Origin of the sequence: Pseudoalteromonas sp. CO348 (assembly GCF_004208845.1) — a bacterium.
In the GTDB taxonomy this organism is placed as follows: Bacteria; Pseudomonadota; Gammaproteobacteria; order Enterobacterales; family Alteromonadaceae; genus Pseudoalteromonas; species Pseudoalteromonas maricaloris.
On the sequence record NZ_SGPI01000021.1, the window covers coordinates 115,343 to 173,013 of the forward strand.

Annotated in this window: 51 protein-coding genes and 1 pseudogene (2 of these 52 running past the window's edge); 15 read left to right on the plus strand and 37 right to left on the minus strand. The window is 42.8% G+C overall.

All coding sequences use genetic code 11. The features are described 5' to 3' along the window. Positions 1-2,285 carry the 5' portion of a class I SAM-dependent DNA methyltransferase gene (locus EXT48_RS10730; RefSeq protein ID WP_130164459.1) on the minus strand. Its footprint begins 85 nt before the window's first position, so 2,285 of the gene's 2,370 nt are visible here — the first part of the coding sequence; it begins with the start codon at positions 2,283-2,285; its stop codon lies beyond the left edge, outside the window. Between the two features lie 1,960 nt (positions 2,286-4,245). Next, a pseudogene (locus EXT48_RS23865) lies at positions 4,246-5,805 on the minus strand (N-6 DNA methylase); the annotation flags it as partial. 412 nt (positions 5,806-6,217) lie between these two features. Here EXT48_RS23865 and EXT48_RS10740 point away from each other — a divergent pair. Beyond that, positions 6,218-6,445: a hypothetical protein gene (locus tag EXT48_RS10740; RefSeq protein ID WP_130164461.1), complete on the plus strand. Its 228-nt coding sequence runs from the start codon at positions 6,218-6,220 to the stop codon at positions 6,443-6,445. Positions 6,446-6,614: 169 nt separating this feature from the next. Here EXT48_RS10740 and EXT48_RS10745 read toward each other — a convergent pair whose 3' ends face one another. The 6 genes from EXT48_RS10745 to EXT48_RS10770 all read right to left on the minus strand — a co-directional run bounded on the left by EXT48_RS10745 (position 6,615) and on the right by EXT48_RS10770 (position 12,707). Then, positions 6,615-6,941 (minus strand): YbaB/EbfC family nucleoid-associated protein, encoded by a 327-nt coding sequence (locus tag EXT48_RS10745; RefSeq protein WP_010368987.1) that lies wholly within the window; start codon positions 6,939-6,941, stop codon positions 6,615-6,617. A gap of 63 nt (positions 6,942-7,004) precedes the next feature. Next, positions 7,005-9,332 carry a DNA polymerase III subunit gamma/tau gene (gene dnaX, locus EXT48_RS10750; RefSeq protein ID WP_130164462.1) on the minus strand — a complete coding sequence of 776 codons (2,328 nt, stop codon included), beginning with the start codon at positions 9,330-9,332 and terminating at the stop codon, positions 7,005-7,007. 2 nt (positions 9,333-9,334) lie between these two features. Beyond that, positions 9,335-9,880: an adenine phosphoribosyltransferase gene (gene apt, locus EXT48_RS10755; RefSeq protein WP_130164463.1), complete on the minus strand. Its 546-nt coding sequence runs from the start codon at positions 9,878-9,880 to the stop codon at positions 9,335-9,337. Positions 9,881-10,474: 594 nt separating this feature from the next. Further along, entirely contained in the window at positions 10,475-11,224 is a 750-nt protein-coding gene (locus EXT48_RS10760; protein ID WP_130164464.1) for a DUF2063 domain-containing protein, read from the minus strand. 2 nt (positions 11,225-11,226) lie between these two features. Continuing rightward, on the minus strand, positions 11,227-12,063 hold the full coding sequence (locus EXT48_RS10765; RefSeq protein WP_130164465.1) for a DUF692 domain-containing protein: 837 nt from the start codon (positions 12,061-12,063) through the stop codon (positions 11,227-11,229). Between the two features lie 155 nt (positions 12,064-12,218). Continuing rightward, a complete protein-coding gene (locus EXT48_RS10770; protein ID WP_130164466.1) occupies positions 12,219-12,707 on the minus strand; it encodes a hypothetical protein in 489 nt (162 codons plus the stop codon). 261 nt (positions 12,708-12,968) lie between these two features. On the opposite strand from EXT48_RS10770, the gene EXT48_RS10775 reads away from it, so the two are divergent. Both EXT48_RS10775 and EXT48_RS10780 read left to right on the plus strand, forming a co-directional pair. Further along, a complete protein-coding gene (locus tag EXT48_RS10775; protein ID WP_130164467.1) occupies positions 12,969-13,955 on the plus strand; it encodes a tRNA-dihydrouridine synthase in 987 nt (328 codons plus the stop codon). Between the two features lie 37 nt (positions 13,956-13,992). Continuing rightward, positions 13,993-14,367, plus strand: coding sequence for a TraR/DksA C4-type zinc finger protein (locus tag EXT48_RS10780; protein WP_130164468.1), 375 nt, complete (start codon positions 13,993-13,995; stop codon positions 14,365-14,367). Here EXT48_RS10780 and EXT48_RS10785 read toward each other — a convergent pair. From EXT48_RS10785 to EXT48_RS10830, 10 genes are all read right to left on the minus strand, one after another. Then, the gene (locus EXT48_RS10785; RefSeq protein WP_240703375.1) at positions 14,330-15,334 is read right to left on the minus strand and encodes a hypothetical protein; all 1,005 of its coding nucleotides are present in this window, start codon (positions 15,332-15,334) and stop codon (positions 14,330-14,332) included. The genes EXT48_RS10780 and EXT48_RS10785 overlap by 38 nt on opposite strands. A gap of 51 nt (positions 15,335-15,385) precedes the next feature. Further along, positions 15,386-16,645 carry a hypothetical protein gene (locus EXT48_RS10790; RefSeq protein WP_017218010.1) on the minus strand — a complete coding sequence of 420 codons (1,260 nt, stop codon included), beginning with the start codon at positions 16,643-16,645 and terminating at the stop codon, positions 15,386-15,388. A 10-nt stretch (positions 16,646-16,655) separates the two neighbouring features. Then, on the minus strand, positions 16,656-17,273 hold the full coding sequence (locus tag EXT48_RS10795) for an energy transducer TonB (protein ID WP_010369012.1): 618 nt from the start codon (positions 17,271-17,273) through the stop codon (positions 16,656-16,658). Beyond that, positions 17,273-17,677 (minus strand): biopolymer transporter ExbD, encoded by a 405-nt coding sequence (locus EXT48_RS10800; RefSeq protein WP_010369015.1) that lies wholly within the window; start codon positions 17,675-17,677, stop codon positions 17,273-17,275. Before EXT48_RS10800 ends, EXT48_RS10795 begins: the two co-directional genes overlap by 1 nt. Before the next feature lie 14 nt (positions 17,678-17,691). Then, on the minus strand, positions 17,692-18,216 hold the full coding sequence (locus EXT48_RS10805; RefSeq protein ID WP_045989885.1) for a MotA/TolQ/ExbB proton channel family protein: 525 nt from the start codon (positions 18,214-18,216) through the stop codon (positions 17,692-17,694). Continuing rightward, the gene (locus EXT48_RS10810; RefSeq protein WP_026000992.1) at positions 18,216-19,577 is read right to left on the minus strand and encodes a MotA/TolQ/ExbB proton channel family protein; all 1,362 of its coding nucleotides are present in this window, start codon (positions 19,575-19,577) and stop codon (positions 18,216-18,218) included. Before EXT48_RS10810 ends, EXT48_RS10805 begins: the two co-directional genes overlap by 1 nt. A 6-nt stretch (positions 19,578-19,583) precedes the next feature. Next, positions 19,584-20,354 carry a DUF3450 domain-containing protein gene (locus tag EXT48_RS10815; RefSeq protein WP_010369019.1) on the minus strand — a complete coding sequence of 257 codons (771 nt, stop codon included), beginning with the start codon at positions 20,352-20,354 and terminating at the stop codon, positions 19,584-19,586. A gap of 403 nt (positions 20,355-20,757) precedes the next feature. Continuing rightward, complete coding sequence (locus EXT48_RS10820; RefSeq protein WP_130164469.1) at positions 20,758-21,402, minus strand: CatA-like O-acetyltransferase; 645 nt, start codon at positions 21,400-21,402, stop codon at positions 20,758-20,760. A 49-nt stretch (positions 21,403-21,451) separates the two neighbouring features. Next, entirely contained in the window at positions 21,452-22,492 is a 1,041-nt protein-coding gene (locus EXT48_RS10825) for a Glu/Leu/Phe/Val dehydrogenase (protein ID WP_010369022.1), read from the minus strand. Between the two features lie 431 nt (positions 22,493-22,923). Beyond that, complete coding sequence (locus EXT48_RS10830) at positions 22,924-24,450, minus strand: fumarate hydratase (RefSeq protein ID WP_010606398.1); 1,527 nt, start codon at positions 24,448-24,450, stop codon at positions 22,924-22,926. A gap of 164 nt (positions 24,451-24,614) precedes the next feature. Between EXT48_RS10830 and pabB the strand changes: the two genes are divergently transcribed. From pabB to EXT48_RS10860, 6 genes are all read left to right on the plus strand, one after another. Continuing rightward, complete coding sequence (pabB, locus tag EXT48_RS10835) at positions 24,615-25,964, plus strand: aminodeoxychorismate synthase component I (RefSeq protein ID WP_130164470.1); 1,350 nt, start codon at positions 24,615-24,617, stop codon at positions 25,962-25,964. After that, positions 25,954-26,514, plus strand: coding sequence for a CoA pyrophosphatase (locus EXT48_RS10840; protein ID WP_130164471.1), 561 nt, complete (start codon positions 25,954-25,956; stop codon positions 26,512-26,514). Before pabB ends, EXT48_RS10840 begins: the two co-directional genes overlap by 11 nt. A 169-nt stretch (positions 26,515-26,683) precedes the next feature. Next, complete coding sequence (locus EXT48_RS10845) at positions 26,684-28,060, plus strand: L-serine ammonia-lyase (RefSeq protein WP_010369030.1); 1,377 nt, start codon at positions 26,684-26,686, stop codon at positions 28,058-28,060. 431 nt (positions 28,061-28,491) lie between these two features. Continuing rightward, the gene (locus EXT48_RS10850) at positions 28,492-28,722 is read left to right on the plus strand and encodes a hypothetical protein (protein WP_130164472.1); all 231 of its coding nucleotides are present in this window, start codon (positions 28,492-28,494) and stop codon (positions 28,720-28,722) included. A 230-nt stretch (positions 28,723-28,952) separates the two neighbouring features. Then, a complete protein-coding gene (locus EXT48_RS10855) occupies positions 28,953-31,295 on the plus strand; it encodes a S8 family serine peptidase (protein ID WP_130164473.1) in 2,343 nt (780 codons plus the stop codon). Positions 31,296-31,309: 14 nt separating this feature from the next. Then, the gene (locus tag EXT48_RS10860) at positions 31,310-31,834 is read left to right on the plus strand and encodes a hypothetical protein (RefSeq protein ID WP_130164474.1); all 525 of its coding nucleotides are present in this window, start codon (positions 31,310-31,312) and stop codon (positions 31,832-31,834) included. Positions 31,835-32,926: 1,092 nt separating this feature from the next. On the opposite strand, the gene EXT48_RS10865 is transcribed toward EXT48_RS10860, so the two are convergent. Together EXT48_RS10865 and bamC are read right to left on the minus strand one after the other, a co-directional pair. Then, complete coding sequence (locus EXT48_RS10865; protein ID WP_045990485.1) at positions 32,927-34,297, minus strand: YjiH family protein; 1,371 nt, start codon at positions 34,295-34,297, stop codon at positions 32,927-32,929. A 65-nt stretch (positions 34,298-34,362) separates the two neighbouring features. Continuing rightward, positions 34,363-35,421: an outer membrane protein assembly factor BamC gene (gene bamC, locus EXT48_RS10870; protein WP_130164475.1), complete on the minus strand. Its 1,059-nt coding sequence runs from the start codon at positions 35,419-35,421 to the stop codon at positions 34,363-34,365. Positions 35,422-35,753: 332 nt separating this feature from the next. Here bamC and EXT48_RS10875 point away from each other — a divergent pair, with 332 nt between their 5' ends. Further along, a complete protein-coding gene (locus EXT48_RS10875) occupies positions 35,754-36,287 on the plus strand; it encodes a glycine cleavage system protein R (RefSeq protein ID WP_010369065.1) in 534 nt (177 codons plus the stop codon). 9 nt (positions 36,288-36,296) lie between these two features. Continuing rightward, the gene (gene bcp, locus EXT48_RS10880) at positions 36,297-36,770 is read left to right on the plus strand and encodes a thioredoxin-dependent thiol peroxidase (protein ID WP_130164476.1); all 474 of its coding nucleotides are present in this window, start codon (positions 36,297-36,299) and stop codon (positions 36,768-36,770) included. An 85-nt stretch (positions 36,771-36,855) separates the two neighbouring features. Here bcp and putP read toward each other — a convergent pair whose 3' ends face one another. Next, positions 36,856-38,337 (minus strand): sodium/proline symporter PutP, encoded by a 1,482-nt coding sequence (gene putP / locus EXT48_RS10885; protein ID WP_130164477.1) that lies wholly within the window; start codon positions 38,335-38,337, stop codon positions 36,856-36,858. 318 nt (positions 38,338-38,655) lie between these two features. On the opposite strand from putP, the gene EXT48_RS10890 reads away from it, so the two are divergent. Both EXT48_RS10890 and EXT48_RS10895 read left to right on the plus strand, forming a co-directional pair. Next, positions 38,656-39,876 (plus strand): EAL and HDOD domain-containing protein, encoded by a 1,221-nt coding sequence (locus EXT48_RS10890; protein ID WP_130164478.1) that lies wholly within the window; start codon positions 38,656-38,658, stop codon positions 39,874-39,876. Between the two features lie 89 nt (positions 39,877-39,965). Then, the gene (locus tag EXT48_RS10895; RefSeq protein ID WP_130164479.1) at positions 39,966-41,984 is read left to right on the plus strand and encodes a TonB-dependent copper receptor; all 2,019 of its coding nucleotides are present in this window, start codon (positions 39,966-39,968) and stop codon (positions 41,982-41,984) included. A 46-nt stretch (positions 41,985-42,030) separates the two neighbouring features. Here EXT48_RS10895 and EXT48_RS10900 read toward each other — a convergent pair whose 3' ends face one another. Genes EXT48_RS10900 through ccmA form a run of 10 tightly spaced genes read right to left on the minus strand, consistent with a single transcriptional unit; the run spans position 42,031 to position 49,768 of the window. Beyond that, positions 42,031-42,762: a VacJ family lipoprotein gene (locus EXT48_RS10900; RefSeq protein WP_130164480.1), complete on the minus strand. Its 732-nt coding sequence runs from the start codon at positions 42,760-42,762 to the stop codon at positions 42,031-42,033. Further along, positions 42,763-44,046 (minus strand): c-type cytochrome biogenesis protein CcmI, encoded by a 1,284-nt coding sequence (gene ccmI / locus EXT48_RS10905; RefSeq protein ID WP_130164481.1) that lies wholly within the window; start codon positions 44,044-44,046, stop codon positions 42,763-42,765. Continuing rightward, complete coding sequence (locus EXT48_RS10910; protein ID WP_039492487.1) at positions 44,043-44,507, minus strand: cytochrome c-type biogenesis protein; 465 nt, start codon at positions 44,505-44,507, stop codon at positions 44,043-44,045. Before EXT48_RS10910 ends, ccmI begins: the two co-directional genes overlap by 4 nt. Next, the gene (locus tag EXT48_RS10915) at positions 44,504-45,076 is read right to left on the minus strand and encodes a redoxin family protein (RefSeq protein WP_130164482.1); all 573 of its coding nucleotides are present in this window, start codon (positions 45,074-45,076) and stop codon (positions 44,504-44,506) included. Before EXT48_RS10915 ends, EXT48_RS10910 begins: the two co-directional genes overlap by 4 nt. 1 nt (position 45,077) lies before the next feature. Then, positions 45,078-47,036, minus strand: a complete 1,959-nt coding sequence (locus EXT48_RS10920) for a heme lyase CcmF/NrfE family subunit (protein WP_130164483.1) — start codon at positions 47,034-47,036, stop codon at positions 45,078-45,080. A gap of 1 nt (position 47,037) precedes the next feature. Then, positions 47,038-47,517: a cytochrome c maturation protein CcmE gene (gene ccmE, locus EXT48_RS10925; protein WP_010369083.1), complete on the minus strand. Its 480-nt coding sequence runs from the start codon at positions 47,515-47,517 to the stop codon at positions 47,038-47,040. Further along, positions 47,514-47,717, minus strand: a complete 204-nt coding sequence (ccmD, locus tag EXT48_RS10930) for a heme exporter protein CcmD (protein WP_039492491.1) — start codon at positions 47,715-47,717, stop codon at positions 47,514-47,516. Before ccmD ends, ccmE begins: the two co-directional genes overlap by 4 nt. A 2-nt stretch (positions 47,718-47,719) precedes the next feature. Next, a complete protein-coding gene (locus tag EXT48_RS10935) occupies positions 47,720-48,457 on the minus strand; it encodes a heme ABC transporter permease (protein WP_010369087.1) in 738 nt (245 codons plus the stop codon). A 1-nt stretch (position 48,458) separates the two neighbouring features. Further along, positions 48,459-49,145: a heme exporter protein CcmB gene (gene ccmB / locus EXT48_RS10940; protein WP_010606377.1), complete on the minus strand. Its 687-nt coding sequence runs from the start codon at positions 49,143-49,145 to the stop codon at positions 48,459-48,461. Further along, entirely contained in the window at positions 49,145-49,768 is a 624-nt protein-coding gene (gene ccmA / locus EXT48_RS10945) for a cytochrome c biogenesis heme-transporting ATPase CcmA (RefSeq protein ID WP_083838450.1), read from the minus strand. Before ccmA ends, ccmB begins: the two co-directional genes overlap by 1 nt. 103 nt (positions 49,769-49,871) lie before the next feature. On the opposite strand from ccmA, the gene EXT48_RS10950 reads away from it, so the two are divergent. After that, the gene (locus EXT48_RS10950; RefSeq protein WP_010369095.1) at positions 49,872-52,322 is read left to right on the plus strand and encodes a flagellar hook-length control protein FliK; all 2,451 of its coding nucleotides are present in this window, start codon (positions 49,872-49,874) and stop codon (positions 52,320-52,322) included. Positions 52,323-52,327: 5 nt separating this feature from the next. Then, positions 52,328-52,624 carry an EscU/YscU/HrcU family type III secretion system export apparatus switch protein gene (locus EXT48_RS10955; RefSeq protein ID WP_010369096.1) on the plus strand — a complete coding sequence of 99 codons (297 nt, stop codon included), beginning with the start codon at positions 52,328-52,330 and terminating at the stop codon, positions 52,622-52,624. A gap of 33 nt (positions 52,625-52,657) precedes the next feature. Here the strand turns inward: EXT48_RS10955 and EXT48_RS10960 are convergent, their stop codons facing one another. From EXT48_RS10960 to EXT48_RS10985, 6 genes are all read right to left on the minus strand, one after another. Beyond that, entirely contained in the window at positions 52,658-53,089 is a 432-nt protein-coding gene (locus tag EXT48_RS10960) for a DUF2802 domain-containing protein (protein WP_010369097.1), read from the minus strand. Beyond that, the gene (locus EXT48_RS10965) at positions 53,090-53,587 is read right to left on the minus strand and encodes a chemotaxis protein CheW (protein WP_010369098.1); all 498 of its coding nucleotides are present in this window, start codon (positions 53,585-53,587) and stop codon (positions 53,090-53,092) included. A 24-nt stretch (positions 53,588-53,611) separates the two neighbouring features. Further along, positions 53,612-54,373 carry a chemotaxis protein CheW gene (locus EXT48_RS10970; RefSeq protein WP_130164484.1) on the minus strand — a complete coding sequence of 254 codons (762 nt, stop codon included), beginning with the start codon at positions 54,371-54,373 and terminating at the stop codon, positions 53,612-53,614. 8 nt (positions 54,374-54,381) lie between these two features. After that, a complete protein-coding gene (locus tag EXT48_RS10975) occupies positions 54,382-55,152 on the minus strand; it encodes a ParA family protein (protein WP_010369100.1) in 771 nt (256 codons plus the stop codon). A 127-nt stretch (positions 55,153-55,279) separates the two neighbouring features. Beyond that, a complete protein-coding gene (locus tag EXT48_RS10980; protein WP_130164485.1) occupies positions 55,280-56,419 on the minus strand; it encodes a chemotaxis response regulator protein-glutamate methylesterase in 1,140 nt (379 codons plus the stop codon). Between the two features lie 74 nt (positions 56,420-56,493). Further along, positions 56,494-57,671 carry the 3' portion of a chemotaxis protein CheA gene (locus tag EXT48_RS10985; protein WP_010369102.1) on the minus strand. It continues 1,054 nt past the right edge of the window, so the window shows 1,178 of its 2,232 coding nt (coding positions 1,055-2,232); the start codon falls outside the window, past its right edge; it ends in the stop codon at positions 56,494-56,496.

A 57,671-nucleotide genomic window follows, 5' to 3' on the forward strand; every position in this document is an offset into this window, starting at 1 on the left:
GGAAGGTATTCGTAAAATAGTCCTGTGAATGGAATTTCATAACCAACAACACCTATTTCGCCATCTTTTTCATCACACTTAGTGGCGTTGATCCAAGCATCGGCGACGTGTGATGCCACTTCTTTAGTAAAGTAAGTTTCAACCAACGTTGACGTAGTAACACTCGGATCAAGAGGTACATTTTCGTTATCTCGCAGGTCACCATCTTGTTTGAATGACACCACTTTATTTTGCCACTTTGTTACATTGCCTTGATATTCAAACGCACCATAAAGCTCATCGGCATCCGTTTTTAAGGCTTTATCAACAACGCGTTCTGCATCTGGATTTTTAGTAGTAATAGCATCTAAGAATTGCTTTTTCTCTTTAGCATCAAATTTAACATCTATCGCTTTTAGCGCTTTGTTGTAGTCAATATCAAATTGATTAAAGTCATCAGAGCGATTTCCTTTACCGCCTAAAGTATCGCCTAACTGAACTTGCAGCTTTTGCACTTTTTCCATTAACACTTTTTGGAACAACCAGATTTTGCTATCCAGTACATCTTTGATTTGCTTTTCTTTTAGCTCACTAAACTCAGCTTTAATAAGTGCGCGGATTTCGCTTTCAACCTCACTCAACTGACCATAGATTTCTTCAGTCCATGATGAGCCAAAGTCTTGATAAATACGCTGCATGATTGAGTTGAATGGCTTTGGTGCAAAACGCAATGATTCAATGGCTTCATCAGTTATTTGCGATGAAAGCCTGAGTGGGCGCTCAACCGTAATTCGTCGATATCCAAATTCAAAAGTATTAAAAATTTTACTAGCAAAGGTTTTCGGTGCCTCTGTTTTAGTCGTCGTTGACTGACGACCTCGGTTAGACTTTTCTTCAACAGGTTTATCTAAAGGACGTGCGTCAATCACTTCAAAATCACCAAAAGCACGCGTGATGGTTTTAATATCATCATCGCTCATTAGGTTACGTTTAGAGCCTAGTGATTTGCGCATTTTACCGCATAAATTAGAGCCATCTATTAATTGTACTTTGCCTTTGCGCTCAGCATCTTTTTTATTAGTCAGTACCCAAACATAGGTGGCGATACCTGTGTTGTAGAACATATCGGTTGGCAAGGCAATAATCGCTTCAAGTAAGTCGGCTTCTAGAATATGGCGGCGGATCTCACTCTCGCCACTGCCTGCCCCACCAGTGAAGAGTGGTGAGCCATTTAAGATAATACCAATACGTCCACCATCAATAACGGTATTTTCAACTGATTTTGTGTCACGCATCTTGCTGATTAGGTGCATAAGAAACAGTAACGAGCCGTCGGATACACGCGGAAGACCTGCGCCAAAGCGACCGTCAAAGCCTTTTAGGGTGTGCTCATCTTTGATATCACCTTCTATCTTTTTCCAATCCACACCAAATGGTGGGTTAGATAGCATGTAATCGAATTGCTCTGATGGAAGTTGATCGTTTGATAGCGTATTCCCCAACTTAATACGGCTTACATCTTGCCCTTTGATTAGCATATCGGCTTTACAGATAGCGTATGACTCAGGGTTAAGCTCTTGACCAAAGGCACGCATCACTGCTTTTGGGTTTAGCTCATGCACATATTCCATACCTGATGAAAGGAAGCCGCCTGTACCTGCTGTTGGATCGTATATGGTGCGAATAATACCTTCTTTTGTTAGAGCATCATCGTCTTCCATAAATACCAACGAGGTTGTTAAACGCACGATATCACGCGGAGTAAAGTGCTCCCCTGCGGTTTCGTTAGAGCTTTCAGCAAACTTACGTATTAACTCTTCAAACACTAAACCCATGTCGTGATTTGAAATCGCTTTTGGGCTTAAGTCTGTGGTGGCAAACTTTTTAACCACTTTGTAAAGCAGGTTAGCATCGTCAAGCAGGCCAACAAACTCATCAAACTTAAAGTGTTCAAAAATCTCACGAGCATCTTTTGAGAAACATTGAATGTAGTTTTCAAGGTTGTCTTTAATATCACTTTGGCCCATTTTGCCAAGATTCATTGGTGAGGTATTAAAGAATGACACACCATTTGTCGCTCGAAGAAGCATTTTTTCCTGTGCTTCTTCAGGCAGGTTCATGGCTTTTACTTTTTCAGCCTGTGTAACAACAGCGTCTTTTGATTCCTCTAAAACACACTCAAGACGACGTAGTAGCGTAAAAGGTAAAATAACGCGACCATATTGTGATTGTTTAAAGTCACCGCGAAGTAAGTCAGCTACAGACCAGATAAAAGCAGCGGTTTGAGAGAAGTTTTGTTTAGTCATCTAAGTTATCTTTTAAAAGTTTTTGATCGAAAAATTTGTACGTTTCAACGTTTGGATAAGGACAAACGAAACGTAAATTGTCATCATGTTCATCGCTATAGAAATAAAAACCCATTATTTCACTATCAGGTAAAGTTTCATGCATCACCATCAATGGGAACAATTGAGTAACTCTTACATTTTCCTCTATGGATAATTCCCCATGTGCTAAATACAACATCTCCGAGATCATCGGCTCAGATGTCTTGAGCTGCGCTGTCTTGCTTGGATTAAGTCCTAAACCTTTTAGAACCTCAACTTCATTTAAGAACTCACTTCCATCATATTTGGCTTGTATTGCCTTTATAAGAGTTGTCGTTTCAAAAAACTCTCGAAGCTCAAGCTGCATTGTTTTAATTAAACGTTGAGCGTTCTCTTTTGCTTTTTTAACAGCTGCGGCAGAAGGTAAGCCGCGATGCGCTATATCATTCCTTAATTGTGTGGCTTCACGAAGTAATTCAATTATCTCGCTACCACATATTAAACTTACAACTCCACGATCTGAGCTTATACGTCCCATATGTTCAGAAAGACGATTGTAGCCAAAAGCCATTGTTAAACTTTTAAACTCACCTTTTTTGTTGCAAAAAGTATTCTTAAGCGGCTTTTGTTCTCCAAATACAATTGAAACTAAATACAATCCAAGATATTCAAAGAACTTTATGTATTCCTCACTTCTCTCTCTTTCGTTAAATTTCGATTCAGCAAGTTCCCAGAGTATTGCAAGTGGAGTTGGTAACATTGAAGAAAACTCTTGTTCATATCGACTAGCAACACTTTGATATGGTGATAACTGCTCTTGGGCAGACTGAAAGTCACGGAATATAGAGTTTTTAAGCAAAGAAACTCGGTTCAAAACAGCTTCACACTCTTCCCAAAAGTCTATTAATTTCGACTGATTTCCTATCGTTGGTATTGAAATACGAGTATTTAACCAAGTAGACATAGCTACATTTCTTACTCCTGAAGCTGTGGGCATAAAGTTTCCGTCGAGCCAATCTTTTCCTTCTTCAAGCTTTATAAAAATATTATAAAAATCAGGAAGAAGTTTCTCCTGATAGAAATCAAAACGTGCTGGTTTCAATTTTTTTCGCTGTTCACTCAGTCCGGAAAATTCGTTAGCCATACCGTTGAAGGGTTCAATGATATAGGCCCCTGTATCGCTAAGGCGAACAAGTTCCTTCAGTCGAACTATATTTCCTTGAAGAAGTTTATCTCTTGGGTGAATCTTTTGAAAATATGACTGGAAATTTATTCGGTAACCAACAACGCCTAGCTGTCCATCTATATCGTCTTTTTTGCATGCGTTTAACCATGCATCTTCTGCATGAGGCTTTACATCACTTAAGAAATATTTCTTAGCAAGTTCAAAAGCTGTTAGACCAGATAATAGAGGAACATCTTCAAAATCACGAAGGTCACTGTCTTGCTCAAACTCAACTACTTTCCCCTTGTAGTTGAATAATCCATAAATAGGATTTGCAGGCTCCTTTATTACCTTTTTGATTACAGGTTCGGCATCTTGGCTTTTCCATGTTATCACTTCAAGAAATTGTTTCCTTTCTTTGGGTGAAAGCTTAACACCAGTAATTTCATAAGCTTTTCTGAGGTTCATTTCAAACTGATTAAAATCATTTTCTCTCTCAGTGCCAATCTCTGCTTTTAGCTTTTCAGCTTTTTCCATTAATGTTTTTTGGTTTAGCCAAATTTTCCTATCAAGTAGGTCTTTAATTTGCTTTTCTGTCAGTTCAGGGAAGTCTGATTTTACAAGTATACGGACTTCTTCCTCATAAGATTTTAAATCTCCATATGTTTCCTCAGTCCATTTAGTTTCAAACAAGTCATAAACAGACTTCATCACTGCATCAAATGGCTTAGGTGCAAAGCGTAATGACTCCACATTTTGGTCGGTGATTTGTGCAGATAAACGTAGCGGCCGTTCGATGGTTAAACGGCGATAGCCAAACTGGTAGGTATTGAAAATTTTACTCGCGAAGGGTTTAGGTGTCTCTGTTTTAGTAACAGCTGACTGGTGGCCTCGGTTAGATTTTTCTTGTCCTTGTGAAGCGAGGGGCTTATCTACAGGTCGCGCGTCTATCACTTCAAAATCACCATAGACACGAGTGATGGTTTTTATATCGTCATCACCTATTAAGTTACGTTTAGATCCTAATGACTTACGCATTCTACCGTACAAGTTCGAAGCATCAATAAGTTGCACTTTACCTTTTCGTTTTGCTTCTTTTTTATTGGAAATAACCCAGATGTAAGACGCAATACCCGTGTTATAGTGCATATCTGTTGGCAAAGCGATGATGGCTTCTAGTAAGTCGGCTTCGAGAATATGACGACGGATTTTACTCTCCCCACTTCCTGCTCCACCACTAAACATTGGTGAACCATTTAAGATAATACCAATACGACCACCATCACCGAAATTTCCTTCAATAGAGGTAGTGTCTCGCATCTTACTTATCAGGTGCAATAAGAACAGCAACGAACCGTCTGATGCACGCGGTAGTCCTGCGCCAAAACGCCCATCAAAACCTTTAAAAGTGTGTTCTCCTTTGATTTCGTCTTCAATTTTTTTCCAATGCAAACCAAATGGTGGGTTAGCTAACATATAGTCAAATTGTTCTGATGGTAGTTGGTCATTTGATAAGGTATTGCCCAACTTAATACGGCTAACATCTTGCCCTTTGATCAGCATATCGGCTTTACAGATTGCATATGACTCTGGGTTAAGTTCTTGACCAAAGGCACGTATCATTGCTTTCGGGTTTAGCTCATGCACATATTCCATACCTGATGATAGGAAACCGCCTGTACCTGCTGTTGGATCGTATATGGTGCGGATAATACCTTCTTTGGTTAGAGCATCATCGTCTTCCATAAATACCAACGACGTAGTTAACCGCACGATATCACGCGGGGTAAAGTGCTCCCCTGCGGTTTCGTTTGAGCTTTCGGCAAATCGACGGATTAACTCTTCAAACACCAAACCCATGTCGTGGTTTGAAATAACTTTAGGGCTTAAGTCTGTAGTGGCAAATTTTTTAACCACCTTGTAAAGCAGGCTAGTATCGTCAAGTAGGCCAACAAATTCATCAAACTTAAAATGTTCAAAGATTTCACGGACATCTTTTGAAAAGCACTGAATGTAGTTTTCAAGGTTGTCTTTAATATTACTCTGGCCCATTTTACCAAGGTTCATTGGTGAGGTATTAAAAAATGACAAACCATTTGTCGCTCGTAGTAACATTTTCTCTTGTGCTTCTTGAGGAAGATTCATGGCCTTTACTTTTTCAGCCTGCGCAACAACATCGTCTTTTGACTCTTCTAATGCACACTCAAGGCGACGTAGTAGAGTAAAAGGTAAAATAACGCGACCATATTGAGATTGCTTAAAGTCACCGCGAAGTAAGTCAGCTACTGACCAGATGAAGGCAGCGGTTTGAGAGAAGTTTGTGTTCGTTGTCATTTCAACCTTCCAAAAGTAGTCGCTATCTACAGCACTACTTATCAATGTATTTTAGACTTATGCCCTAATTGGCAGCGGCATAACCCTATAAATCTCTTATTTATCACCAATACACGCTTTGGTGTGCTATGCGCATATTGGGGAAAGGTGTGTTTAGGTAGGGAACATAATTAGGCACGGCTGAACTTAATCTAGTTTGACTTAGCGATACCATTATTTAGTGATGAGTTTGAGATAATTTATATTGCAATCAAACGGTTTATCTATGTCCCTATATCACCCTTTTTTAATTCTATTTTTGCTTTTCTTAAGCGAAGCGCTTGTAGGCGTCTAACGACTACGAAAGTGCTTTCAAAAGCTAGCATTTTTGAGACAATTTGTCAGTAACTTAATGTTAAGACAGGTGATTTTTATGGAGTTATTTAGCTTCTTGTTTAGTTCTTCCGTTTCAGTTTCTAATAGTGAGCCAAGTGTAAATGTAGATGGCTCACCAATGTGTGGCAATGTTGATATCAATGGAAGCCCATATGGAGTGACGTCCACAGACGATGGTATTGATCACAACTCGTGCTTTGATAATGATTTTTCTAGTTCGGATACCTTTGATGATTCAAGTTGTGGCGGGTTTGCTGATTGGTAGGCAAAGCATAATCATAATTTATTTTTTATTTGTAAGATGACTTCAGTAATGCTTGAGTTATGGGACACCTAATGTGTGTCTAAATATGTGTAATAATGATGACAGATACAATTGAGTTTTTTAAACAAAAAAATAGCGCCTGAAGGCGCTATTTTTATGGGATTCTAAATTAGAACGGCATTTTGAAGCCTGGAGGCATTTGCATGCCGCCGGTGACTTCTGACATGCGCTTTTGCGTTTCTTCACCTACGCGACGGACTGCATCGTTTACCGCAGCGGCTAGTAGGTCTTCGATCATGTCTTTATCGTCTTCCATTAGGCTTTCGTCGATTTCTACGCGACGTACGTTGTGGCTACCAAGCATAGTTACTTTAACTAAACCTGCACCTGCTTCACCTGTTACTTCTAGGCTCTTGATCTCTTCTTGGGCTTTTTCCATGCGCTCTTGCATTTGCTGCGCCTGCTTCATGATGTTGCCCATTCCGCCTTTAAACATATTCTGCTCTCTTATACTTCAATTTGGTTTACTGTGATAAAAGATAAGGGCTAACGCCCTTAATTACAATGCCTGAACGCTATTTTCGTCGAGCATTGCGTCAAATTCTTGGACAAATGCGCTGACGAGTGGATCGTCTCGCATCGCCGCTTTAGCTTGGACAAGCCTATGCTCATCTAATTGTTGCTGTACCAAAAACGGCGTGTTGTTTACCGTGTCGATATAGTTAATCTCAAGCGTTATTGGCTGCTCGAATAATGCGCTTAGGCTTTCTGTTAGTTTCTCTCTCAACACTGCGGAGTCTAAGTGCTGTTGACTCGCGTCTACTTGCAATTGTACCTGCGCGCCTTGCTGCGTTATCACGCTGTGTAATGCATACTGGCGAATCCGACCACCTAATTGCATCTTTTCAATCATGTTTGCCCAATCGTCGCTTTGGTGAGCAAACTTAATGTCACTGATTGGACTAACAAAGTTTTCCGGTGCAGGGATCTCCACTTGAATACTTTGTTCGTTATCATCTTGTTTTACCGGTGATAGCTGCTCTAGCAGTTCTGGCGCTAAATTTTCCGTAATAGGTTTATGGCGTTCTTGAAACGCTTCTTTCTTTTGCTTTTTTGGTGCCAAGCGAGGTGCTGCTGGCTGTGCGCGTTGCGGCTCAGGCTTATACTCAGGTGTGCTTACCGTCGTGGCTGGCGCTTGCTCTATTGGCATTGGCGCACTAGGCGCCTCAGACTTTTTTACCTCACCATTGGCTCCCACCAATCGACCCGCTCCAGAGATATTACGATTTTTTAAAATTCGTGCGATTGCTGACTGGGCTTGGTTTTGCTGCTCGGTAACACTTGCTGTAGCAGCAGGTTCTGAAGCGTTTTGGTTTTGCACCTTAGATCGAGGCCAATCCTCTTGGTTTTGCGATGCCATTTGCGCGTATGCAGCATCATCAACTGGCGCACTTTCATGATGATGTGCAGGAACTTGTTCTTGGAACCCCTGCTCTACCGCCTGTGACATGATGCTGTCGTATTGGTTGGCCATCTCCGCCTCAGATGACACAGAGGCAACTGGTGCTTGGCTTTGCGCAGCAGGCGTTGGCGACACTGGCTCATACTGTGTTGTTTGTTGCGTGGTTGATGTCGTTGCTTCTGGTGCATATGTAGGTGTTGCTGTCGGCTGTACCTGAGGTGATGCCGCTACCGTAGCGTTATCTTCCGTTGGCTTTTTTAACAGCGCTCGTAAATCCCCTACTTTGCTTTGCTTTTCAGAAGTCTCTTGGCTCACAGGAGCGCTAGGCACTACACTATGACTTTCTTTTTCGAACGCCATTAAGCGCAGCATGACCATCTCAAACCCAAGTTTAGGCTCGGGTGCCCACTTTAGGTCTTTTTTGCCATTCAACAGCAGTTGATACAACAACTGGCCCTGTTGCGGTGCTAATTGCTCGGCAAATAGCTTGATGTCGTTGTTATCAAAATTTGATAACCGCGCAGCACTAGGCACGAGTTGAGTGAGCTGAATAACATGCAATAACGCAATTAAATCGTCCAGCACACTGACAAAATTACCGTTTTGTAGTGCTATTTTTTCAATCGCATTGAGTAAGGCTTCACCGTCGTGGCATAAAATTGCAGACAGCAAAATGACCGCATGCGCACTATCCATCAGTCCCAGCATAGATTGCACTGCAGGCACCGTTAAATTGCCATTTGTTTGTGCAATAGCCTGATCGGTCAAACTTAGAGCGTCACGCATACTGCCATCAGCGGCTTTCGCTAACGTTTGTAGCGCTACTGGATCAAAGGCAACTTGCTCTAGCGGCAGGATTTTCTCTAGCTGTTCAACTATTTGTCCTTGTGTCATTGCGTTCAGATTGAACTGCAAACAACGAGACAGAATAGTCACAGGCAACTTTTGTGGATCGGTTGTGGCGAGCAAAAATTTTACATGCTCTGGCGGCTCTTCTAAGGTTTTCAGGAGCGCATTAAAACTGTGCTTCGACAGCATATGCACTTCATCGATGAGATAAACCTTGTAGCGACCACGAGTTGGTGCATATTGTACGTTGTCTAAGATTTCTCGCGTGTCTTCAACTTTTGTACGAGAAGCCGCATCAATTTCGATTAAATCGATAAACTTACCAGTTTCAATCTCAGTACAGGCACTACACTGACCACAAGGCGTTGAAGTAACGCCTTGTTCGCAGTTAAGGCTTTTAGCAAAGATCCTAGCAATGGTTGTTTTGCCCACACCACGTGTTCCTGTGAATAAATAGGCATGGTGTAAACGCTTTTCATTGAGTGCGTTGACCAGAGCTTGTTTAACATGCTCTTGCCCCATTAATTCATGGAAGTTTTGCGGACGCCATTTTCGCGCCAGAACCTGATAGCTCATGCTTATTCGCCTTCGAACTCTACAAGTGAAAGGATTGTGATCCCAAGATCGTTGATTTTCTTTTCACCACCAAGCTCAGGCAATGAAATAACAAACGCCGCATCAGTGGCTTCTCCGCCTAAGCGTTTAACCAGTTTGGCTGTTGCTTCAATAGTACCACCTGTTGCAAGTAAATCATCAACAAGTAGCACTTTATCACCTGCTTCAATCGCATCTGAGTGTAATTCAAGCGTATCTTCACCATATTCAAGCTGGTAAGACTGGCTGATCACCTCACGCGGTAATTTACCCGGCTTTCTTACTGGAATAAAAGGAATACCTAACTCATACGCCAATGGTGCACCGAAGATAAAACCACGCGATTCAGTACCGATGATTTTAGTGAAGCCGCCATCTTTATAAGCCGCAACGAACGCATCAATTGTTGCCTTAAACGCAGCTGGATTTGCTAGAAGTGAAGTCACGTCACGGAACATGATCCCAGGTTTTGGGTAATTAGGAACCGTCGCGATACTATTTTTGATCAATGACATATTCTCTGTCGTCATAATTGCTTTGCTTTAAGTTTATTACAAAAGAGTGAGATTATAACAATTTTCTATCCGGTTGAAACCGACTGAGTGACTTTGTGTGTCAGGATGGAGGAAAAGCGACCAATTTAGTGAGTATTTTATACCAATTAGCTTAATTAAGTGATCTATTTTGAGGCGAGAAAATCTTGTCGATAACAAGGCGAAAGTTTTGCGATTTAGTTGTTCTAAATGAGAAATTTTTAACGCAGTTAGCGTCAGATTTGCTCCTTCAAATTGAGCAAGTATTAAGACTAATTGGTATATATCTGTATACAATCGAAAAAGGCTGCATATAGCAGCCTCTAGGTAAATACGTTCAGCTTGACTTATGCAAGCGCTGTTGCCCAGCCTAGAATCGCGTTTAAACAGCCAATTCCAGCGAATACAGCAACAAATGCAAGGAAATACTTTGCATTGAACGGATCTTTAAAGTCACCTTTAGACATAGATACTACCTTTAATTTTACAACTCGCGCAAACTGCCTAGCAGCAGAAAGCATTGACTAGCGCCCTAGTCCGAGTTTAAGCACGACAAAAACAGGCCGTATAATAGTCGATGTTGCCAATAGCTTAAAGGTTTTTTGTTTTGATAATGCCAAGATCCGCGAATTCAGCTAGTGTATGCTGTGCCCCTTGCCGCAGCTGCGCAACGGTAAACTGAGGCACTTGCTCCGCTATAACATCCACAATGTCAGTGAGTTGCATACCATCATTGGCTTCAATCACTGACAACATTAAGGCCGTCATCGGGTTTAGTGCGACAAACTGAACATCGTCCTCTTCGTCTCTATACAATGCAAAGCTAAACGTTTGCCCTACTGTTTTAGTTGGCCTAAAGGTTTCACTGATCTGATGAACCGGATATTGATAATGTGCAACTCTGGCTGTACTTGCCAAGCTAATTTCAACATCTTTAAGTGCTTGTACTTCAATTGATAGCTCATTCTCTGCTTCAATAGTCGTTGCCACATCTAGCTCTAGCCACTCATAATGAGCAAGCTCTAACAAGAATTCAGGATCAACTTCAGTGGGCTCGTATTCTGTTTGTAAAAACTGCAAGAATTCGTTGCTAATCTCTAAAAAGTATGGCGAATGACAATCGTGCTTAACAAAAAACAGCCTAATTAACGCCAACCAATCTGCATTTTTATATAAGCTTTTAAGTACAGGAAACGCACTGCCAACAAAGCCTTCGACATTATTAAAAAACAGCTCTTGGTAGATTCTTAAGCGCCGGGCTTCTATGCCTTCAGGTGCTGGGTGGTTGTCTGGATCTCTAATATGCGCCATAAACTGCTGCTGAGTTTCTACAAAAGACATAGCTATACCTGCTCCAAGCGCTTTGCGTATTTGGCCTGTATTGCTGAAATTTGCCCCGCTTCTGCCAGTAATTCTGCCATAGGAGGAATATTAAAATCACGCTCTAGTAACGTCGGGAATACCCCATGCAGCTCATAAGCTTTTTCTAACAAGTCCCACACCGGCGAAGATACTTCAGCGCCGTGTGTATCAACGAGTAAGTCTTCGGCTTCCACATAATGGCCTGCGATATGGCCGTATACAATACGCTCGGTTGGCATAGCCGCTAAGAATTGTTCAGCATCGTAGCCATGGTTAATAGCGTTGACATATATATTGTTAACATCGAGTAGCAAATCGCAATCGGCTTCGGCTAATACCCCAAGGGTAAATTCCAACTCCGACATTTCTTGTCCAGGAGCGGCATAGTAAGAGACATTTTCTACTGCAATCCGGCGTTCTAGGTGCTCTTGGACGGCTCGGATCCGCTTAGCGGTATGATAGATTGCTTCTTCAGTAAAAGGGATTGGCATCAGATCGTACATATGACCCTCTCCCGAACAATAACTCAGATGCTCACTATAGGTAGCGATATTATGCTGGTTAAAAAATGTTTTGAGTTGGGATAAAAATTCGCGATCAAGCGGTGCAGGTGAACCCAGCGATAACGACAAGCCATGGCAGATAAAGGTATGTTGTTGCGTCAATGCTTGAAATTGCTTTGCAAGCTTACCGCCAAATTTTAGCCAGTTTTCTGGTGCAACCTCATAAAAGTCTACTTGCTTTGGCGGCGCATTGAGCACGTCATCGACCATTTCACGGCGTAAACCAAGTCCTAAGTTGCCTAACTGCACTGCCATATTTCTCTCACTTTAGACATTATTTTGAACTAATCAGAAGCTCGCATGACAGAGGCTTTGCTGTATGCATGGCTTCACTTTGGGATTACCCAATAGCGCCGCTTACCTTAACATAACTAGCTGCGCTATTGGGTCGAATACAATGGTATTCCTATTTAGTGGTTACCACCGCATTTACCTTCGCCGCATTTGCCTTCTTTTTTGCCTTTGGCATCACCACCACATTTACCTTCGCCGCATTTGCCTTCTTTTTTGCCTTTGGCGTCACCACCACATTTACCTTCGCCGCACTTACCTTCTTTTTTGCCTTTGGCGTCGCCACCACATTTGCCTTCGCCGCATTTGCCTTCTTTTTTGCCTTTAGCGTCGCCACCACATTTACCTTCGCCGCATTTGCCTTCTTTTTTGCCTTTGGCGTCGCCACCACATTTACCTTCGCCGCATTTGCCTTCTTTTTTGCCTTTGGCATCGCCACCACATTTACCTTCGCCGCATTTGCCTTCACCAGCGTCTAGTTGATAACCAGCGGTCATTGTTTCAAAACTAAATGGATTCGCATTTGCGTCTGTCGCGGTTAACCCCGCGGTACTCGCAACAACAGCGCTTAAAGTAAGGGCAATCGAGTTCTTTTTAACGGTATTCATAATGTTTGCTCTCTCAGAAATAGTAGATTCAATTAGTAGACCCAAACGTCTAAATATTTATTTCGCTAAACGTTTAAAAATTTTAGTTGCATTCGCTAAGTTGTGGTTTACATCCATTTATAGTCCATCTGTTGCCTTTTTGCTATTTGTGGATAACTAAGGGCGGTTGATGACTTGCAGCAAACAATTAGCTAAAATGTCGCGCTTTTCGATGAGTCATCAGCGACTCATTTTATTTTTGTTGTGTCTGAAGGTTAACACATGAAGCTTATTCTAGCGCCGATGGAAGGTGTAGTTGATTTTAAAATGCGCGAATTGCTCACAGATCTCGGCGGCTTTGATCTTTGTGTGACTGAGTTTATTCGCGTTGTTGATCTCACCTTTCCACGCAGAGTATTCACTAGATACTGCCCTGAACTATTAAATGGTGGCTATACCAGAGCCGGAACACCGGTACGAGTACAGCTTCTAGGTCAGGTTCCCCATGCGCTTGCAGCGAATGCACGAAAGGCCATAAAGCTTGGCTCTCATGGTGTCGATTTGAACTTTGGTTGTCCTGCGAAAACCGTGAATAAAAGCCGCGGCGGCGCGGTTTTACTGAAGGAACCTGAGCAAATCTATCAAATCATCAAAGCGGTTAGAGATGCGGTACCAGAAGAACATCAAGTAAGCGCCAAAATACGCCTTGGCTTTGACGATGATGCCAATAGCACTGAAATTGTCGATGCAGTCCAGCAAGGTGGTGCGTCGAGTTTGGCGATACATGCGCGTACCAAACGAGATGGCTACAAACCGCCAGCGTACTGGGAAAAGATCCCACCTTTACTATCAAGGTTAACCATTCCTGTCGTTGCTAACGGTGAGATTTGGCAAGTTGAAGATGCACTACTCTGCCAAACACGCAGCCAATGCCAAGATTTAATGCTTGGTCGCGGTGCGCTAGCCACCCCAGATCTGGCAGCAAAAATCAAAGCGCATGTTAACGGAACTCATTACACTCCACTCACATGGGAAAACGTGGTCTACCATATCCTCCACTCTTCCATGCATCAAGATGAGAATATGAGTGAAAAGTACTTTTCAGCTAGAACAAAACAGTGGTTAAGTTATTTGAAACGTCAGTATAGCGGCGCACATGTTCTTTTTGATGAAATCAAAACCCTTAAAAGCAAAGATGACGTCATGAAGGTGTTGCAGAAATACGCAATGTCTCCAGACCTTGATTCAAATCATAACAGTGAAGTTTGACTGAAATGATAATGGGGCGTCGGATAGGAGAGCGCCCATGAATGAAAACACACATAACTACGAGCAAAGCTTACAAGCTGAACTCGCTACACTTAGAAGCGACTTTTTAGGAGAGCTAAAAGCTTCACCTAATGAGTTTACTCATAACCTTGCCAATACCTTAGAGCTCAACCCACCCAATAAATGGCTTGATATCGTAATGGAAAAAATAAATCCCGAGCAGTTTCCGCTCTATGATAGGTTGATGAAAGTCGAAGCGGCATTATGCCAAATGGAGATCGGTCAGTTTGGTTATTGCTGTGATTGCGAGCAGACAATAGAGCTTGAGTTGCTAGAACAAGATCCAGCAACTCAACGCTGTCGCAGTTGTAAGACTAAGGCTTTAAGAAATGGGGATATGCAGCAAAAATAGTCGCCGGAAAATAGACTATATTAGCAATCAATTGTTGTGCTTGTTGTTCATTCAGCGCTAGTTTTGAGTTGAGCGCAACAAATGCTTGCTTTTGTGACCACCCTTGATAATGAATTCCTAAATCTACTGCCATTAAAGTCACGATTAGCGCTTTATGCTGCTCTATTGCCTTTGTACACTTTGCTACTGTAGAAGGCACATTAATAAATTCATCACGCCAGTTGAGCCCACTAATTCTTTGGCAATTAGCTGGCAATAACTCTAGTATATAAGGCTGTTGAGTATTAGGCATTGTATTGAGCACAATTGACTTACTCTTTTTCTCATCAATTTTTGATAACATTGCCAAAACTTTATTAGGCGACTCTTGAATAGCTCCGTAAAAATTTAGCTTTGATTGGTACCACTCTTTCCCATTAGGTAACTGATGCAGCCCAAGCATCGCCCTAGATTTATAATCATTTAAATAAGTCAGTAGCGTTGAACGTGATGGTGCGTCAATATTTGAATCTTCAAGTTGCTTTATTATGGCTTCCCGCTCAAACCGATTTAGGCGAATATTACTTTCATCGGCCTCTTTTAGTTTTGTTATTACAAATTTGAGCCACAGATCAAGTTCCTCAACACTCACTCTACTTTCTACGTTTTTAAGTACAGGGATATGACTAGGCCAAGGTAAGTAACGCTCTGGATATCGCTCTTGAATTCTTAAGTAGTCAAGCTCCTTATGCGCCATAACATCTGGTTCATTCAAACTACTTGATAATAAAGCGTGCCGTAACTGTAAATAGCCCTCTGTGAACGGTAAAACAGTAATATCATCCGTAGATGAATGACTTAAACTACTGTTAAGAGAAATTAAAGAAGTTCTGAGTTCCTGATAACTTACGACTGGCTTGTGCTCACTACAAGCGGATAGGAATATAAATGCGACCAAAGTAAGGCTGAACAATAAATGCTTTTTCATAATTTCACATTAAAACTTGAAATCAAAAAAGCCCCTTTCGGGGCTTTTTAATTAGAGGCTAACACCCCTACGTTGTGCTTTTTCTTTAATAAAGCTCGACCAGCTAATTGCAAATCTTCGAGTGCTAGGATCTTCCTTCGCCTTCAAAATTGCTGCATAAGCTTGTTTGAACTTATCTTGATAGTAGTAAGCTTCCGCAAGATCAGCATATGTACTGCCTTTCTTTTTGGTACCAAGCTCTAACGCTTTATTTAGTCTAACTACTGCTGCACTGTACTGCAGATTTTGCAGTAAAAGGCCACCTGCTCTTCCATAAAGTTCTGCGTCATCGTCAAATTTAGCAGCTTCTTCATAGTATTTAGCAGCATCACTGATGTGTTTAGCTTGGTGGTAATAACTTGCAAGCGCTGTCACGTTTTGCTTTGTACGTTCAATTTTGCCATCTTTCATAGCCTTTTCGAACGTTTGAGCTGCACGCCAAGGATCTTCTGTCAAAGAGTATAAGCTTCCAAGAATCTTATAGTCATTCTCTTTTTCAAAGTAACCTTTGCTATACGCCACCTTCATTACAGTCATACCTTTACTGTAATCTTCGGTTTGCAAATAAAAGCCACCTAGTTGTGTCCAAGCTTTCGGGTCTTCAGGGAAAACACGTACTAACTCTTCACCAACCTCTACAGCCTTTTTGAATTGCTTCAATTCAAAGTAAGCTGCAACTTTCATCAGATAATATTGTTTATTTGGCTCTTCTACACCTGCGATAGCTTTATCAGCTGGAGCAATAACATTAGTATACTGCTTTAACTCATAATAAGCTTGCGCGATACGACCGTGTACTTTAGGGTCATTTTCACCCGTAAAGTCCATCCACGCTTCATAGGCTTTGATACCTTCTGAGTACTTTTCAGTACCTAGCAGAAGATCACCAAGCAACTTCATAAGATCGCCTTGATCTTTAAAGTTAAGCGCATCAGGAGCAATAGCTAAACGCGTATACTTAATCGCTTCGCCGTAGTTTTCCTTTTGAGCATAGAGCTGACCTAGGTAACGGTTAACCGTTGCTTTATCGAAATCATCCGAAGGGTCAAGCTCGCGAAGCATTGCAATCGCTTCATCGACTTTTTCTTCGTTATATAATTCGAACGCTTTGGCAACTTTTTTACCTACTCGCTCACCCATGATCTTAGTTTTTGCCGCTTTACGCTTCTCTATTTCTTCATAGTTAGGCGCAGCAGAAACTGACTCTGAGTAAATGCCACCAGTCAATGCAATTAGAAGAGCAAGAGCTGTAAATTTGGGTAAACTTTTCATGCCTGCCTCCTTAATTACCTTGGTTTAGTGTGAAATCAAGCTGGACTGTAATGCCAGGTTGCTTCTGTGGCTTACCATCAACAACTTTAGGACGATATTTCCACTTACGAAGTGCACGCTTCGCTTCACGGTCAAAGATACGCTTTGGTTCGGCATCGATAATTTCAACATCTTCGACTCCACCTAGCTCATTGATTGTGAAAGATAAACGTACCCAACCTTCTTTGCCATCACGAGCGGCTTGAGGTGGATATTTTGGCTCAATTCGAACGATAGGTGTCGCATCACCATCACGGCCAAACTCGCCAGGTCCAGATAAACCACCTGCAGTACCACCTAGGTCAATGCTAGGCATGTTAAAGCCGATGTTACCCGCAGAAGGATCAGCCGTGTCTGGCTGAGGCGGCTGCGGTTTTGGCGGCTGCTTAGGTGGTGGCGGCGGCGGAGGCGGGACACGCTTCCGCTGCTGCACCTTTGATTCAGGCGGATTCGACATAATCTCGACTACGATTTGTTCTTTTTGTACATCTGCCCTATCTGCTCCTCCGGAGATAAGATATGACATGAAAAAGAACAAGCCGAGAGTTACTGCCCCACCTGCTAGAAGTGAAAACAGAAGTCGAATCATTACTGATCTCCAGCTATTGAAATCTTCAGATTGTCGCCAGTCGCTTTAATTTGGTCCATAACCTGAACAACTACGCCGTGTTTCGCGCCTTTATCGGCTTGAATAATAATCACGTCAGTAGGTTGTTCTGCCATTAGACTTTCAAGGTTTGCACTTACACGCTCAACATCAACTTGACGCTTGTCCATCCAAATCTCACCGTTTTCACGGATTGCGATAAAGATGTTCGCATTCTTAGTCTTTTGTGCCTGTGCCGCTTTTGGCTTGTTAACCTCAATACCAGCTTCTTTAACAAAAGAAGTGGTTACAATGAAGAAGATAAGCATGATGAATACGATGTCTAGCATCGGCGTCATATCTACTGCTGCATCTTCCTCTTCACGAAAACGTTGTTTACGTGCCATAGTTCAATCTCTCTCTAGTGATGAGGCAAGCTATCAACTAGCTTTTCTTTAGCCATTTTTGCACGTGCTTCTAAACGCGTACTAAAGAAAACACCTGATAGTGCCGCAACCATTCCAGCCATTGTTGGTATCGTAGCCATTGAAATGCCTGAAGCCATTAATCGTGCGTTACCCGTACCTTGAGTAGCCATCGTTTCGAATACTGTGATCATACCTGTCACCGTACCTAAAAGACCGATTAATGGACACATCGCAACCAATGTTTTGATAATCAACATGCGCTCATCTAATTTTTCAGACGCTTCAGAAATCCAAGCATCGCGGATTCTGTGTGCGTACCAAGACGTAGTATCTTGGCGGGCGTCCCACTTAGCAACGATATCCTTGTGTAGCTTAGGAAACTCGCCTAGTAGGAACCAATAGCGCTCAATCATTAAAACCCACATTAGAAAGAGTGCTATCGCGACCACGTATAATACATCGCCGCCTGTAGCAACAAAATCCCTGATAGATTCCCATATCTCCATCAGGACTAACATTAGGCTTTCTCCTTCTCCGCGTGAGTAGCAACAATACCTGCGCTTTGCTCATCTAGGATGTGTAGAACCGCTTTGCTACGACCGTGTACAACAGCGTGAAGTAGAATTAGAGGTAGAGCTGCAATAAGACCTAGTGCTGTAGTTACTAGCGCTAGAGAGATGTTACCTGCCATGATTTTCGGATCACCAGTACCGTAAAGTGTGATTGATTCGAATGTCATGATCATACCAACAACCGTACCTAGTAGACCTAGTAGTGGCGCGATAGCCGCTAAGATCTTAATGATGTTTACACCCATCTCGATACGTGGAGTTTCACGTAGGATAGCTTCATCAAGCTTAAGCTCTAGGTTTTCAACGTCTTGATCTTTGTTATCATGATAAACTTTCAAGATACGACCAAGTGGGTTGTTTGTGTTAGGGTTATTCGCGTTTTTGATTTGCGCTTTGATTTTACCGCTAACAATGAATAGGTCTAGCATACGAACGATAGCAATCAATGCACCCAAGATAAGTAGTGCTGTAATGATGTAACCAACCGTGTCACCTTGGTGCCAGCGCTCTTCCATCGTTGCACGTTGAGTATTAAGTTGTAGTAATGAACCACGAGTCGGGTCAACTGCAAACATAACGAACTGATTAGCAGGTGCACCGATCAAACGCTCAACACCGCCTAATTCACCACTTGGTTGCTTACCAAGAGGAACAATTTGCTTGTTCTCAGCATCGTAAATAACGTAGCCATCTTTAGTTACAAGGTTGAAGTTACCAACACGTGTTACTTCTTTGACGTTTACATCACCGTTTAGCTCAGCAACTTCAGCTTCAAACTTAGTTACTTTCGCAGACTCAGTCATTTCAGTTTGGAATGCAATCCAAAGGTCTTCAAGTTCACGAGTAGTTGGAAGCTCTTTCGCTTCAGCTAGTGAACGAAGCACTTCAGCACGCCCTGGCTTTTCAGCACTTACTAGTGAAGCTTCGATTGAACCGATAGCGTCAGCAGCTGAACGACGTACAACACCGAACATTTCACCAAGTGTACCTTTGGCATTTTCTAGCTCAACTTCTTTCTCAGCAAGCGTCACTTCGTTCTGTTTGAATTGTTCATTTAAACGCTCACCACGTGCTTTCTCAGCAGCTAGTTCACGCTTAGCTTTGTTCAACAATGCTTGTTTGTCAGCACGGTCGTTTAAAAACTCTTGCTCACGCTGCTTGTTGATTTTGCCTTCAGAGATACGGTTTTGTTTAACCTGCTCTAAAATTTTGTCTAAGGCTTCAGTGTTTGCGTGTGCATTTAGCGCGGCACCAGCAGAAACTGTTAACGCTGCAGCAACAGCAAAACCTTTAAATAGTTTCTTCATCATTAATTACTCCGCGCCAAAGATAGGTAGGTTTACAAGTTCAGGAGCCGCTTGCTTACGTGCAATACGGATCATGCTCTTAACTGGCTTAAGATATTCTTCGCCAAGTTGATCCCACTGCTTAGAGTCATTGTTCCAAACCCAAGCGTGCTTTTGGTCGAACGACTGGGCTACATATGCAATACGGCCAAGACGTGCGAAGTCAACATTGATGTTTTTGCCATTTTGCTCAAGAGAACCTTGGCTCGCAACCATTGTTGTGCTGTAGTCAGTTTCAATAGTGTAAGCTTCAAGAACTTGACGGAACTTCTCAGAAGTCGTTACAGACGAGTTAGTCATGATGCTGCGAAGTTTCTCAACGCGCTCTAGACGTGTTTCTTGATTAAACGGAACGTCCGCTTTGATGAATTGCTCAAGCGTATCGATCATGCGATACATCAAAGGCACAACGTCCTGTTTTGTCTTGTCAATAGTACCAATTTGACGCTCAAGAGACTCAATACCTGCATTTTGATCTGCTACAAGACGTGCAACGTGATCGTTATACACTTTAAGCAGTTCTGCTTCTTCAACCAGACCACGGTATTCCGCGATCATTTCTTGAGACTGACCGTAAAGGTTATCAATCTTTTCTTGAGACTTTTTAGCAGCCGTTTGAGTTTGTTGACCTACTTTTTGTATGTCATTCAAAGGATCTGCAATCACATTGCTGCTTGCAAAAGCTGTCGCGCCTAAAAGCGCCGTAGCTACAAGGCTCTTTCTGATTTTAACAGACATAGTTCCCAACCAATTAAGTAATGTTACTTTTATAATTTTCGCGCTCTCACCAACGTGAGAGCAACCCTGATATCATTTGACAGATATCAACCGTCCAATAATGCTAAATGCAACACGATGTGTCAACTTCACTGTGAAAACATTTTTTGTCAATAAATAAGTAATAATTATATACAAAACAAAAAATTAACATCAAAAACACAGCAAAAGATACACATCCTTTGTAAAACCAACCTTTTGCATACGCCGTTTACAATATTTTACATCAGATTTATTCCAATAAATTGAATAGATATTCCAAATAGAAATTGTGAATAACCTATCAAAACAGCAATATAAGCTAGATTTTTCATTGCACAGAACGCAAATTATTTCATCTTCTGCGAACTAACGCAAAATTTGTTTATCTATCCCAAATCGCTTGATCTATTTTTTCCTGCAGAATTTGAACGAATTCAGCGACGTGTAGACCATCCATTAAGGCATGATGGACTTCAATACAAAATGGCATCGTACCATCTGCTTTATTGTATTTTCCGAACACAAATTTTGGGATGCCGAAGTCATCTCGACTGTGTCTCGCATGACCAAAACTGGAAAAAGATAACCATGGAAGTATAGATACATGCACGCAATTTGGCACCTGACTTTCCGTTAAAAATTGCTCATTGACAAGCGGTCCATTTAGTTGCTCAGTTTTGCTATGAATATTGGCACTAATAAAGCGGTTGAAATCACTTTCAGGTGCAAGCCTTACAAATCTAAAGGTTTCATCCCCTCGCAGAAAAACACTGCTAATTTCTACAGCATCATATTCAACCACCTCTCCTGCCTCTATACGGTAACGAATAGGGGTATAGCTTTGTAATGCCAGTTGTAGTGCGTATAGGCAACTAAGAGAAAACGGAACGGCATTACGTTTACTCATTTCGTAAACTCTTTCCATTTGTAAGCTGACGGTAACGGTGAAGTAAGGTTGGGCAAAATCATTGAAGAACGAAAAGTGTTCTTGGCGAGGCCAAGTATCAAGAGGTATTTTCTTTTTCATACAAAAAAAGGGGCGCATGCCCCTCTCTGGTAATTAAACGGCGATGTTATTATAGACCGTTTTCAATAATCTCTTGAGCTAATTTATCAGCAATTATATGTGTTGAAACTTTCTCATCTTCAGAACGCTTAAAGATTTCGGTTAGCGTGTCGTAGATACCTTCAACGTGTTTAGTTGCTGCTGCCTCATCATAACCTTCAGGTTTTGTTTCATAGTAAACATTGATGATTCCACCAGCATTAATCACATAGTCTGGTGCATATAAAATGCCTTTTTCACGAATGATCTCACCATGACGCGACTCTGCAAGCTGGTTGTTTGCACACCCTGCAATAATCGTGGCTTTGATACGTGGAATAGTGTCGTCATTTACCGTAGCACCTAGTGCACACGGCGCATACACATCAACATCTAAATCATAGATTTCGTCAATACCAACAGCAGTCGCATTGAAATCATTGACCACTCGTTGCACTGACTCTTCGTTGATGTCTGTAACAAATAGCTCTGCACCCGCTTCATGAAGATGCTTACATAAAGTGTAAGCAACTGCACCCAAGCCCTGTACGGCAACTTTGATACCAGCCAAGTCTTGGTGACCATACTTATGTTGGTAAGCTGCTTTAATTCCAAGGAACGTGCCTAACGCAGTAAATGGAGAAGGGTTACCGCTTTTACCTTCAAGACCCATTACGTAGTTAGTTTCTTTATGCATTACCATTACATCACCGGTTGTGATGTTTACATCTTCAGCTGAGTAGTAACTGCCACCTAGACGGTCTAGGTGCTTACCAAACGCTCTGAATAGCGCTTCTGACTTGATAGTCTTAGCATCGCCAATAATGACAGATTTGCCACCACCAAATGGTAAACGTGCAACCGCATTCTTATATGTCATCCCTTTAGACAGACGCAGTACATCATATACTGCATCTTCATCAGAGGCATAATTCCATAGGCGACAACCACCTACCGCTGGACCTAGTTTAGTGTTATGTACCGCGATAATCGCTTTTAGACCTGATGCTTCGTCTGAACAGAATACGACTTGCTCATGGTTATCAAATTCAACTTGGTTAAATACAGCCACTTTCTTCTTCTCCAAAAATTATCTATCCCATACGGGTAAGCTCTTAAGTGTGACTTTGCGTTCAATACCACACTAAGGGCAAATAGCGCTGAAATTGGCAAGACTCTATCACTAACTCTAGCACCATTCCACAAATTGAGATGATATAAACCCAATTCAAAGTAAATACAAATATTTAATTTAACAAAAAAACCATATGAGAAAAAACAAACCATTAAAAAATTAAATAGAGGAATTTTAATTCAAGTTATTGAACTTTTCTGAAGTTACTGTTTACGTAAACGGAAGGTAAACAGTCATTGTAAACATATCCATACAAAAAAGGAGGCGTATAGCCTCCTAAGTAGTACTTCGGCTCCCAACTTAACACTGAAGCCGAATGTTTGAAGTGGAAAGTACCTATTTTGTACTCTCCATCAATGTATAGCTGATTAACTAAGTTTGCTATCTAACTCTTCAATTCGTGCTTTCCAAATTGCTGGGCCTTGGGTATGCGCATTCTCACCATTGCTATCAACAGCAACCGTCACCGGCATGTCCTCTACTTCAAACTCGTAAATAGCTTCCATACCTAAGTCTTCAAACGCTACAACACGTGATTTCTTAATTGCCTTAGCCACCAAGTACGCTGCGCCGCCTACAGCCATAAGGTACACGGCTTTATTTTGTTTGATTGACTCGACAGTTGCTGGACCGCGCTCGGCTTTACCAATCATGCCGATAAGACCCGTTTTCTCTAACATTAGATCAGTAAACTTATCCATACGTGTAGATGTGGTAGGACCTGCAGGTCCCACCACTTCATCGCCAACAGCATCCACTGGACCCACGTAATAGATGAACTTATTAGTAAAATCGACACCTTCTGGCAAGCCTTGACCAGAATTCATCATTTCTTGCAGACGTTTATGCGCTGCATCTCGACCAGTTAAGATCTTGCCTGAAAGCAACACCGTTTCACCCATTTTCCATTCTTGGATATCTGCTTTGGTCAAAGTATCTAGATTGACGCGACGCGTATCTTCACCCACTTCCCAAGTCACTTCTGGCCAATCTTCGAGCTTTGGTGCTTTTAGATCTGCAGGACCTGAACCATCTAGTGTGAAATGTACGTGGCGTGTAGCCGCACAGTTAGGGATCATTACCACTGGCTTAGACGCTGCGTGTGTTGGTGCTGTTTTGATTTTAACGTCAACAACGGTTGTTAAACCACCAAGGCCTTGTGCGCCAATGCCTAGCTTATTTGCACGTTCAAAAATTTCTAGACGCAGCTTTTCTTCTGCAGTTTCGGCGCCACGTTCCATTAGCTCATGGATATCAACCGGATCCATTAAAGATTCTTTTGCCAATACAGCCGCTTTTTCTGCTGTACCACCGATACCTATACCTAGCATACCGGGAGGACACCAACCAGCGCCCATTGTCGGTAATGTTTTTTCTACCCATTCAGCAACATCATCTGATGGGTTTAGCATCACCATTTTAGTTTTGTTTTCAGAGCCGCCACCCTTCGCTGCAATCATCACTTCAACTTCAGCACCAGGTACTAAGTCAATGTGTACTACCGAAGGCGTATTGTCTTTGGTGTTTTTACGGCTACCAGCCGGATCGGCAACGATTGATGCACGTAGTGGGTTATCTGGATTCATGTAGGCACGACGAGTTCCCTCATCTACCATTTGTTGTACCGTCAAGTCTGTTTTATCCCACTTAACGTCCATACCGACTTTAACAAAGCAGGTGACGATCCCTGTGTCTTGACACAGCGGACGCTTACCTTCTGCTGACATACGTGAGTTAATTAAGATCTGTGCAATTGCATCTTTCGCGGCCTTACTTTCTTCTTTTTCGTAGGCTTTTTCTAATGCTTGGACAAAATCAAGTGGGTGGTAAAATGAGATATATTGAAGCGCATCTTCAATGCTATCAATAAAGTCTTGCTGACGGATTGTACTCATGACGGTTCCTCAATTTTCGACGGTATTTTTTGGTATTGAAACTTTCGCTGGCAATTGTTGTTATTCAGCGTTAGAAAGTCAATTTCAATACCTTAAACTATGGAATAGCAGGTAACTATGATAACCTCCCCGCCCGTTTGGGGCTAGCTTTGCAGGTCAAGTAAATGATAAACGAGCGAATAAACTGTACGAAATTAGACATTAGGCACAATGCACTAGAATTATTTGAACACTTTGCAAACGAATCTCAGGCTATCCTGTTAGATTCCAGCGATTCTAATCACATCAATAGCCGCTACGATATCATTGCGCTTGCACCAATTAATTTACTTGAAGCTAAAGACGGAAATGTATTTTTAGACGGCCAGCTGCAGAGTAGTTCTATTTTCACTATGATGAAAGATAAGCTTGCCCAGTTTAGTAATTGCAGTGCTCCCCATGATTTACCTTTTAATGGCGGTTGGCTTGGTTATTTTGGCTATGATCTCGGCCGTTATATTGAACACATACCACATTGTGCAGAACATGATATTAAGCTACCCGACGCCTGTGTTGGCTTGTATCCAGACGCGTTAATTCATGACAAAGTACTCAAAGCTTGGTTTTATGTGTCACAACCTAATACACAAAGGCTAGAAATGTATTTGCAGCGGCTCAAAGACGCCTCAGCGTTCGAGCCATTTAGACTGACGTCACAGTGGCAGTCAAACATGAGTAGAACACAATACGAGCAAAATTTTGAGCGCATTCAATCTTATTTGCTAAGTGGCGACTGCTATCAAATAAACCTAGCACAACGATTCAGTGCGAGCTTTTCCGGCGCGCCGTGGTTAGCGTATAAAAAGCTTCGAAACCACAACCAAGCACCTTTCTCAGCATTTTTTAACTTGGGCGATAGTGCCATTGTTTCCGTGTCACCAGAGCGCTTCATCCAAGTTAAAGACAATATTGTAGAAACTAAGCCGATTAAGGGCACCTTGCCAAGGTTACCAAATACTGACGCCGATAAAGCGCAAGCTGAAAAACTGCGAAACAGCAGCAAAGACCGAGCCGAGAATGTCATGATAGTAGACCTACTACGTAATGACTTGGGTAAGGTAGCGGAGCCAGGTTCCGTCGCAGTTCCATCACTCTTCGCAATCGAGAGCTTTCCTGCTGTTCACCATCTAGTCAGCACGGTAACGTCTAAACTAGCAGAGGGTAAATGTGCTGTTGATCAACTCGAAGCCGCCTTCCCTGGTGGCTCCATAACAGGTGCACCTAAGATCCGCGCCATGGAGATCATCGAAGAGCTAGAGCCACACAGACGCAGCGTTTATTGCGGCTCAGTCGGTTACCTCAGCGCCTGTGGTAATATGGATACCTCTATCACTATCAGAACCCTAGTTTGTCATCAAAATAAGATACATTGCTGGGCAGGTGGTGGTATAGTCAAAGACTCTCAAGTGCAGTTGGAATTTGAAGAGACTTACCACAAAGTGAATAAAATCCTCCCGGTATTAAATGAAGATTGATCAGGTTATATCGCAATTTATGTTGGCACCCATCATGGCGCAAACACCAACCGCACTGCATACTCTAAAGCAAAGTGCGGTGCTTATTCCTATTGTTGATGTAAATGCTCGTGCGCACCTGTTGTTTTGCAAACGCAGCAGCGAATTACCGAGCCACCCGAGTCAAATTTGCTTTCCTGGCGGCAAAGTCGAACAACAAGATAGTAATATTATCAACACAGCACTGCGTGAAACCGAAGAAGAGATAGGTCTTACAATCTCTGAGTCTCAAGTACTGGGCATATTACCATTTATGCAAACGCTCACCGGATACCAAATCACCCCCGTTGTTGCTTCTGTACAACAAGATGCAACTTGGGTGAATCAAAGCGACGAAGTGCAACACACATTTACGGTGTCATTAAAGCAATTAAGCACGGCCAAGAATTGGCGAACCTTCCATTTTACCCATAAAGGCAAACCAGTTTCACTCGACGGATTTATGACACCGCACGGTTTACTGTGGGGTGCAACGGCAAAAATCGTCAAACAGTTCACCGCCCTATTTTAGCCCTTAACTGGTAAGACCTTTTTTAAAATCCACCTCCACCTTGCAGATCAGAGACCTTTCTATCATGCTTACTGCAAAATCTGGCATATACTTTTGCCGATTATGGGTTACTTCCCTAAGTAGACACGTTATGATGGCGTCCGTTTTAAAGGCAATGTGAGTAAAATTTATGATCAGTGCATTCGATATGTTTAGTATCGGTATTGGCCCTTCTTCCTCTCATACAGTGGGACCAATGCGTGCTTCTAGGTTATTCGTACAAGACCTTCAGGCACAAGGCATCGTTGATGATATCACTTCGGTGAAAGTGGAACTGTTCGGTTCTTTAGGCCAAACAGGTATTGGCCACGGCTCTGGTAAGGCTGTTATTTTGGGACTTGCAGGTTACGATCCTGAGACCATAGATGCAGATCTAGTACCAGAGATCTTAGAAACCATCGAAAATGAACAGGTTATCTATCTCGACAAGCAACATAAAGTAAAATTTCCTAAGCAAGGCGCGATTGTTTTTCACCGTCGAAAAACGCTGCCTAAGCACTCCAATGCAATGGAAATTAAAGCATATAAAGGCGAAGAGCTTGCTCATAGCCAAATTTACTATTCGATTGGTGGTGGCTTTATCGTTACCGATCAGAACTTTGAAGCTGAAAAGCAAGCTGCGCTAGATATCAGAACAGAAAACCCAGCACCTTACCCATTCAATTCAGCCGCCGAGCTACTGGAAATGTGTAAAGAGTCTGGGCTTAGTGTGTCTTCGTTAATGATGGCCAACGAGAAAACGCTACGTAAAGAATCTGAAATCAAAGAAACGCTATTCCACATCTGGCAAGTAATGAAAGCTTGTATTGAACGTGGTATGAAAACCGAAGGTATTTTACCGGGCGGTTTAAAAGTTCGTCGTCGTGCACCTAGCCTGTATTTAAAACTCAGTGTAGAAACGCACCAAGATCCGCTTCGCGCAATGGATTGGGTGGATTTGTTTGCACTGGCAGTCAATGAAGAAAATGCAGCAGGCGGCCGCGTAGTGACCGCACCAACCAATGGTGCAGCAGGTATTCTTCCAGCGGTGTTAATGTACTATCACACTTTTATCAAAGAAGTGGATATAGAGATTGCCACACGTTATCTACTTACCGCAGCGGCAATTGGGATCTTATATAAGAAGAATGCTTCTATTTCTGGCGCTGAAGTTGGATGCCAAGGTGAAGTAGGTGTTGCATGCTCAATGGCTGCTGGCGCTCTAACTGAAATAATGGGTGGTAACGTCATACACGTTGAGAACGCCGCCGAGATTGGTATGGAGCATAACTTGGGTCTAACCTGCGACCCTGTCGGTGGGCTTGTGCAAGTTCCGTGTATTGAGCGTAATGCGATGGGTTCTATTAAAGCCATTAACGCATCTCGCCTTGCTTTGCGCGGTACGGGCGATCAAAAAGTGTCACTAGATAAAGTGATTAAAACGATGCTTGATACCGGTAACGATATGAAAACCAAGTATAAAGAAACCGCGCGCGGTGGATTGGCAGTAAATATTATTGAGTGCTAACTGACAATTGTCAGTTCACTTTATAGATGACTTAATGGCATCATGATGGTAAATCATGATGCCATTTTTTATGGTGTATACAGATTAACTTACTGATTTTAGTTTACTCTTTATAAGCATGAATAATTAACTTTAGACCAGAGTAAGCGGCAAAATAGCGCATTGTGGTCAAAACCTTTATATAGCTACTGCCTGTTACAACAATAGAGTTTTTACGGTGACAGCACTTAACCATCTTGCTAACGCAAAAGTATCTATTGTCATTTTAGTAGAGGCTAGAAGCAGTAACCATGGAATGATTTTCACAAGATCCATGATAAATAAGCATTATCAGAAATTCAGGCTATTTACATCCATACGGTAATAGATGGATAAAATACGACTAAGCTAAATATCAACATCAATTATCAACAAAAAGGAGTAAATTGATTATGTCCGGCACTACGATGGTTTTTTTAATTGTACTCATTAGCGTGGGTGGAGGCATACTCAGCGAAATGTATAAACGACGTTTAGAATACAAAAAGTTAGATTCGCAAAGCCAAAAAGAACGAGACCAGTTGCACGCAGAGCTTAACGCTTTGAAATCAAGAGTTGTCATTCTTGAGCAGATTGTTACTGACGAAGGTTATCAAGTTAAAAAGGATATTAACAGTTTATAATAGCCACCCACCAAAGATTACAAACAGGTTAAATACTCCTCTAACCTGTTTGTTTTTTCAACAGCCACCACCCCTGTTTACATTTGTTTTCAAATATCCTAACCACATGATAATATAGATAAAATATATTTTCCGTTTACAAAATGGTTACAACGAAATCAATTATAAAATTGCTAACATAAATTTACTTGAGTACATTTGTTGCCGTAAAGATCACGAAGGTAAATAACATGAATAACAATAAATTCAAATATACTGCTTTATCTGCAGCGATAGTATTAGCACTATCTGCTTGTGGTGGTAGTGATAACAATAAGAACAGCTCAGCTCAAGAAGTAGATCAAGCCCCTCAAGCCGGCGTTACTCAATTAGAGAATGTTAAGCATTGGCAAACAACTTCAGGTCCAATTCAAGCCTCTGATGCTGATGGCGATAACCTATCAATTACAATATTTGATGGTGAAACTGAGATCACTCCAGAAAACAATGTTTATACTCTTTCACATGGTATTTTGACACTAAAAGGTATCAACACGTTTGACTACCTGTCAGTGACAGGCGAAGCGGCAACAATTAACTTCACAGTTACAGCAAACAGTAAATCTGCTAGTGGTAGCATCGAGATCCCAGCAGCCATTACAGATCCCCTAGCCAGCCAACAATGGCACTTAAACAACACCGGTCAGAAAGCATATGCACTAAGTGACGAAATGAAACAAGGTCTCGTCGACTTATATGTAGGCCGTGGAATAATGACAGAAGAAGAAGCCCAACAATATTGGGATAAAGAATTCGAAGAAGCAGAAACAAACATCTTAGTCGCTGGCGAAGATATGAATGTAAAAAATGCATTCGCTCAAGGTGTTACTGGTCAAGGCGTTACTGCGGTAGTAGTAGATTCGGGACTTGAAATTCGACACGAAGATTTAGCACCTAATGTGCTTCCGAATCGATCATTAAACCTTTTAAACGGCGCTTTGGACAAAACAGATCCAACAAGTACGGCAACCAATGGCGACCATGGTACTAGCGTAGCTGGCCTTATCGCCTCAAAAGGCTGGAATGGCTTAGGCGGCCGAGGTGTTTCACCCGATACAGGCCTCATTGGAATGAACTTATTGGCAAGCGGCGAAAAAACGCCGAAGCAAGAGCTATTAGTTCATGGTTTTCCTGGTTCAGGTATCACTGCAAGCGAATCTATTTCTGTGTTTAACCGCAGTTATGGCCTTACTTACCCAGTTCAATTTAGCTATTCAGAACTCGACGAAGCCATTGAGTCTTATCCAAACAGAAAGCTTCGCTCGGGTAAAGGAGCGACCAACGTAAAATCAAGCGGTAATAGCTTCGTGAGTGAGGACTTAGAAGGGTCATTCTGTGAAGATAATGGTGCAAATGACCTTGGGTTAACTTGTTACAATAGTAACAGTGAAAGTAGCCAAGGCCATCCATACTACTTTTCTATTGGCGCTGTTAACTCAAATGGTAAACACACAAGCTATTCAAGCGCTGGTTCTAACCTATTAGCTGCAGCCCCAGCCGGTGAATATGGCCGTTGGGCTCCAGCAATGGTTACAACCGACCCGATGACATGTTTGAGCGGTAGCTCAGGCTACACTGGTCGCACGATAGCTGGTTGGACTGGCGCTTATGGTGAAGAGTTTGCCGCAAGCCAGTATCCATTCGATTACCCTGGTCATCCTGAAAACCCTAATTGTAATTATCGTTCTTCTATGAACGGAACTTCTTCGGCAGCTCCAAATGCATCTGGTGTGATATCTTTAATCCTTTCAGCCAACAACGAACTAACTTGGAGGGATGTGCGACACATCATTGCATCAACTAGTACCAAGAATGATGCTGAAAATGCCTCTGTAACGGTACCTGTAGGTGATAACGAATTCGTTGCACATGACGGTTGGGTTGAGAATGCGGCTGGTTATAGCCATAATAACCTTTACGGATTTGGACGTGTCGATGCTGGCGAGGCTGTGAAAATGGCTAAGTCATACTCGAACGATTTAGGCGAAGAAGTAATCACTGATTGGACCGGCGCAGGCTCAGTAGTAGCAGAAGAATCACTTGAAATGCCAATCCCTGATAATAGCTTGGTTGGTGCGACATACAAAGTCACAATTGAAGATGATATCAAAGTTGAAGCAGCTCAGTTTAAACTAGACGTATTCAACGATGAATTCGGTATGGGAATGCAAAGTGGTGAAGATGTCCTTCAGTCTACTGCGGGATCCGATTTAGCGATTGAAGTTATCTCTCCAAGTGGAACTAGAAGTGTTTTACTGTCATCTCGACAAGCGTTGATACGCCCTGCATATGACCTTAGTGGAGCCGGCTTCCAGAACGGTTATATCCTGAAAAATGGGGTATTTTTATCAAATAGCTTCTATGGCGAATCAGCCAAGGGGGAATGGACAATTCGCGTGCTAGACGTTTCTGACAAATCATTTGCAACAGCTAGCACAGGCGATATTGTCTATAATGGTTACGTAAACAACTCTACACCATCAAAATTGATGGGTGCAGCTGTACGTATCTTTGGTCACCAGTCTGCTGAGTAATAGGAGTGTATATTATGAACAAGTTAAAAATCGCAGCACTAATTACGGGTTCACTATTCTTGACTCAAGCAGAAGCTAATGACAACTTGACTCCAAAAATGGAGAAGGTCAACAAAGTGGCAAGTTTTGAACAACCTGACTTTGGCGCTTATAAAATCATGTCTGATCATGCATTAGTTCCTGCAGCAATTGCAGATCCCAATGCTATTGTTAGCAAAAAAGGTAATAAAGCTTTGGTTAAGTCAACTTCGGTCAGCAAGTTGTTCACTAAAGGTTCTTTAGTAAAAAATATTTTTAATGGTGAAATTGCTCCTGTATCTGGCAATATTAACCTTCTATTGAAAGACGGTGCGTCTGCAAGCAATTTAGCAAGTGAATTCGGCGTTGCTGTTGAAAATACATATGACGGTGGCAGAATTGCTGTTGTTAGTGTAAATAGCAATCAAGATTTACTTGGTAAACTTGCCGAGCTGAAGCAATCGGGAAAGGTAGTTGAAGCTAAAATTGAAGTGTTAGGTACTTTATACACATCTAGATAACTTCACTGTTAAACACAGACTTTCTAAAGCCTCATGTCGAATGGGGCTTTTTTTGCACTCCGAAAGCCAACACCTCTGACGACATTACTTTCTACTTGGCCTCAAATTTGGCTAGATAAACGTGACCACCATATTTTGCATATCTCTTGCCTCCTCTTCTAGTTGGTTCATCCTGAAACCAATTTAATTTATTGAATTACATAAAGATCTAAACAATCTTACTATCCTAAAATTGCAGCTTTTTTGAACCTGATAACCAAAACGTTGTAATTTGAATGTAAAAAAGAAACCAAAACCATACATACAAACACCATAAAACCACCTGTTTCAAAGCAAGTTCATTGATATCATTTCACCGCGTCATAAACTCGTGAAGTCGTCCAAACTCATTGATTGATTGCGAATATAAGTTGAATTTAAACAGCACTATGGTGATAAAGGTGCTGGCACAATGCTTATTCACTAGCTCGCAGGTCTCGAATATCTTAAACAAATCTAAAAACTGTCTGACGAAAACACAGTAGCCATATGATGCGAAAATCCGTCTGGTAATACCTTTGTGGTGTGTAATTCTTTATCCAATAATGGAAAATATCACTGATTTGCGACTCTACAGCTGTTTTGTAGATAAGGCTCATCGAGGGTACTTAGCAGCGTATTATGATGTATGTATTGCAGGGCAAAAGCATGGAGCGACACCGAGTATAAAAAAGCTCAAGCGATGCAATGCAATGCAATGCAATAGAGCTAATCATCGGGCATATGAAATAGAATAGTCACTTGGGTCTTAACCGCTTAAAAGGAGAGCAAGATGATGGACTTAACGTAGTGCTTTGCAGGTGTAGACCAAAACTGCCGTCCTAGCCCGACTGTGGCTTTTTATACTTGGACCTTATATCAGTTATTAGTGGCACGAAGCGGCTTTGTAAAGTTAGACTATCGATAAAGGATAATGCTCAGTCTAGACTGATTTGGTTCGGCCAGTCCGAGCATCAAACGTCAATATTCAGCATGAAGTTAGCCAACTGACCCACAATATTTAAGCGAGTAAATATTGTGGGTTATCAGTGAACTCTGTTATCGAATGTTCTTTTAACCGACTAACCATTTCGCCATAAAGACGATAACAGGTAAGGTAACAAGCGTTCTTAAAATAAATATTAGGAATAGCTCCCACAAGTTCACTGGGATCTTGCTGCCAAGCAACAACGCGCCAACTTCTGACATATAAATTAACTGGGTAACACTCATTGCAGCAACGATAAACCTCGTGGTATCACTTTCAATAGAGCCTGCAGCGAGGATTGACGGAATAAACATATCAGCAAAGCCGACAACGATTGTCTGTGCTGCTTTTTCGGCTTCTGCCACATTGAGTAGCTCGAGGTAAGGAACGAAAGGTGTACCTAAATATTGAAATACAGGGGTGTATTCTGCGATGATCAGGGCAAAAGTACCAACTGCCATAACCACGGGAAGTACAGCAAATACCATATCTAACGCATTATGCAGGCCTTCTTCTAATGTACCCTTAAGCCCGGGTGCCGTTTTAGCCTTAGCAAGTGCAATATCCAAAGAATGACCTAACAGGCCTTTTCCTTCTGGTACCGCTTCTGAATCCTGATTGTGATCACTACCATCTACATAGATATCCTTTTTGAACCTTAGCGGTGGTAAACGCGGCACTATGATCGCTGCCACAAAGCCAGCCGCACATACGGTGAGGTAAAAAGGAGCAAACAGGTGTTCGAGTTTAACTTGACCAATCACAACTAAACAGAAAGTAATGGAAACCGCAGAGAATGTGGTGCCGATGATAGCCGCTTCCCGTTGTGTATAGTGCTTATCCTCATATTGGCGAGCAGTCATCAAGATACCTACGCTACCGTCGCCAAGCCAAGAAGCAACACAGTTTACCGCGCTACGACCAGGCACACCGAATAGCGGGCGCATCACTTTGGTTAAGAGTGTACCAACCATCTCAAGTAGACCAAAGTTAAGTAGTAATGGCAGTAACAAGCCAGCAAGAATAAAGACAGAAAAGAGTACAGGTAACAAGTCATTTAGCACTAATGCTCCTGTGTTTTCTGAATGGATTGCTTCTGGACCAACACCATTGAAGGTAAGCACAATAAACACCATGCCAACTAGTCGGGTTATCAACCAAACCCAGCTAACGTCAAATAAGTGCTTTATTATGGTTATTTTTAATAGCGCTTGGGGTCTTAGGAGCTTCATCACCAAACTCATGATCCCGGTAATACATACTATTGCGACAATCATGTCTTTAATAAAAGGAGCGACTTGCGCTTGTAACCACTTCGCCATAACAGCGATTGGGATAGTCATTGCTTCCCCCACCGCCACTGGCGTCATAAATAAAAAGATACCAATCAATGACGGTACGATAAACGCAAACCACGTTTGTAAGGTGGAGCGTGGTGTCATAGTGCTCTCTGTCATTTTTTACTTCCACAAAAACAAAGAAAAGAGCCGAAGCTCTTTTCGTTTTTAAATTATTATATTTATTAGATTGTTAGACCTTTTTGCCTAAGCAAAGTGATCAAGGCTTGATGCAGGTTATTCATGGTGTTTGCATCAAGTACGTTACCTTCGCTATCCTTCCAGGTAATTGAAGTACGCGTATCCTGCGCTTGAGCGATCTTTATCGTGTAATCTCCATTGTCAATTGGCAACACAACCGCTTCTTCACCCCAAATAGAGTCCCAAACGCTGCTTTCAGGCGCTTCATAACGGACCAAAACTTCCTGCTTTTCTCGATCGACACGAACAACCGTAAAGTTACTTCTTTCTAGGAAGTTTGAGAAGCGATCAAGCACCGCTTCTTGACCTTTTTCAGTCAGTAGCGCCGAATCACCATTCTTGTCAAACCCAAGTTCAAGTGCCAGCACACCTTGGCGCTTACGCATTTCAACTTGCAGTAGACGATATTGATAGTCAAATTCTGAAACTACTTCGTTCAGTGCCCGAACTTCGAGGTGGTTTTTCTGAAGCGTAGTTAACTCACCATCGCCTTGATAATCTACTAATTCCGCTCGGATTGACGCCGTACGCTGATGTTCTTTTTGCTCGACAGTAAACTTAAACTTTTGCTTAGATGGCTCTGCCGCTTCTTCCCAAAACCAGCCGTCTTTAGGCTTAATCAGTGAATACCAAGTTGTCGTCACCGAGCCTTGCGCCTTGTTATCGCTTTCAAGTCCGGCATTATGCATCGCCACAACGCCATCCACAGCACGCCAAATAAATGCCGGTAAATCTTCTATACCGTCATTTTTATCAAAAAAGATCCTTGCAGCTTCTTCGCCCTGCTCTACCCAACTGCCTTGCGCAACTGTTAATACCTGTTGCGGTGCACGGTAACTTACCGGTTCAGCTGTATTTTCATATTGGCCGACAGGCATTGCAAATTCTGGGTCTCGATAAGGCTGAGCTAAGCCCTCAGGGGCTTTCACCGGTGCATTTGCACGATAATTTCTTTCATGATGTGCATCATTTGTAAAAATACTACAGCCGCTTAGACTCACGGCAATTCCAAGAACCAGTGATTTTGGGATCCAATACTGCACTCATTTACTCCTTAGCAAACCCTATTATTATTCGAATCAAAGTTATGATTTAGGATTGCCGAATTGGTTCACACAAAGTTGCCAAAAATTGACAATCTTTGAATTAATAACGCTATGGTATCAAGTATTCCACGTACTATACTGGGAACACACATCCTATAGCCAAAATTTTGCCTTATGTTACTTGTCATACATTAGAAAAACAAGCAACCATGCCGCGCAACCCTAATTCTATTTTTTATTACAACGCGCTAGCGCTAAAACTCAGATATGGTAGTATTTCGCGTTAACTATTAACCTTGAGCGCATTACGTGAAATCAGAGGTTCCAAAATGACCATGCATGCAAACCATCAACTTGTCTTAACCGCAATAGGAGAAGACAGATCTGGTATTGTTGGCGAATTGACCCAGCTTGTGAGTGACTGCAACTGTAATATTATCGACAGTCGTATCGCAATATTGGGAAATGAATTTACCTTTATTATGTTACTCGCCGGTGACATGGCGTCTATTAGTCGTGTAGAACATACCTTACCAGCAAAAGGGATGGAACTCGGTCTCTTAACCATGATGAAACGCACGTCGAGCCATCAGCAAGGCGAATACAGTGCAGGTTATACTTTGGAATATGAAGGACTAGATACTCCCGGTACACTAAGCAAAGTAACGCGCTATTTTGCAGCACAAGGAGTGAATATTTGTTCACTGAAGTCAGATACCTTTGAGCAAGAAGACGAGCTACATATGCGCTGCGAGCTTGAGTTTAATATTCCAGTGGATGTGGATATTGATAACTTTAAAGTTCAGTTCGAAGATCTTTCTCACTCCTTAAACGTAGACTATATATTTAGACGCATTCGCTAAGGATTTACTATGAATACTTTAAAAGTTGGTGATCAAGCGCCACTATTTTCACTGCAAAACCAAAACGACGAGACCGTTGAACTTGCTACTTTATTAAAGTCTCACCAAGTTTTAGTCTATTTTTATCCTAAAGCATTGACCCCGGGCTGTACGGTTCAGGCCGAAAATCTACGCGACCACAAAGCTGAACTGGCTGAATTAAACACCGTAGCCGTTGGCATTAGTCCAGATCCTGTGAAAAAGTTAAAGAACTTTGAAAACAAAAAAGAACTCAACTTTGACTTACTTTCGGATGAAGACCACGCGGTAGCCGATAAGTTTGGTGTGTGGGGACTAAAGAAATTTATGGGCAAAGAATATGATGGCATTCATCGCCTATCTTTCTTAGTCGGTCAAGACGGTACCATCAAGCACGTGTTCAATAAGTTTAAAACCAAAGATCACCATGAAGTCGTTATTAACCACTTAAAAGAGCAAGCTTAAAGTGACTCCTTAAACCGTATTTACGTATATTTAAGAAATAAAAAACGGAGCAAATACTCCGTTTTTTTATTCACTTCAACCGACTTTAATCAAGCGCTTTTTCTACTTTATCAAATAGCGTCGTGATCTCTTTACTTGGCTCCTTGGTCAGTAAGCTGACAGCAAAGATAGCGATTGTCGCAACAATGAATCCAGGAACAATTTCATATAATGTCGCGCTAAGCGGCTCACCATTATAAGTAAACGGACCATAGATCCATACCAACACAGTCACTGCGCCAGATACCATACCAGCAAGCGCGCCAGCAAAGTTCATGCGAGACCAGAATAAGCTTATCAGCACCAGTGGGCCAAATGCGGCACCAAAACCAGCCCAAGCATTACTTACAAGATCTAGAATCGAGCTATCTCTGTCGTACGCAAGATAAATAGCAGCAAGCGCTACAACCAACACACTAGTACGACCAACAAGTACCAGCTCTTTATCCGAAGCATCCTTATTCAAGAATATTTTATAAAAGTCTTCAGTTAACGAACTTGAACTCACTAACAATTGCGAAGAAATAGTACTCATAATTGCGGCAAGAATAGCTGCCAGTAAAAAACCTGCAATCAATGGGTGGAACAATAACTGAGATAAAATCAAGAAAATGGTCTCGGCATCATCCACAACAATCCCATGTTCATGTGCGTAAGCTGCACCAAACAAACCTGTGCCCACAGCACCGAGAGCTGCAACTATCATCCAGCTCATCCCTATACGACGCGCTGTCGGCATGTCTTTCACACTTCGAACAGACATAAAGCGCACGATAATATGAGGTTGACCAAAGTAGCCAAGACCCCAAGACATTGCCGAGATAATACCAATTGCACCGGCCGAGCCAACCCAAGTTAACATCGTTGGGTTTAAGTCATTTAGTGTTTGAGATAGCGGATTATCGAGCAGTGAGAAGGTAACTAAAGGCACTAAAATCAAAGCGATAAACATAATACAACCTTGCACAAAGTCTGTCAGGCTCACCGCTAAAAAGCCGCCAAATAAAGTATAAAGCACAACAACGCCAGTGGTGATGTATAAACCACTCTCATAGCTCATGCCAAATGAACTTTCAAACAGCTTACCACCAGCAACCACACCAGAGGAGGTATATAGGGTGAAGAAAACAATGATCACTAACGCTGAGACTATTCTTAGCGCGTTTCCTTTATCTTCAAAACGATTTGCAAAATAGTCAGGAATGGTTATCGCATCATTTGCATACTCTGTGTAAACACGCAGGCGTGGTGCAACCAATAAATAGTTAAGCCAAGCACCAATCACAAGACCTATTGCAATCCATGTACTGCTAAAACCATACAGGAACATAGCGCCCGGCAGACCCATTAAGATCCAACCACTCATGTCGGATGCGCCCGCTGAAAGCGCCGCTACACTTGGTGGTAAGCTACGACCGCCCAACATGTAGCCTGACACATCACTGGTCGACTTTTTATATGCGTATAACCCAATTCCCAACATCGCAATAAAATACAGTGCGAGAGAGATTATCGTACCTATCTCCAAATTAGCCTCCTAATTGTTAGTTGGGCTCTTCTCCAAATGTGAGCTTTTTCTATCACTTAATTATTCGATTTCTAACTCACTTTGAATAAAAGCCAAAAACATAAAGAACCCACTATAACATGCACAAACCATACACCCAACCACCTGCGACCATTGATCAAAACAGTATTTTATTCGTACCTAATTCAACTGGTTAATTATCATTCAGTCTATGTTCTGTATTTACCCATATTCTGTAAACTCAATTTCCCAGCGTGACCTGATTGCACTTTTACCTTATATTAAAGCCAATAGCATTTTGTTTGGACGGTAGTATCTATGTACTTTTACGCGGCTCGTCAGCCAATTTTTGATGTCCAAAGGGAATTGATTGGCTACGAACTTTTATTTCGTGATGGCCTAAATAATGTATTTCCCGAAATTGACGGTGATGAAGCAACAAGTCGCTTGGTTGAAGGCAGCCAGTTTACCTTTGGTCTTGATGACCTCACAAATCAACGCCCTGCTTACATTAACTTCACTCTAGAGACGCTGGCAAAAGGCTATGTGCAAATGTTGGCGCCTGAACAAGTCGTCGTAGAAATATTAGAAACGGTACAACCGGGGAAACGACTCTTAGCGTGTGTAAAAGAGCTTAAAGAGCAAGGCTATACGCTTGCACTTGACGATTACCATCACCAAAATGTGTGGCGCCATTTTTTTCCCTATATTGACCAGATAAAAGTCGATTTGTTGGCAACTAACCTAGAGCAAATCCATGCCATTAAAGCCGCGATACAGGATTTCCCTAACATTGATTTAGTGGCAGAAAAAGTAGAAACCTACGAACAGTTTGAGCTCGCCAAGTCGCTTGGATTCAAATATTTTCAAGGCTTCTTTTTTGCCAAACCCGAAATGGTCAAAACCAAAGCGTTGGCTCCTTCGGAATTAGCCATGGCTGAATTGCTTTATGAGACTTCAAGCGTTGAGCCCGATCTTGCTAGGATCACACAGGTCTTTGAGCGTGATGTAAACCTAAGCTACAAACTTCTTCGTTATGCAAATAGTGCTGTATTTAAACGCCGAGCAGAAATATCAACGATTAAACAAGCCTTGGTCGTACTCGGTAGTGAAGAGCTTAAGCGTCTGATCTCATTATTATTTGCTTCACAGCTTAATACTGAAAAGCCCAAAGAGCTGCTTTCACTTTCATTATTGCGCGCACATTTTATGGAAGCAATAGCAACCAAGGCCAATAAGATCTCCGATACTGGGAGCACATTTTTGGTTGGCATGATGTCACTGATGGACGCCATTCTCGATGACGATATGGCAAGCTTATTGACGAAATTACCCTTATCTCAAGAAATTAAATCAACCTTACTGAAGAAACCGAGTGCTTTTGGTATTTATCTAGATCTTGCGGAATCGATGGAAAAGGGTGACTGGGATAGCGTTGAAACCATGTCAAAATCTCTTGGCGTAACCAGCCAAAATATCGCCGAACTATATCAAAAGTCGCAAGTTTGGAGCGACACTCAAATAAAAGCGATAGAGTAACCTGTCAAAGGATGCGACAATCTGTCGCATCCCGCTAAACACCTGATAGCGATAAAATAAGTGCACTTAAACAACTTCAAAGTGAACTTATGAAACGCACCCTACTCTCTCTTGCTATTGTTTCCTTATCTCCCATCACCCAGGCTGATGAAATCGAAAAAATCGTTGTTATTGCACCGATGCAAACACCAATTACGCTAACAACGGATACCAAAGCAGTACGCCAACCACTACCAGCACAAGATGGCGCGGATTTACTCTCTTCAATTGCGGGGTTCTCACTCATTAAAAAAGGCGGCGCAAGTGCTGACCCTGTGTTTCGTGGCATGGCAGGCTCTAGAATTGCCATTATCGCCAATAATGGGCAAACGCTTGGTGGTTGCGGTAGCCGCATGGACCCGCCTACAGCATATATTACGCCACAATCCTACGACACCTTAAAAGTCATCAAAGGCCCACAAACCGTGTTGTATGGTCCAGGCAACAGTGCTGCGACTGTGGTGTTTGAACGTGAAAATGAACGCCTAGCTAAATCTGAAGTGATTGGCTTTACCAATGCGGTGCTTTCGAGCCAAGGCCGCCACAGTGTTAACAGTGATATCAAGGCTGGTAATGAACGCGGATACGCTCGGATCGCAGCAAATTACAGTGATGCAGATGATTATGAAGATGGTAATGGCACCAAAGTTCACTCAGCGTATGAGCGCTGGAATATAGACACAGAGTTTGCCTATACCCCAAGCGATGACGCCTTTTACTCTATCACTTACGGGGTAAGCGATGGTGAAGTTGCCTATGCCGACCGCATGATGGATGGCAGCCTCTTCGACCGAGAAAATATCGGCCTGAATATCAAATTATCTTCCCTTTCATCACTGATTGAAGAGTTAACATTCAACGCATACTATAACTACGTTGACCACATCATGGACAATCATAGCTTACGTCCTTTTGTTGCTAACATGATGATGAAAACCCCAACCTCCTCCAACCCTGACCGTAAAACTTATGGCGCAAAGCTTACGTTGACTTCTGAAATCAATACCCAACATACTTTTATTTACGGTGTCGATTATCAAGCAAATGAGCACCGCAATCGAGTCAGCCGAGATCAATTCAACAATCCGGTAGAAACGATACCACGCCAAATAGATGCTGAATTTAGACAACTCGGTGTATTTGCCGAGTTCGAGTATCAATTGAGTCAAACCAGCCAATGGGTTAGCGGATTGCGCATTGATGATTGGCAAAGTGAAGATCATCGCACCATGATAAGCGCAATGATGTCGATGAAACCAAACCCAACCGCCCTACAAACAAGAGACGATACGTTATTCAGCGGATTTAGCCGCTATCAAGCACAATCTAAAAACAGTAGCTATTTTGTCGGCTTCGGCGTTACAGAGCGCTTTCCCGATTACTGGGAAGTAGTCGGTGGTAGCCGAGGAAGTGAAACGTCTATTTCTGCCTTTAATGTCGATACTGAAAAAACCGTGCAATTAGATGCTGGATTGGTAAAGCAGTTCAAAGACATTAACGTCAACTTCTCAGTGTTCTATAACCAAATTGACGACTATTTATTAATCGACAATATGTTTGAAAAGATGAATATGATGTCAAAAGTGACCAGAAATATTGACGCGGAAACCTTCGGTTTTGAGGGTGAAGTAATGTGGCAAGCGAGCAAAGCGCTGCAACTCACCGGTAGTATCAACTACGTAAAGGGTAATAACCTTACTGACAATCTCGCATTGGCTCAGCAACCGCCCCTACAACTGCGTATTGCAAGCAATTACCAATTAAGCGATAAGTGGCAACTAGGCGGATTGGTAAGATTAGTACAACATCAGCACAGAGTGGCGATTGGACAAGGGAATATTGCAGGGCAGGACGTCACTACGACGGCTGGGTTTGGCACGCTTTCACTCAATACCAATTATCAATATAGCGATGCAATACAGCTCAGCGCTGGTGTAGACAATGTGCTCGATAAAACCTATGCCGAGCATTTAAGCCGCTCCGGCGCCGCGGTAAGTGGCTTTGACCAAATTGATCGAGTCAATGAGCCGGGAAGGACGCTTTGGGCAAATCTCAACTGGCGCTTTTAACCATATACTCAGATAACCAAAAGGTCGGCGATTGCCGACCTTATTTTTACAAGTTCTCTAAAAAGTTCTCGTCAAAACCATCCGGCTCTTCTTCCATTGGCGGGTTGCCATCGAATAGCTCGTACAATTGACGTTGATAATATACATCCTTTAAGAAGGTGTATGGATCAAGCGACTCATTTAGCAGCTTTTCTTGTGACATCAAAGCCGCTCTTGCTTCAACCGCACGCAGCGCGAACACTAATACTGTTTGTGGCGTAGTGAGTGCAATTTCTGGCAAGACAAAGTTATCGACTACATCACCCGTTAAGTTTCTCGCGGTCGTAGGTCCCATACCAGGGATCATAATATACGCACCATCGCCAACGCCCCAAACCCCCAAGGTTTGGCCAAAATCTTCGTCTTTAAGCTCAAGGCCAAGTGTTTTCGCAACATCAAACAAGCCAAAAATACCGACCGTAGAATTAACTAAAAAGCGAGCAACATTGATTGCCATATGATCAGGCTTACCCTGTAGTGCTGCGTTTACTGCATCGGTCGGTGCGGCGATGTTGGTGGTGAAATTAACCACACTACTGCGTACAGGAGCGGGAGTCACCGCGACATACCCTTTAGCAACTGGCCGTAAAATATAGGCATCCAACACATCCATATTGAAGTCATAGAGTGGGCGGTTAAGTGATTGAAATGGATCTCGTGGATCCTTTTTCTCTTCGGGTACTTGCGCACAACCAACAATGGTCAACGCAAGTAAGCCTGTGAGCACAGCTTTAAGCATTTATTTCCCTGTATTTGTTAAGACACGACTAATCTCGACATTGAGCTGATTTTCGCCTTGTTGAAGTTCAATTACGCTTGAAACACCCTCAAGTTCTCCTTCTGAAGGCATAACTGAACCATCATTAGAAACACGAGCAGTGACCGTAACTTGAGAAAATTTCGACAAGGTTAATTCAGGCATCATTGCCATACTATCATCTAGGTTTACCGTCATTGGCAAGTTAAAGTTTGTAATTTTGGCCACCGCCAATGGCATGGCGGGACCTTCAGCTGCCTTTGCAAAAACGAACAAGGTACTGTCCTTTGGAATCTTGTTCTGTAACTCTGCCGAAATGGTTACGGTAGCGACAATATTGGCTTTGGCAGCAACTGACTCATCTGTTTGTTGACCTAACTTTTGTTCGATTTCAGCAATCCGTCCTGCGATCATCTCATAACGCGGATCATCTTTGGTTAATTGTGACAACAAGACTTCAAAAGCGGCTTTTGACTCTTTCCAATCTTGACGTTCATAGGCAATTAACGCCAGCAAGCTTATCGCATCAATATTCGTTGGATCATTCTTGAGCACTTTTGACAACATTCTGGCCGCGCGATTCATACTTGGCTCTGAGCCCTCTATCAATAATGCTTGGCTATAATTCACCAGAACATTATTGTTATTTGGTTGCATCACGAGTGCTTTATCAAATGCCTGCATCGCCATCTCAAAGTCACTAAGTGACATTGCAACACGACCAAGTAACATCCATGCAACTGCATCATCGCCAGCGGTTGCTAGTTTAGTTCTTAGCCCCAGTGCAAATGCTTGTAGCTCGTTGGCATTAAGCGGCTCTCCAGATTGCATTACTGCACGCTCACCATACTCAGGTAACTTTTCAACGGCTTCATGCCAGCTCGCTATTTGCCTGTGGCTACCTGTGTAGTAATAAAAGACACCTGTCACCAGCACCATAAATGCAATACCCGTCAGCGCCAACACACGGTTGTCACCACGACTCGTCAATGATTGTTCAGGCGATAACTCATTCAATAAGCGACGCTTGAGTTCAACCACAGATTCATTATAACTGTCTTTTTCGATACGCTGATTAGCAAGCTCTTCTTTTAACTCTTCCAAACGCTGATGGAAAATATCGATACGCTCGGCATTTGCATCATGATCAACCGTGATGCGTCTTTCCTTTTTAATAAACGGAAAAACTACAAAGAGACCGGCAAATACGCCCAGCAGAAGAAACAAAAACCACATTTGGGTTAAATCTGTCGAGAATTCGCTCACTGCTCACGCTCCTGACGTTGATATTGATTAATGAGCTCAGTCAGCTTTTGTTCGTCCGCTGCATTCCAATCTTGCTTTTTCGCAGCGCGTTTTTGACGAAATACAATAAAGCCGAAGCCTAAAATAATGATTGCCACTGGCAGTACCCAAAGTACGATCGTTGCAGGCGTAACAGGTGGTTGATAATGAACGAAATAGCCATAGCGGTCGATCATATAATCAATGACCTCTTGCTTAGACTGACCTTCATTAACCAAAGCGATGACTTTATCACGCAGATCTTTGGCTACGACGGCATCTGAATCTGCAATGTTTTGGTTCTGGCATTTCGGGCAGCGTAGCTCATGAGTCAGCTCTCGGAAAGTTTGCTCACGTTCAGCTGTAGCAAAGTTATATTTGTCTTCCGTTGCTTGTGCCGCTGCGGTAATCATCATTAAAAGCAAAACAATTACATATTTCATTGCGTTAACTCCTGATAGATTGCCGCAAACTTAGTGCGCCACACGCGTTCATTGATGTCGCCAGTATGATGCAACAAAATCTTACCTTGCTTATCTACCAAAAAAGTCTCTGGCGCGCCTGAAACACCTAGATCCAGTGCTAATGTACGCTCCAAATCAAGAATGTTAAATTGGTATGGGTTACCAGCACGACTCAACATGTTATTGACATCTTGTCTTAGAGCATTGATATCAAACTGGTCGCCAAAATCAGGGTCATAAGCCTGCTCGTAATACAGACCTATTATTTTCACGCCACGCTCCCTAAGCTCAGTTAAATAACCCAGCTCAGCGATACACGTTGGGCACCAAGTGCCCCATACGTTCATCAAGTAGACTTCACCCTTAAGCGAGTCGGCTGTCCAGGATTTATCACTATCCATTAGATCGGGTAATGAAAACTCAGGCATAGTGTGTCCTAAACGGCCGGTCTGGATCTCTCTAGGATTACCAAATAGTCCTTGGTACAAAAACACACACAGGAAAATAAATATCAAAAAAGGCACTAAACCTAATAACTTGCGGTTCATGTTAAGCCTCCACTTGGGATGATTTTTTCACGCGGCTGCGGTAGCGTTTATCCGCAAGCACAATGAAGCCGGCAAAAGAGATAAGTAGCCCACCTAGCCACATCCAGCGTACGTATGGTTTGTGATAGATCCTAAGCGACCACGCGCCTGCAGAAAGCGGCTCGCCGAGTGCTAGATATAAATCACGGAAGAAACCATCATCAATAGCGGCTTCGGTCATAAACTGCATCCCTACATCATAACGGCGTTTTTCCGCGTGTAGTTCTACAACTTTTTTACCATTTTTGAATACTGTCACTACGCCTGCATGACCACCGTAGTTCGGGCCTCGAATTTCTTTTACGCCATCAAAGCGATATTCGTACTCGTTTAGCATCGCCGTTTCACCCGGTTTCATGCTCACAGAGCGCTCAACTGAGTATGCTGAAGTTAACGTCACCGACGCAATAACAAAGGCAATACCAACGTGCCCGAGTACCATCGCCCAATAGCTCAACCCTAGCTTTTTAAAGCCGATCGCAACACTTGGGTGAACAGTCACTTTATTAAATAAGTCAGCAGCAGTAGCCACACTTATCCACACAGCTAAAGCTGTCGCAACAAATGTCAGAGGTGCCACCACTTCATAGCTCGAATACAGCCACGTCGCTGTAAGTACTAAACTCACCGCAATCAATACAGCCCACTTTTTAACTAGTGGCGGCATCTTATTTTGTTTCCAGCGCAGCATAGGTGCTAAACCTAGCAAAATCGCGAATGGCACGATTAATATCGCAAACATTTGGTTAAAGAAAGGCACGCCAATAGAAATAGAGCCTAAGCCCAGCTCTTTGTGGATCATAGGCAATAACGTGCCTAACAATACAATCAAGGTCGCAACCACTAAGAAGATATTGTTGATCCACAGCGCCACTTCACGCGAAATGAATTGATAGCGTCCCTCACTATATACTTGAGCAACGCGCATTGCGTAAAGCGCTAAGCTGCCACCCACAACCACAGCCAAGAATGACAGGATATATAAACCACGGTCAGGATCGGTTGCAAACGCATGCACCGAAACGATAATGCCTGAGCGAACGATAAAGGTACCAAGTAAACATAAACTAAACGCGGTGATAGCAAGTAGTACTGTCCAAGACTTAAACACACCACGCTTTTCTGTTACTGCGAGTGAATGCAATAAAGCGGTTGCAACAAGCCAAGGCATCAGTGAAGCGTTTTCAACTGGATCCCAGAACCACCAACCGCCCCAGCCAAGCTCTGAGTACGCCCACCAACTACCAATTGTAATGCCAAGAGTAAGAAAGCCCCATGCGGCCATTGTCCAAGGACGAGACCATTTAGCCCAAGTGTTATCAAGTTTACCGGTTAAAAGCGCAGCAATTGCAAAAGAGAAAGACACTGATAAGCCAACATAACCCATATAAAGGAGTGGCGGGTGAATGATCATTCCAGGGTCTTGCAATAATGGATTTAAATCACGCCCTTCAACAGGGAAGTAAGGAAGCAAACGCTCAAACGGGCTCGACATCCACAGGGTATAGAGCATAAAGCCCACACCTAAAAAGCCAAGTACGCCTAACACACGCGCTCGCAAAACCCACGGTAGCGACTTTGACATCACTGCAACCAGCATGGTCCACATGGATTGCATTACCAACCACAGTAAAATTGCGCCTTCGTGTCCACCCCACGTTGAGGTGATTTTATAATACCAAGGCAAAGTACTGCTCGAATGATGTGCCACATACGCAACCGTAAAGTCATCCATTAACGTGATGTAGATCAGTACCATAAATGAGAACACCACAAGAATACACTGACCAACGGCCAGTGAAGGAGCGGCTTTCATCAGCCTCAAATTACCCGTATAAGCCCCCCACAATGGGAAAATACACAGTAATAAGCTCAATGCCATCGCCAGAACTAAAGCGAAGTAACCTATTTCTGGGACCATCTTAGTTCTCGCTGTTTAAATTATATTTTGGCTTTTCGTGCTTAATGCCTTTCACGGCTTCCGCCACTTCTGATGGCATATACTCTTCATCATGCTTGGCAAGTACTTCAAACGCTTCAACTACATTAGACTCAACTAATGTCCCTTGTGCTACGATACCTTGGCCTTCACGGAATAGATCAGGAAGAATGCCTTTATAACGAATAGTAACCATAGGACCGGTGTCGATAAGTTTAAATGACACATCTAAGGACGTTTCATCACGCACCACTGACCCTGGTACAACCATACCGCCAATGCGCAGTTTCTGGCCAATTTGCGGTATTTCTTTTAACTCACCTTTACCTTCAACAAGCTCGCTCGGCGTGTAAAACAAATTAATATTTTCTTGTAGTGCGTAAAGCGTAAGCCCGACCGCTGCGCCAATACCAAAGATAACAGCAACAACGGTGAATAATCTCTTTTTGCGTCTAGGATTCATGCTTGCGACTCCTCTTTTGCTTTTTTAATGCGTGCTTCTCTTGCCATTTGCGCTTTAACTGCTTGCTTTAGCGCCTTACCATCCAAGATAGAGCCGACTAAAATACCAGCCAGTATTAATGCACATGAGCCGAATGAGAGCCAAACATAAAAGCCATAGCCACCCATGGCTAAAAATTCACTGAAGGATTCAAACTGCATGATTAACCCCTATTCACTAATTCGCGGACCCAAGGACGGTGTTGCTCGCTTCGTAAAATTTCATTTTTCAAACGAATTAGCGTAACCACGCCAAGCACACCAGCAAACGCCACTATGTTGATCAACAAAGGCCACAACATGGAAGGATCAATCGCTGACGTATCAAATTTGGTGATAGTTGACCCCTGATGCAGCGTATTCCACCACTCTACCGAGAAATGAATAATAGGCAGATTAACGACCCCGACAATGGCAAGAATACAGGCAGCTCTACCACCTGATTTTTTATCTTCAAAGGCGTGATATAGAGACAAAACACCAAAATACAAAAACAGTAGGATAAGCTCTGACGTCAATCTTGCATCCCAGACCCACCAAGCGCCCCACATAGGTTTACCCCAAGCCGCACCGGTGATTAACGCAATCGCGGTCATTGCCGCACCAATAGGAGCAATGGCAATAACCGCCAGTTCAGCATTACGAATTTGCCATACCAAGGCAACAATAGCCGCAATAGCCATAGAAGAGTATGCACCCATCGACCAGATAGCCGACGGCACATGAATAAAGATAATACGATAGCTGTCTTTTTGTTGGTAGTCGGCTGGCGCATAGGCTAACCCCCAAACCCATCCAACAATTAAGCCCACTACCGCAATCACGGCAAAGTAAGGAAGCAAGGTGTTACACAGTTGGTAAGCACGCTCCGCTTTGGCATAAGGATGTAACCACTTCCACATTTTAACTTACACTCACTCTTAAAGCTGACGATATGGCAATTGGTGCGGCAACAATTGCGACGGCAAGCATCGCACCAAGGATTGCAAGCTGACCACCATACGCTAAAGACATGCTACTGGTATCTATGGCGGACGTTGCAAAAATCAATACGGGGATATAAAGCGGAAGGACGAGTAAACTCATTAAAATGCCACCCTTTTGCAATGCAACGGTGAGTCCTGCGCCAATAGCCCCAATAAAACTTAATAACGGTGTACCTATCAGTAAGGTCAATACAGTCGCATTGAGAGACTGCGACTCGAGATTCATTAACAGCGCGAACAAGGGCGCAAGCACCACCATTGGCAAACCACTGACTGTCCAATGCGCTGCTACTTTTGCTAATACTGATAGCGATAAAGGATAAGGTGAAGCAATCAATTGCTCTAATGAGCCGTCGTTGTAATCGTCCCTAAATAATTTATCTAGACCTAACATAGTCGATAAAAGCGCCGCTACCCAAATAATACCCGGAGCCATTCTGGTAAGCAGCGCAGGTTCGGGCCCAATTGCTAACGGAAATAAGGTGATCACGATTAAGAAAAACAACAAAGGATTGACTATCTCAGCTCGCTGTCTAAAGGCCAAGGTCACATCTTTGGCATAAACCGATTTAAAAGCTAACCAATAAGAATGTTGAGTCTGCATTACAAACGGTACTCCAACGCCAAGGTTTGTAACTGTGCAAAATGTGCGGTGAGATCTTGGTGGGTCGTCAATAAAATGGCGCCCCCCTTGTCAAGATGAGACTGAAATTGGGTTTGCAACATGGCGACCCCTTTTTTATCCAGCGCAGTAAATGGTTCATCTAGGACCCAAAGCTTGGCCTGATTCAGCCACAAACGTACTAACGCAACACGGCGCTGTTGGCCTGCCGACAATGTCCGCACAGGTACATCTTCAAGCCCTATTAAACCGAGCTTGGCAAGCAGTGTATAGACTTCTTCTTCATCGGCCTGAGCGCCATGAACCATAAGCCAATGTTGGACATTTTCGTAGGCGCTAAGTTGTTGATTGACACCTGTCTTATGACCAATAAATAATAAATCGGCAGCGAATGAATCATAATCATCGCTGATATCAGTGCTGTTGTAGCGGATCTGCCCTTCGTCCGCTCTGGCGAACCCAGCAATGATCCTCAACAAAGAGGTTTTTCCGGCACCATTTGGGCCTTCAATTTGCATGATCTGCCCCGCATGGAGAGTGAAACTTAATGAGTCAAACAAGCATCTATCTTGTTTGGTACAAGTGACGGCGTCTATCTCTAGCAAACTTGGGCTTCTCTTTACCTAAAATTGGGCGTTAGTCTAACATAATGGTATGGTAATACGAATAATCCGATGCGACCGATTAGCGAAAATTTGATTTAAAATAATGAATAAGCTGCCAATTACAACAAATACGACGACAGCATCTGTGATAAGCACAGATAATAACGAAGTATCGAGATTAGACTTAGCTAAAAACCAACCGTTTGCAGCAAAGAATATCCAAATTAGTAACGATAAACTAAAAATGGATGTGGCAATTGATGGCCGCTGGCAAACTATCCAACTTGCGCTTAAGCCTCCAACCCAGCCCAATCAGCTTCCAGAAGCACAGGTTAGTATTGATGAAACTGGCAAGGTGATTACCTTTCAAACGCCCAAACTACAAGCACAAGTAACACTAACAAAACAGCTTTTTGATATTTTAACGACGCTAAAGACGCATACGCCAAGCCCAGTAATACAGTCTTCAGCAACCACGTTGCCAGACGCCACATTACACATCAAGGCACTTGATTTAAAAGTACCGCTTGTGCAAGCCGTGGCAGACTTGCTCGCAAGTGAAAGTAAACTCATTGCGCATCTTAGTGCCCAACAAAGTAATGTTTCCTTGCAGGTCGTCAATCAATTTAAAGACTTGCTGTTTAGTACGGCTTTACCTAAGTCAATGATTGCAAAACTTATCTCTAGTCAACTTAGTAGTGTTGAGGTGAAGCCGCAGCCAAGTGGGATAACACTTAACATTCATGACCGTTCAGTAACCTTATCGCCAATAAGCAGTAACTGGCCTGCAGCAACCACATGGCAAAAAGGCGAAGTAAAAACGGCTTTCAATGGAATTGACATCACAAAATCGACACAACAAGTAAAAGTAGAAACCATAAAGCCGCTTAGCGCTTTGCTGCAACAGGTAAGCACAGTCAATAAGGATGCACCTTCACCGCTTGAGTCACGCTTAGCATCAGTACATACGCTGGCGTATGACAAACCGCTAATTGAAGTCAATCTGCAACAAATTAAGTCAACAGTAGTAAAAGCGTTGCAAGTACTGATCGGAAGACCTTTTGGTAAACCACTCACAAGTCAGGTCGCTCAGCCCACGAACTCCCCTGTCAAGAAAGGTAAAAGTGATGTTTTGAGTCACTCGGTCGCAACTCTGCTTGCGCCAAGCGAGAAAGTAAGTGCTCACAATAAAAATAAACCGAGCACGCCACTGCAACAACTCTCAAACCAAATAAAGCTTAATCTTACAGAGCTGATGGCAAAGCAACCATTACCATTGCAAAAAAGTCACACACCTTTGCAAAACGAAAAGTTAGCCAGCTCCATTGCTCGTTACTTACAACACCAGCTCGCAGAGACACCAAAATATCAAGCACCACCGGTCGATTTTGAGGTAAAACAAAAAGCCCTGTCCTTATTATTGGACACCCTCACAGGTAAACTATCGCTTAGCAATAAGCAAGTTGAACAGCTGACACAAGCCTTAGCGCGGCCGCTTTATCGTAAAGCGAGTTCTGCGCCTGTAGATTCTGCTAAGACGTTCCAGTTGCAATCTGCACATTCGCAAAGCACACAAGTAACCGCTACGCCTTCCCAAATCCCGCAGCTTACCAGTAATCAAATTAAAGGGGTGATTGAAGCCCTGCTTGCTCTGCCCACGGCTAAACCCGAGCAAAAAGAAAACACACCAAACATGTTACGCCAAGCTTCTACAACCATCGAAAAGCTCGTAAAAGCAGATACATTCAAACAAACACCTGAATTACAGAAACTAGTCAACCAAGCATTTACGCGCTTGCTTGATGACCGTTCAGTCAACGCGCTTACCGTTAAAAACCAGTTAGAGAGCCAACTGGGCATGGCAACCTTTGCTAACACGCCAACAAGTTTAGCTCAATCGAGCTTTACACAAATGTTGGACCGTTTAATTGTGTCGCTATTAGGTAGTCAGGTGGCAAATCAAGCTCAGAGCAATGAGCTAGCGACGCAAAAAATACAAGCTTTGCTGGATGCGCTGCTACCACAGCTAAAGCTGCTCTCCCCCAAGCAAACAGCAGACGCGCTTCAACAACCACAAGCAAAAGAGCTGTTAAGCGAATTGGGGCAATTGCACAACCAATTACAACCGCAACAATCACCGACTACAGCGACCAACTCTGCAAAACAAGACAGCGAAGCACAGTTGATTGTTAACCTGCTCTTCCCTACAAAAGTAGGACAAGAGCAACAGCAAACGCAATTACAAATAGGTGAATATAAAAAGTCGCCCAAACCTGGTATGCCAGAGAAGTCTGTGTGGTTTATTCGTCTTTGTTTTGATTTTGCAGAAAAAGGTCAGATCCATGCCCAAGCCGAGCTGATGGATAAAGCCCTAGAATGTGCATTAGTAGCCACCTCCAACCAGGTCAAGCAGCTCGCAGAGCCACATTTGGCAACACTCAGACATAAGTTAGCATCTCATGGGCTACAAGTCGCTGAGATAGGCCTTAGAGAAGAAGCCAGCTTTCAAGATAAGTTCTTTAATGAACACGCAATTATCAACATTAAGGTGTAAAAGAGATGACACAAAAATCTGCTATTGGACTGTTATATGAAGCTGGAAGCGCACCTCAGGTCACCTTTAAAGGATATGGCGAGCTGGCAGAGGAAATTATTGCGCTGGCAAAAGAGAAAAACATCATGATCCATGAAGATGAATCATTAGCACAAACACTCAGTGCACTTGAGTTACACCAAGAGATCCCACGGGAGCTCTACTATGTAATTGCTGAACTCATCGCTTTTTCTTACATTATGCGTGGTAAGTTTCCACCTGGCTGGGAAGGTTTTCGTGGCAAGCTAGATATTAAGGCATAGCCAAAATTTTCTAACTTGCTACTTTCTAGACGATTATTTTGATTTGTTATGTAAAGACATGAGCAGCTCTGCCTCAGCTCTTGGCAACTCACACTCGCGCATCACCTCTTCAATATCAGCGCCAAGTTCCACCATTTTCACGGCGCGAGAATACATTTTTGCGTCGGGGTCATCATATTTCTGTGCTGCTTGCTGATTCGCAACATCATTTAATTCTTGCTCGGTTGCGACCACCCGCTTACCAATACTCATGATACTGGCGCGTAACTCCGCAACTTCGCTGCGTAATATTGCTATTTGTTGCTCAGAGCCTTGTAGTGAGCTCGAAAGTTGCGCTGTTTGACCCTGCGCATCCTGTAATTTTTTACCCAGCACAAAAACAAACCTCAAGCATACTAACGCAAGTATGCTTGAGGTTATTGATATGACGAGTAAAACGGTTTGTGCGTTTACTACTTCAGACATCTAAATATGACTCAGCTCATCCCATTCGTCATCACTTAATAGCTTATTAAGATCGACTAAGATCAATAGCTCGCCTTCTCGGTTTGATACGCCTTGGATAAACTTAGCGCTCTCTTCAGTGCCGATGTTTGGCGCGCTGTCAATTTCCGAGCTACGTAAGTAAACCACCTCAGCAACGCTATCTACTAAGATGCCAATAACTTGCTTCTCGGCTTCGATTATTACAATTCTCGAATTATCCGTCACTTCTGCACTTTGCAGACCAAACCTAGCTCGTGTGTCTATAACCGTTACAACGTTACCACGTAGATTAATGATCCCGAGTACGTAGCTTGGCGCACCTGGGACTGGTGCAATTTCGGTATAACGTAATACTTCTTGCACTTGCATTACATTGATACCGTAAGTTTCCTCTTCAAGCTTGTAAGTAACCCATTGCAATACTTCATCATTACTATCAGCATTTTTGTCTGCAGAAAGTAGTCTATCTTGGCTCATGGTTTCACTCCATCAATATACTAGTTACTGCTCTCGACTATCGAGGCCTTGTTCTAGCAAACGGTTTAAATTCTCTACATCAATCAGCGCGCACATTTTCTCTTTAATCACCCCAGCCAACCAAGGCCGTTTACCATCTGCTGTGCGCCACTTTATGTCTTCAGGCTTGAGTGTTAAGTTGTTGACTAGTTTCTCTGCTAACAGTCCCCAGTTACTATCCCCAAGCGTAATCAAATACTGGTAATCCAGAGCATCTTCTAATTTTGGTGTTAACTTCTCAGGCATTACCCATCGCGCAGTATCAACAACATTAAGCTTTTCTTCACGATTTAGCATCACGCCTTTAAACCATTTAGGTTTACCAAAGAGTTGATTGACTTCACCCAGTTGGTGTATTCCCCCAAGTGATTTAAGCGGAACCGCCAGTGTTAAGCCTGCAACTTCAAAAAACAATGCCTGAAATTCACCTTCTTGATAGGCTTCCCTTGCAGAAACGGATTCTATCGTTGTCTGTTCTTTGATAATAGATGTATTTTCAGTGACTTCAAGATCTTGAGCTAATTTACTCGGTTGTTCTTCAATAACTTCACTCACCGACTCCTGAGGCTCTGTAGCAACGACAACTGGAAGGTCTGTATCCTCAAGTTCGGATTCCGGCTCTTTTACTTGTTCAAGTAGCTTTGCAACCGGTGATAATTCGCATTGTTCAATCTCTGGCTCCTCTTGTAATAGGGCGCCAAGATACTGCTTCATCACCTTTTCATTTGCAAATAAATGCTTACTCATTATGCTCTCTAGCTTAACTGCTTCAAATAGTCCAAAAGTGCACGATAAGCGAACACGCCTCGTGATTTAGGACAAAATTGTACTGGGACTTGCTGTGCAAGACTCGCATCCCTAAATTTAGTATCTACAGGAACCACACCTGGCCAAACAGCCTCTTTGTATGTTGCTAGCAACGTTTTATACGCCTCCAACGACGCTTTGGTCCGTTTATCATACATAGTTGGAATGATAGTATATTGATACTGTTTCTGCTGTGAAGACTGCATCAGCTCCATCGTGCGCATCATTCTATCTAGTCCCTTCAATGCCAAAAATTCAGTTTGGACAGGTACTAAAATTCGCTCACTCGCTGCTAATGCGTTAACCATCAGTACCCCAAGCACTGGTGGGCAGTCTAAAATAGCATAGTCATATTGATCCGCTATTTTTTCGAGCGATTTCTTTAAGATAAGCCCCATGCCCGTTTTATTACCCATACTACGATCAAGCGTAGCAATGGCCATAGTGGCAGGCAAAATATCAAGATTCTCTATGGTTGATGGGCAAAGAGACTGTAAAATTTCTTCACTCGTCATGCTGCTGCCGCGTGCAAAAATATCATACACACTGACTTCTAACTCTTCAGAATCAATACCAAAGTAATATGTCAGTGAAGCATGTGGATCAGTATCAATAAGCAAAACTCGGTGACCCTGTTCAGCAAGAATGCCTCCTAAGCTCACCGTCGTCGTGGTTTTACCCACACCACCTTTTTGATTTGCTACTGTCCAAATTTTCACTCTATATTCCTTCGCTTATCTCTATTGATTTCGTTCAATAGATACTATACCAACTCAGTGTTATTCATTCTTTTTAGACGTTTGATATTTACAAGCTTCAAGCAAAGCAACCAAGTGATGACTTAGTCTATTGATTACCCGCTTCTTTATTAATTCTCGCAGCAAAGTCTTGTAGGGCGATACTATCCGACGAAAGTCCAGCGCCAGCTTGAGGCATACCATAAACAACACAAGTCGCTTCATCTTGCGCCCATATAGTGGCCCCTACCTGTTTTAGCATACGAGCACCATCTCGGCCATCTGCGCCCATTCCCGTTAAGACAATCGCTAACGTGTCGCCACCATAAGCTTTTGCAACACTTGCAAATGTCACATCAACGCTGGGTTTATAGGTGATCCTTGGACTATCATCTTCGAACACTTTTAGTGTCTTACTACCACCGCGATTTTCAACCAGCATTTGCTTACCGCCAGGGGCTAAATAGGCCACCCCAGGCATTAATCTATCACCTTGCTCGGCTTCCTTAACCTTAATCTGGCATAAACTATTCAATCTTGCTGCAAACGCAGGTGTAAATGCGGCCGGCATATGCTGGATAAGTAAAATTGGATGAGGAAAGTTTGCAGGCAACTGAGTTAGTATTGTTTGCAGTGCAACGGGTCCACCTGTTGATGTACCAATTGCAACCAGTCCATATTTCTTACCCGATGCTCTAGCACCCGCAGCACTAGACGTACCACCAGATACAGGCCTCTGAAAACTTCTATCCGGTTGAGGGATCGTTGCTCGTCCTGTATCAGCGCGAGTTGCTCTAGACTCGACGCGCTTTGGCGGAGTCGCAATAGTAGGGCGAGTAAAACGGCTAACGCGACGGCGGCCAATTTCCTTTACCTTATTTTGTAACGACTTAATTGCTTCTTCGCTATTACGAGCGATGTCTTCAAACTTTTTCGGTAAAAAATCTACAGCGCCCGCATCCAGTGCATCTAACGTAGCACTAGCGCCTTCACGAGTTAACGAAGAAAACATTAAGATTGGGGTCGGAGTGGCCTGCATGATCTGCTTCACCGCACTGATCCCATCAAGCACAGGCATTTCCACGTCCATCGTAATTACGTCTGGACGCAATGAAGCGGCCTTTTCAACCGCCTCCTTGCCATTAACTGCGAAATCTATAACTTTGATTTCACTGTCTTTTTCTAAAATTTCACTGACTCGACGACGAAAAAAACTAGAATCGTCTACGACTAACACTTTAACTGCCATTGGCAACGCTCTTTAATTTGCTCTACAGCAGAGCAGCAAATGCCGCTCTAGAATTCGAACTACGCCTAATAAAATTAGGCGTAGTGTTTTAATAAGTTGGGGACATCAAGGATTAGCGCAATACCACCATCAGATGTGATGGTAGCACCAGCCATACCTGGTGTACCTTGTAATAACGCATCTAGTGGTTTGATTACGACTTCCTCTTGACCTATCAGAGAATCAACCACAAAACCGACTTGTTTAGTGCCAATTTGCGCAATGACAACATGGCCTTCAGCCTTTCTCATGCCCCTGTTCGCACCTTTTACCAACCAATGTTCAAGATAAAATAACGGAATTGCTTTTTCTCTCACTATGATAGTCAACTGACCATCAACCACATTCGTTTTTGTCAAATCTAAATGGAAGATCTCGTTCACGCCGGCAAGTGGTAACGCAAACGTTTGCTCTCCAACGACCACCATCAAGGTAGGCAAAATAGCCAGTGTAAGCGGTACCTTAATCTCTAATACGGTACCAACACCCAATTCTGATTGGATATTTACCGAGCCATTCAATTGAGTGATCTTCGTTTTAACAACGTCCATCCCAACACCACGACCAGAAATGTCTGAAATTTGCTCTTTTGTTGAGAACCCTGGTGCGAAGATCAAATTATAGGCTTCAGTATCGGACAGTCGGCTTGCTTGATCGGAGTCAATCACGCCTTTATTTATAGCAATCTTTTTGAGCTTTTCAGGGTCCATACCGGCACCATCATCTCGAATCGTGAGAAGAATGTGATCTCCCTCTTGAGATGCTGACAATGTGACTGTACCCATTCTTGGTTTGCCAGACGCTTCACGTACGTCAGGCATTTCAATACCGTGATCTACTGAGTTTCTCACTAAGTGGACCAGTGGATCTGCAAGCGCTTCAACCAAATTTTTATCTAAATCCGTCTCTTCGCCCTGTAAAACTAGGTTGATTTCTTTTTTCAAGCTGCGAGCAAGGTCTCTCACTACTCGAGGAAAGCGACCAAATACCTTTTTGATTGGCTGCATCCGCGTTTTCATCACGGCGCCCTGCAAATCAGCAGTGACTACATCAAGGTTCGAAATAGCTTTACCCATGCTTTCGCTGTTGGTGTTATTCGCTAAGCTAACCAAACGGTTACGAACCAATACTAATTCGCCAACCATATTCATGATTTCATCAAGACGTTTAGTATCAACTCGGACCGTGGTCTCAGCTTGTGCCGCAGGTTTCT

What these genes read in the sequence shown, in the direction of transcription:
- EXT48_RS10740 (WP_130164461.1), top strand. Translation starts at nt 6,218, where the DNA reads ATGGAGTTATTTAGCTTCTTGTTTAGTTCTTCCGTTTCAGTTTCTAAT.
- EXT48_RS10745 (WP_010368987.1), bottom strand. Translation starts at nt 6,941, where the DNA reads ATGTTTAAAGGCGGAATGGGCAACATCATGAAGCAGGCGCAGCAAATG.
- dnaX (WP_130164462.1), bottom strand. Translation starts at nt 9,332, where the DNA reads ATGAGCTATCAGGTTCTGGCGCGAAAATGGCGTCCGCAAAACTTCCAT.
- apt (WP_130164463.1), bottom strand. Translation starts at nt 9,880, where the DNA reads ATGACGACAGAGAATATGTCATTGATCAAAAATAGTATCGCGACGGTT.
- EXT48_RS10760 (WP_130164464.1), bottom strand. Translation starts at nt 11,224, where the DNA reads ATGTCTTTTGTAGAAACTCAGCAGCAGTTTATGGCGCATATTAGAGAT.
- EXT48_RS10765 (WP_130164465.1), bottom strand. Translation starts at nt 12,063, where the DNA reads ATGGCAGTGCAGTTAGGCAACTTAGGACTTGGTTTACGCCGTGAAATG.
- EXT48_RS10770 (WP_130164466.1), bottom strand. Translation starts at nt 12,707, where the DNA reads ATGAATACCGTTAAAAAGAACTCGATTGCCCTTACTTTAAGCGCTGTT.
- EXT48_RS10775 (WP_130164467.1), top strand. Translation starts at nt 12,969, where the DNA reads ATGAAGCTTATTCTAGCGCCGATGGAAGGTGTAGTTGATTTTAAAATG.
- EXT48_RS10780 (WP_130164468.1), top strand. Translation starts at nt 13,993, where the DNA reads ATGAATGAAAACACACATAACTACGAGCAAAGCTTACAAGCTGAACTC.
- EXT48_RS10785 (WP_240703375.1), bottom strand. Translation starts at nt 15,334, where the DNA reads ATGAAAAAGCATTTATTGTTCAGCCTTACTTTGGTCGCATTTATATTC.
- EXT48_RS10790 (WP_017218010.1), bottom strand. Translation starts at nt 16,645, where the DNA reads ATGAAAAGTTTACCCAAATTTACAGCTCTTGCTCTTCTAATTGCATTG.
- EXT48_RS10795 (WP_010369012.1), bottom strand. Translation starts at nt 17,273, where the DNA reads ATGATTCGACTTCTGTTTTCACTTCTAGCAGGTGGGGCAGTAACTCTC.
- EXT48_RS10800 (WP_010369015.1), bottom strand. Translation starts at nt 17,677, where the DNA reads ATGGCACGTAAACAACGTTTTCGTGAAGAGGAAGATGCAGCAGTAGAT.
- EXT48_RS10805 (WP_045989885.1), bottom strand. Translation starts at nt 18,216, where the DNA reads ATGTTAGTCCTGATGGAGATATGGGAATCTATCAGGGATTTTGTTGCT.
- EXT48_RS10810 (WP_026000992.1), bottom strand. Translation starts at nt 19,577, where the DNA reads ATGAAGAAACTATTTAAAGGTTTTGCTGTTGCTGCAGCGTTAACAGTT.
- EXT48_RS10815 (WP_010369019.1), bottom strand. Translation starts at nt 20,354, where the DNA reads ATGTCTGTTAAAATCAGAAAGAGCCTTGTAGCTACGGCGCTTTTAGGC.
- EXT48_RS10820 (WP_130164469.1), bottom strand. Translation starts at nt 21,402, where the DNA reads ATGAAAAAGAAAATACCTCTTGATACTTGGCCTCGCCAAGAACACTTT.
- EXT48_RS10830 (WP_010606398.1), bottom strand. Translation starts at nt 24,450, where the DNA reads ATGAGTACAATCCGTCAGCAAGACTTTATTGATAGCATTGAAGATGCG.
- pabB (WP_130164470.1), top strand. Translation starts at nt 24,615, where the DNA reads ATGATAAACGAGCGAATAAACTGTACGAAATTAGACATTAGGCACAAT.
- EXT48_RS10840 (WP_130164471.1), top strand. Translation starts at nt 25,954, where the DNA reads ATGAAGATTGATCAGGTTATATCGCAATTTATGTTGGCACCCATCATG.
- EXT48_RS10845 (WP_010369030.1), top strand. Translation starts at nt 26,684, where the DNA reads ATGATCAGTGCATTCGATATGTTTAGTATCGGTATTGGCCCTTCTTCC.
- EXT48_RS10850 (WP_130164472.1), top strand. Translation starts at nt 28,492, where the DNA reads ATGTCCGGCACTACGATGGTTTTTTTAATTGTACTCATTAGCGTGGGT.
- EXT48_RS10855 (WP_130164473.1), top strand. Translation starts at nt 28,953, where the DNA reads ATGAATAACAATAAATTCAAATATACTGCTTTATCTGCAGCGATAGTA.
- EXT48_RS10860 (WP_130164474.1), top strand. Translation starts at nt 31,310, where the DNA reads ATGAACAAGTTAAAAATCGCAGCACTAATTACGGGTTCACTATTCTTG.
- EXT48_RS10865 (WP_045990485.1), bottom strand. Translation starts at nt 34,297, where the DNA reads ATGACAGAGAGCACTATGACACCACGCTCCACCTTACAAACGTGGTTT.
- EXT48_RS10875 (WP_010369065.1), top strand. Translation starts at nt 35,754, where the DNA reads ATGACCATGCATGCAAACCATCAACTTGTCTTAACCGCAATAGGAGAA.
- bcp (WP_130164476.1), top strand. Translation starts at nt 36,297, where the DNA reads ATGAATACTTTAAAAGTTGGTGATCAAGCGCCACTATTTTCACTGCAA.
- EXT48_RS10890 (WP_130164478.1), top strand. Translation starts at nt 38,656, where the DNA reads ATGTACTTTTACGCGGCTCGTCAGCCAATTTTTGATGTCCAAAGGGAA.
- EXT48_RS10895 (WP_130164479.1), top strand. Translation starts at nt 39,966, where the DNA reads ATGAAACGCACCCTACTCTCTCTTGCTATTGTTTCCTTATCTCCCATC.
- EXT48_RS10900 (WP_130164480.1), bottom strand. Translation starts at nt 42,762, where the DNA reads ATGCTTAAAGCTGTGCTCACAGGCTTACTTGCGTTGACCATTGTTGGT.
- EXT48_RS10910 (WP_039492487.1), bottom strand. Translation starts at nt 44,507, where the DNA reads ATGAAATATGTAATTGTTTTGCTTTTAATGATGATTACCGCAGCGGCA.
- EXT48_RS10915 (WP_130164482.1), bottom strand. Translation starts at nt 45,076, where the DNA reads ATGAACCGCAAGTTATTAGGTTTAGTGCCTTTTTTGATATTTATTTTC.
- EXT48_RS10920 (WP_130164483.1), bottom strand. Translation starts at nt 47,036, where the DNA reads ATGGTCCCAGAAATAGGTTACTTCGCTTTAGTTCTGGCGATGGCATTG.
- ccmE (WP_010369083.1), bottom strand. Translation starts at nt 47,517, where the DNA reads ATGAATCCTAGACGCAAAAAGAGATTATTCACCGTTGTTGCTGTTATC.
- ccmD (WP_039492491.1), bottom strand. Translation starts at nt 47,717, where the DNA reads ATGCAGTTTGAATCCTTCAGTGAATTTTTAGCCATGGGTGGCTATGGC.
- EXT48_RS10935 (WP_010369087.1), bottom strand. Translation starts at nt 48,457, where the DNA reads ATGTGGAAGTGGTTACATCCTTATGCCAAAGCGGAGCGTGCTTACCAA.
- ccmB (WP_010606377.1), bottom strand. Translation starts at nt 49,145, where the DNA reads ATGCAGACTCAACATTCTTATTGGTTAGCTTTTAAATCGGTTTATGCC.
- EXT48_RS10950 (WP_010369095.1), top strand. Translation starts at nt 49,872, where the DNA reads ATGAATAAGCTGCCAATTACAACAAATACGACGACAGCATCTGTGATA.
- EXT48_RS10955 (WP_010369096.1), top strand. Translation starts at nt 52,328, where the DNA reads ATGACACAAAAATCTGCTATTGGACTGTTATATGAAGCTGGAAGCGCA.
- EXT48_RS10960 (WP_010369097.1), bottom strand. Translation starts at nt 53,089, where the DNA reads ATGTCTGAAGTAGTAAACGCACAAACCGTTTTACTCGTCATATCAATA.
- EXT48_RS10965 (WP_010369098.1), bottom strand. Translation starts at nt 53,587, where the DNA reads ATGAGCCAAGATAGACTACTTTCTGCAGACAAAAATGCTGATAGTAAT.
- EXT48_RS10970 (WP_130164484.1), bottom strand. Translation starts at nt 54,373, where the DNA reads ATGAGTAAGCATTTATTTGCAAATGAAAAGGTGATGAAGCAGTATCTT.
- EXT48_RS10980 (WP_130164485.1), bottom strand. Translation starts at nt 56,419, where the DNA reads ATGGCAGTTAAAGTGTTAGTCGTAGACGATTCTAGTTTTTTTCGTCGT.